The organism is Pseudomonas sp. GW823-FHT02F05 (genome assembly GCF_058797315.1).
Genome location: NZ_JBXAJM010000003.1, coordinates 64745 through 117849, shown reverse-complemented (window position 1 = coordinate 117849; position 53105 = coordinate 64745). Strand labels below are relative to the sequence as shown.

Here is a 53105-nt window from a genome sequence, read left to right as displayed (position 1 = left end):
GCTTTGTACCGGCGCTGTTCGTCGCTGAGCAACTGGTCTTCATGGCGTTCTGAACTTTCCAGATCGCTCATAGCTCGGTCGTACTTCTCAAGGTCCAGCCGGAACCAATACAGGCGCTTGCGGAATGAGAAATGGAATTCCTTGCGCTCGTTGCGCACGTAGATCAGGAACGCTTTCTCTTCCGCCGAATCAGCCAGTAGCAAATCGCCCTGGTGGCGCGCTTCGTCAAGGTCCTGCTCGATCTGCTCGGCGCGCTTGTCGTCGCCCTCAATTGGCTTCCACCGTAGGTGCAGGTCGTTCCAATCAACCTTTTTGCCATTGGGCTGTGGGATCACCGCAGCCTTGCAGATGAAGCCCAGGTCGTTGGCTTCCTTCGCCCAGCGGCGCATGTTCGCCTTGGCGACGGGCTCGTTATCCAGTGCCCACACCAGCAGCGGTAAGCGCTTGTCGGCGTCGTGGCGCAGTTTGACCAGGGCCTTGAGTGAGTCAGTCGGGCAGGGGGCGCTGGACATCATTGATACAGCCGACACGTCGTTATGCAGCAGTGCAATAGCGTCGAATATGCCCTCTGTTATCCAGAGTTCGTCGACCTCCAGCAGGTCCACGCTTGGTGGGCACCACCAGACGCCTTTGTAACCGGGTTGGCCTTCACCAGTCGGCCGGAAGCGAGCTTTCATCTTGCCGAACCGGTCTGGCCGATCTATCAGGCGCTCCCAGTAGCCACCTTTCTCAAGGGGGAAACGTACGGTGGCGCTGCCAATGTTCAGCCGGCCATCCCAGTAGTTGTCTTGGCTGAACCAACCAGCAATCAGCTCAAACTTGAAGCCCCGTGCAAACTCAAGGTAAGCGCGTGCCGTGGCAAGGGGGTTGTCGGGTGTCGACGGGGCGGTTTTGCTCCAGTCGTTGAACAGGTCGTCGTAGACGTCCTTTACGTGGACACGGTGGTCGCACTTTTCCGGCCGTCCGCATATCAGCGTCCAGGGCGAGTTGTAGAAGGTGTACAGGGTCTTCTGGCCGCAGGCCGGGCAAACACCCTTACGCATATAGTCGGTGCCGCGCATGTGCTTGAGCTGGTAATCCCGCTCAATGCGTTGGATGACGTCGGCGCGCAGCCTTTCTTTCATTTCCATCGTGGCTTACTTCGCTTCGTCGAGGCTGTGTTTAAGGGCGCCAATCAGGCTTTTTCGTGCGGCCAGCGCAGGGAAGGCCACCAGCAACGAGCCATGCCGCAAACCCTCGGGAATCCTGCGAAAGCGGTCGTCATACCAATGCTCGTTGAACAGCGCCGCGTACTGCGCGCGCAGGTCCTGGAGCAGTGCCTCGGCCTGGGCACGGGGCAGTTTTGCGGTGATGGCGATGTCGATTTCCATGGTCCACCTCGGATTGCGGGCAAAGCTCACCCAAACCCATTGGAAACGGGGTAGGGCGGGTTAGTCGGGGGTTACGGTGTTACGAGACGCAGCCGGCGGTTTTCCGGTGCATTGATGATGCGTTGGTAGATGAGGCTGACCGGTACAGCCCAGGTCATGCCGCTGGCGGGGTCGGTGATAACTGCCACCGCCCCGGAGCTGGCGTCGACGTCCAGTTGGTGGCGGTCGTTGTTGGATTTGAGTTCACCGTAAGCACGGCTGATCAGCTTTTCCGCCATGTGCAATGGCACTTCTAAACTGCCCACCAGGTGCTGCACCGCACGGCAGAACAGTAACTGGTCGTTGCCCAGGTGTTCGCCCTGGTGGCGTTGCAAGAAGGACAGGCCAGCGGCTTGCATGGTTGCCTGGTATTCCTGGTAGTCGGTGTGGGTAGCTGTATTCATCACGCACGCTCCATTTCCATTTGGTCCAGCAGATCGGGTTGATTGTTTTTTGCCGTGAGGTTCTGTCGAGCAAGGAGGCGCACTTTGGTGGGCGCCATGGGCAAAACGGTAAGGGGGCGCTCGATGCCTGATGGGCTGAGCTGGTATTCCCAAACCAAAGAGCCGGAGAACGTGGCGCCGCACAGCAGGTTGGTGCATTCCGAGTACATCGAGCGGAAGCAGGGCGTCTGACCCTCGGAGGTCCGAATACGCATCGAGCTGCTGCAGCAGGGACAGACCAGCTTGTAGGTGCTCAATGTTTTGGCCCCCGGCTGTGCAGCAGGATCGTTGCCAAGACTTCGGAATGGCGAGCCGCCATGTAATGACTGTGAGCGCGCAAAATCGCCTCAGCTTCGTCCCGCTCAATGACACCGTCGTCCAGTGCCTTCTCAATGATCTGGTCGACCACACCGCGCTTGGCTGCAGCACGTACTGAGCGGTTGTAGAGGTCTACGTTGTCCAGTGTTTCAGGCTTGGCGAGGGGGACGAACATGCCGCCGTACATCGCCGCGATGTATTCCGGCAGGTAGGTCGTGCCCATGTCCTGCTCTAACAGATGGATCTGTTCATCGCTCAGGGGCCGACTGCCGGCGTTTTCGTAGATGTGGTTATCGAACTTCTTGAGTTCGTATCCGAGGCGCGCTGCAGCGCATTCACGGCCACCTTCGTAGTCGTTGATCACTGCGCTCATTACTTGACGCTTGGTCGCTAGAACTGGGCGTTTCATCTTCTGGTTTCCCCTTGGAGCCAGAGGCCCTAATTTGCACGTACGCAGTCAGCGCTGTTTTGGGATGAGGGTGAAGTAATCACGCCGTCTTTGATTCCCAGCAATACAGCAGCACGGTGGGATTCCCCGCGCCGTCCTTGATTTTGGCCGCTGAGTACCGCGTAGACGGTGCTGGGGTTCAACAGGTGCTGTTCCGCAAAGTCCTTTACCGTCTGGCCGCGCCTTTCAAGGGCGTCACGCGCTAGATGGCGAGCTTGCTCGTAGGTGTTGGCGTTGGGCATAGTGCAGTTCCGTGCAATTTCATGTGGTGACACGCAAAGAATGATGCACATATCTGCACTTGTAAATAGCGGAGATGAAGAAATTTGCATTATTCAGTGGAAATAGGCGCTCGGCTGCAAGCAGAGCGCAAGCGCCTAGGCCTCAATCAAGATCAGTTTGGTGATGCGGTGGGGGTTTCAAAACGAACGCAGGCCGCTTATGAAGCGGGCACCACTGATCCGACGTCGGTCTACCTCAATCGGGCAGCTTCGAAGCTCGGAGTCGATGTCCTGTTCGTCGTGACAGGTGTACCAATACCTCGGCCGATTTCCGACTTGAGTACGGGAGAGGAAAAACTGGTCTGCCGGTATAGGTCATTGCCCGAAGGTGACCAGGAGGTGGTTGACCGAATTATTGGCGCGATGTCGGACGTCGCCCCACAGGGCAAAAATTAGGCTTTCCGTCAAAGTTTGGGTTTTTCATCGGCCTCGGTAACGTCGATCCAACTATGCATCTAATGGAGTAAAAAGCATGTTGGATAAAGCCGGAGCTGAGGTCGGTCAGTGTGATCGTGATAGTAGCGAATCCCAACGTTTGACCGACGATGAAAGGAGGCTTCTTACGCTATACAGGGCGATGTCCGAGCCTGATCGGCGATACGTTCGACGGGTTGTAGAGGTGCTGACGGCAGCCTCTATCTGACCGCTTTGCTATAAAAATCGCCAGCCGAATGTGCTGGCGTTTCATTGGATGAAATTTGGAGGTTGTGGCTATGGATTTTCTAGTATTCGTTGGGTTTGTCGCCGCTTGGGTAGGGGTTTGGCTTTGGCTTTCACGACGACTGGCTCGAACTGGAAAAGGCTGGTTTTTACGTCATTTGATTGGTAGTTGTGCGGGGGCGGTTGCGGGTTTGCTAGTCGTTTCTTCTGCACTTTCAGTTGGCATTATATCTTCAGAGAAAAAAGAAACAGGAACAGAAAAAGTAGTGCAGAAAGTTGATCCTATACCTGAGGTCTCACCACAGGTGAGCAAACCCGCTGTTCCTGTACTGGCGAAGAAAACTCTAGGGGTTACACCTGATGAGTATGCAGATCGTTTGAATGAGGCTTTCAAAGCCGCTGATATCAATCATCGTGTTGATGCGAAGAAGATTGTGAAAGGCGAAGTCAATGACGTACTGAATATTTCCATTGGCAAACACACAGCTTTGGTCGCTGGTATATCAAAGGTGAATGGGCAAGTGCTTGATGTCGTGGTAATGGGATCTGGTGACGGCACTCCGTCTTCTGGTTTGGATATCATGATGGTTGCTAGTGCGGCATTAGTGGCAGCTGCGCCGAATGTTGAGTTTAGTGAGGTGTTTCGCGGCCTTCCTGCGATGATTAAAGGGCAAGATCGGACATATGGGGACGTCAAACTTAGCGCCAAACAAATGGACGGAATGGGGACTTGGTTTTTCGCTTCACCAATATAATGGCTAGGATGCTGGTCGCAACTAAAACCCGGTGAATTATCGGGTTTTTCCGCACAAAGTAATTATGCTTTTGCTGTCTGCATCTTAAGCCACTCTCGATCCACTGCACGCTTGGCCGTTTTGTCACTGGCATACAGCCAACGCAACCGCCTAGGCCTCGTCTGATCCCCCGCAGTAACCGTTTTTTCTTTCCCGGTTTTCTGATCGCGGTAGTACGCGATTATCCCCGTGTAATCGCCATTGTTTTCTTCCGCCAGGTCTTCAACGTTGTCCTCCGGCAACTTGCTCTCCAGCTCCAGGCTGACGGTGTAGCCGCCATCCGGGCTCAGGCTGTGCTGCACGTTGCCACCGTACCAAATGATCTCGTCGATTTCCGCCTTAACGCCCTGGAGCGTGTACGTCAGTTCGGGGATCAGATCCGGCCGGCCCATCGCGAGTGTGTAGCTGAGCGTGGCACTGCCGCGTTGTAGACGTCGAAACTCGGCCCTTGCAGCCCTTAGCGCTGACTGCTGGTCGCTGTAGGTATGGCGCAGGTCTTTGAGGTTCTCGCCACCGCCGGCAATCGCTTCCTGTTTCTTGGCGCTATGCACATCGTAGAAATACGCGCGCACCCCGTCGTAGCTGTCGCGATCCGCCTGCAGGTACCGGTGCTGGTCACCGTCAGCGCGAGTAAGCGTAATGTGGGGCAGGGGAAGCCCGCTGGCGGTCTTGCCGCCGCCTGCAGGGATGCACAGCAAGCACCCGGCCTTGACGCTGGCTACCGCATCGAATTCTCCGCCCAGGCGCGTGATCAGGTTGGCGTCCGATTCGTTGGCCTGGTCAAGCTGCAGGATCGGCAACGCACCGAGCGCGCCGGCCACGGTCGAGGTGAGGTTGTTTCCCATGGCGATATCGCCGATGACTTTGCCCAGCGTAGTGTTGCTCCAGCTGCGCTCGCGCTTGGTCTTCAGCCCTTTGCGCAGGTCTGCTGATCGAGCGCGGATGCTGAGTACATCCGGCGCGCCGCTGTGCTCTGTCTCGTCGACGGTGTAGGTGCCCTTGTCCACCAGGCCGGTGTCGCTCCAGCCCAACCACAAGCGTAGTACTGCGCCCTTTGGCGGTATCGACAGCAGGCCGTCATGGTCGCTCAATGTGATCGTAAGCTGGTCGGCCTCAACGCCACGGTTGTCGGTTAGATCCAGGTTCATCAGCCGCGGGCTTACCTTCATGGCGATATCGTTGCCGTCCACCGTGAGACGGAAGGCCGGAACAGGATAGGCGGCATCCCGGACGAAGCGTTCCGCCGTATCCACGAGGTAACCGGTGACTTTGGACAGCGCGGCCTCTATCACAGCAGCCCCCGCAGAATATTGAGCCCGGTGCTGGTAGCGGCGCCGAGCAGGTCGATACGGTCATCATCGGTACGCTTGAGAGTGAGGGTGAACTCAATACGTCGTGGCGTGCCGTCTCTGAAGAACACAGTTTTGGTCTCGCTCAGGCTCTCGATCACCCACAACCCGTAAATCCGGCCGGTGCCCTCGACCATCGGCCAGGCCTTGCCGGTGTTCGCCATCAAGCGCAATGCATCCAGGCTGAGCACGCTGCCGGCCAGCTCGGGCAGGATGATGCCGGGGAGGGTAATAGTGTCGTCACCACGGCCGACAAATTGCAGCGCGGGTGGTGCACCGACGCGGCTGTTGCTGGCATGGCGCCAATTGGTTTGGCGCTGCAGCTCTTGGTAAGCGAGGGTTGATAGGCTGAACACGAACATGCCGAGGCTGAGCATCATGGTGATTAATCCCGGTCCGATAACTTGCTGCGCTGACGGGCGCGTTTCTCGTTTTCAATCTTGTTGAGCATGGCGCGCAGGCTTTTCTCCATGGCTTGCATGTCCATGCCAGGCGCAGCAGCGATGGTGATTTTGTAGGTGTCGTGACTATCGTAAACCGTTGATGTCCCCGCGCTGCTGATCGGTGGGCGATCATCGACAGCCAACGCCGGCATGGCTGTTGCGCTTAGCGCCAGAGTGCCGGCGGCGGTCAGTTGTTTGCTCATGCTCGACAAGGCGTTGAGCGGCCCTTTCTGTCCACCCTCCAGGCCTTTCGTCAGCCCTTCCATGGTGAAGCCGCCCAGCTCAGCGAACACCCGCGACGGACTGTGGATGCCGAGCTTTTCCTTGAACCAACCGATGCTGGAGTCACCGATGGAGCTGATAGCACCCTTTACGGCGCCGAGGCCGGCGGTCAAGCCTCTCACCAGACCATTGACGATCATGCCGCCAAATTCCGTGAATTTTCCAGGCAGCTCCGCGCCGAAGTAATTCATCACGCCAGCGAACGCCTGGTAGAACAGCCCGAGCGGGTTGAAGCCTGTGATCAATAGCAGGATGCCCTTCAAGCCCAGGTCAAAGCTCGCTTTGATTGTGGACCACACATTGACTACACCAGTCGCGATTGACCCGATGGCGCTTTTGATAGCGCCAAGGCCGGCGGTCAGGCCGTTCACCAGGCCGTTGATGATCATGCCGGCGAACTCTGTGAATTTCCCAGGCAGCTGCACTCCGAAGTAACTCATCACCCCGGCGAAGGCCTGGTAGAACATCCCCAGTGGATTGAAGTCGATGATCAGTCGCAGGATGCCCGCGAGGCCCTGGCTAAAGCTGGTTTTGATGCTGGTCCACACGTTGACCGCGCCGGTTGCGATAGAGCCGATGCTCTGCAGCAGCGTCATGATCATGTTGCCGATGGCCGCGCCGAAGCGCTGGCCCATCGACTGGGCGGCACCGCCGACGTCTTCGACCGGCTTCAATAGGTCGCTGAACCAACTGATCACACCACTGATACCGGAAGAGATCATGTTGAACAGCGGGCGGACGATGCTGCCCAGCAGACGCAGTGCGAAACCGATAACCGGAATGGAGTAGGCCGCTTTCGCCAAGCTGACCAGCAAACCGCCGAACTTTCCGAACCTGGCAAGGACCGGCTGCAGGGCCTCAGTGAGCCCTTGCCAGAAGCCGAGGAAGAACCCTTTGATCGGCTTCCAGTACTTGTAAATCAGCAACGCGGCTGCGACCAGGCCCGCGACAGCGGCGATTAGCCACCCGACCGGAGTTGCCAGGATGGCCGCACCGACCGCGCTGATTGCGCTGCCGAGCATTGGAAACACGCTGACTGCCGCGAGCCGCGCGGAGCTGACCAGTGCAGGGATGACCCTCATCATGCCGCTACTAGCCCGGCTGGCCGTAACCGTTTTCCAGATCCGCCCCATCCGGCCGACCTCTACCCCGGCGCCTGCGGCCGCGATACGGGTTCCAATCAACTGAGCTTTGATACCTCCCAGGCGAATGCCAAACACTGCCATGCCGTAACGCACTACCGCGAAGGGGCCGAGCATGCTTGCCATGGTCAAGGCCAACGTACCGAACACCACGGCGGCAACAGCTACAGCCGCCACAACTTTCACCAGGCCCCCAGCCAGCTTCGGATTTTCCCGTGCCCAGGTACCGACCCCATTGGCAAGTTCGCCCAGGGTGTTGATGAGACTCTTCAGCTCGGGAGCAACGGCAGCTCCGAACTCGGCAAGGGCGTTCGTGAAACTACCCTCGGCTGCCTCCATGACGTTGGTGAGGGTCCCGAGCTGCTCGTTGACGCGGGTACGCAGATCGGCTTGGACTCTCAGCTTCTCTTGAATTTCCTGATAACCAGCCAACCCCTTGTTCATCATAGTGTTCAAGGTGGTCATGGTTTCAGCGTCGTCGCCAAAGAGCTTGCTGATGACGGCCGTACGGTCGGTATCGTTCAGAACCTTCAGCTTTTCGACTTGAGCGTACAGGTTCTCCAGGCCGGCAAAGTTACCTTTGTCATCCGTAAATTTTAGAGAGACGCCCTTGTTCGCTCCTGCTGCGATGCTGTTGGCTTTATCGACCTTGTCTTTATTCAAACCCGCCTGGAAAATTTTACGGAAAGCGTTACCTGCTGAGCTGCCGTCCATGCTGGCCTGGTCCATCATGATGAGCAGCGGTGCGAGTTCTTTAGCTGCATCAATCCCCGACTTCTTGATGACATCCATGACAGGAGAAATTTTGCTGAAGCCCTGAATCATGTTGCTCGGTTCCATACCGGCATAGAAACCGCGCTGGATGGTGTCCATCAGGCCCATCATGTCTTTCTCAGTGGTTCTGGTGGCATCCTGCATTTTGGCGGCGAATTCAGCCGCTTCAGTGGCTTCCATCTTCATCTGCACACCGAGATATGCGGCGGCTTCACCGGTTCCACCCAGGATGCTCTGTGCACTGATGCCCTGGCGCCGGAGCATCGTCATCATGTTTTGAAAGTCTGCCGTGGTACCTGGCAGGCGGTCGCCCAGCGTCGTCGCCAGGTCTGTGATCTTCTGGAAGTCCAGCGAGACCTTGCCGGTGTCGTCCATCATCGACACTTTGAGCTGCGTGGCAGAGTCCTCATTCGGGGCGAAGGCTTTGATTGCCGACGCCACGGGCCGGCTGGCGGCGTACCCCACCCCAAGCCCAGCGGCACCAGACACGGCAACACTGCCGGCCAAGCTCTGGGTTTTATCGTAGGCTGCACGCGCCTTTACCAGACTGTCCTGTTTGCGCTTCAGCGCGTCCAGGCGGTCCATCTGCAGTTTCATGGCCTGGGTGGCGCCGTCCATGTCTCGCTTGAGCTTCAGCTCGGAAGCGCCCAGGGCATTGGTGTTGGTGCCGGCGGTTTTGAGCTGCGCGCCCAGGCTGGCAAGTTTCCCTTGCTGCTGGCCGTACTGCTCGCCCAAGCGTCTCGACTCGGCGGTGTGCTGTTTCAGCAGTGAGAGCTGGTCCTTGAACGGCGTTTCCAGCCGGCGGATCTCGTCGCGCAGACCGGCATGGCCCGCACGACTGGTGCGTAACTGTGCGTTGTTCAGGGTGAAGCGGTCAGCCAGGGTCTTTTCCTTGGCCGCGAGCTGATCCAGCTGGGTCTTGCGCTCCCGCTGGGCGGCTGTGAGGCGGGTGTATTCGTCATGCTGCGCTCGGGTCAGTGCATTGCCCTTTTGCATCACGGCATTGAGCGCGGCTATCTGGCTGGCGGACTGGCGGTGTTCGTCGCTCATCAACCCCAGGGCATTGCGTGTCCCGGTGAGTTCGCGCTTGAGGTCGGTCTGACTGGTTTTGAGCGCGTCAACCTTCTGCCGGGACTTGTCGAACAGCGCCTGGGTTGGCGCGAGCTGCTGCCGGACTTTGGCCGTCTCGCGGGCGAGTTCGCCTACCTTGGTGTTGTTGGCTGCGAGCGCCTCAGATGTCGCGCGGGTTGCGGCCTGCAGTTCACGCCAGGCGCTGACGTCGCGCTGCTGGGTGTTGAGTTCTTTCAGGCGGTCACGGGCAGCCTTGAGGGCTTGGGCGGTTTCCTTACTGCCGCCCGTGATCTTGTTCAGCGGACCGGTGGCCTTGTCGATAGCGCTGAGCAGCACCTGAAGTCTCAGATCATTCGCCATCGGTAGAACTCCGTACCCTGGCGCGCTCGCGCCAGTCCATCAGGTCTTGCAGGCCCAACCGATCCATATCAGCCGGTGCCCAGTGAAAAACCACGGCCAGATCGGCCATGGCGTCCTCTACGCGACGAGGGATGCATCCGTCATCGCCGACTTCTGCAACAAAAAACCAGAGATCTTGCTGCTCAGAGCCAGCAGATCGGCCGGGTCCATGCCGGCGACTTCCACGGCGGTGATGCTCGGCGAGCTGATGCGCGGCAGAACCTTGATCAGACTGCCAACGTCCATTTGCAGCAGCTCCACCAAGCTCACACCGCGCAACTCGCCGGAGTTCGGCTTGCGCAGGGTGATGCTGTCGATGCTGGTGGTGCCGCGACGGATTGGCGTGTCGAGGGTGACGGTGTTGTTGTCGGCCAGCTGCTGCACGTCGGGCTGTTCGGTGGTTTCGTTCTTCATGGGAGTTGCTCTTAGTGATTAAAGGGTGAGGCTCGATTGAGCGGGCGGGTCAGATGCCCATGCCGGTGCGGTGCTTCTCCAGCATGTCCACGCCGTTGACCTTCTCGACAAAGTTGAGCAGGTCGATTTCGATGATTTCTTCGCCATCCACGGTCAGCTTGTAGTAGCTGCAGGTGGTGGTCATGGAGTGCTCGGTGTCCTCACCGGGCTGGGCGTCGCCCATCTCGATGGTTTCGTGGCGGCCACGCACGACTACTTCCACGTTGCTGACTTCGTTGGTGTCGTCTTGTTGGTAAGGGCCAGAGAAGCGCAGTGCTACGCTGTTAGCACTGACGGCGCCGAACTGGCGCAGAGAGATCAGATCGAGGCCACCGGTTTTCCATTCGAACTGGATGCCGTCGTCGGACATGCCCAGGTCAGCCTTGACCGGGCCGTTCATGCCGCCGCCGCGATAGGCTTCCATCTTGCGGCCGAGGGAGGGCAGGGTGAGGGACTTCACCAAGCCGAGGTAGCTGTTGCCGTCATTGAACAGGTTGAGGTTTTTGAGCTTGCGAGGCATTGCCATGGCGGTGTTCTCCGGGATACGTGTTCAGGGTGAACTCCCCTCTCGGGGAGGCCCGGTTTAGCTGTTGATGCCCTTGGCGAAGTCGATCAGGTAACGGTCGGTGATTCGCTGGCGGAAGGTGAGGTCTTCAAGCGGTGGCACGGGGGTGTAGTCGTAATCAACCCAGAGCTTGCCGGCCTTGAGAGTGTCTTTGGTGTTGATGTCGTCCGGGTACCAGCAGCTGCCGCCGATCAGGTAGCCCTGCGATTTCATCTCGCGCATCTTGGCGCTCACGCCTTCGACCAGGTCGCGTACCAGGGAGGCGTGCATAGGGCGGTCAACTGCCCACATGTGCGCTTCGGCCACGGTGTCCGCAAGGATCTGCGCGGTGCGGGTGTAGTTTTCAAAGGCGAACAACGGGTCATCGCTGCAGGTTCGGCTGCCCCAGAAGCGAAAGCCGTTGGAGTTGATCAGCGTGGTGACTTCGTTGCTGTTGAGGTAGTTGGCGTCGGTGGCTGGGTTCTGTAGATCCCAGAATACGTCGGCGCTGATACCGGTCACGCCACTGACGGCCACGTTGGACAGGGTTTTATGCCAGCCTGTCTCCTGATCGATCTTGGCGCGCAGGCCAAGCGCACGGGCCACAGCCGAAGCGGTGGTGGTCTTGTTGGCGACGGTGTCCCAGTTCTGGAATTCCGGCCAGATCACCATCATTTCGCGGGCGCCGAAGTTCTCGCGGTAAGCGACCACCTCTTCCTTAGTTTTACAGCCCCAGGCGCTGACGTAGGCAAAGGCACGAAGGTCTTTGGCAATGGCGCCAAGGGCGGTGGCCACCGGCAAACTGTCCAGGCCTGGCACGCCGAGAATGCGCGGCGTCATGCCCACGCGGGACTTGGCGGCGAGCAGAGCTTTCATGCCGGTGTACTGACCGGTCGGTGTGGTGCCGCCGATCAGGGCGCTGGTGGTGGCCGCTTCGTCGGCGCCTTCCTTGACCCGCACCACGATGACGTAGGGCTTGGTCTGGTCGGCGATGCCTTGCAGGCTCGCGGCAAGGGTGCCCTTTACGCCCGCTTTGCCGACGGCGGTCTGCACGTTGGTGAGCAGGACGGGCGTGTCCAGCGGGAAAACGAGTGGGTCCGCATCTTCAGCCGTGCAAACCATGCCGATAACTGCGGTGGGAATAGTGCGAATGGGGCGGGTGCCGTCGTTGAGTTCGATGACCCGCACGCCGTGGAGATAATCGGCCATGGGTTGTGCCTGCGCTGTGATGGAATGACAGTGCAGAGGTTGCCGCGCGCGCGCCGGCTGGGCGAGCGCGGCACCTTGTAGGCGCCGCGTATACAGTGGGAGTCTTACTGAACCTGGTCTTTGATCCAGGCTGGCGGCACTGGGCGCTTGCCGGCATCGGGGAAGCTGTCCGATTGCGGCCATTCGCGTAGCTGGTGCATATACACGAGCAATTCGCTGTATTGGTCGGCAGTGAGGGAGGTGTCGCTACCCATCTCGATCTGGTCGCGGTGACGATCTCGTAGCCAGGCCACACGCTCGAGTTCTGAATCTCGCCAGCGACGTTCATCATTGGCGATTTCTTCCGCAGTGGACTGGGGTAATGTTTCGCCACCTTCGTCCACCCATTCCAGATATGAAACCCAATCTCGATTGCCCGCGTCCTGGGGAATGAAGACACCGTCATTCAAGCGTTGGACCCCTACGGGTGTAAATTTGTACGTCGTTTTTTCCATCTTTATCACCTCAAATTTCCGCGTCTGCTATCCACTCGATTTGCAATGTGTAACCCGGTAAGGATTCGGCGGGTGGCACGCAAGACAGGGTAAAACCGGCGTTCCACAAGCTCTGCATATTGGTGGAAGTGCATGGACCTCCAAACGACTGCGCCCAAACTTGTGAACTTACCTCCCCGGGGGAATAAAGAGTCAAGGTAGGCGTAACGCGCTTAACCTCAATAAAATCCACGCGCAAAGCCGACTGTGTTTGTTTAGGCGGACCCGATTGTGAAAATGTAGCAATGCAACTTGGCGGGCCGTTGTTCGCCTTCAGTGGATAATCAAGAAGAAAAGACTTTTCGAAATACCGCAGACACGTCCTCAGCTCTTCATGCACCGAGCGCTTTTCATATGCAGTCGCAACAGTCCCTGCCTCAATTTGGACACTGGCAACGTCTGTCACGTGGGTACCCCCAGCCCAACTGGAAAAAATCAGCTCCAAAAAGTCGTTACCGCTGCCTTTCTTTTTTGCCGCAACGGCGCCCAGGTCCATCGTTACGACATACTTTTTAAACGTGGTGGTCAGCTCGACTACAGCCCCTACATCAATCTCGGTTTCCGGTGAACCGGTACCGAAGTTTTGTCGCAGTATCACCCCACAGGTATGAGGCACTGTGCTGCGCATATAGAAAGAAACCGTTACCTTCCGACCTGCCAATGTCTCAACGTTTTCGATGCGTTGACTAAGGTTCCAGCCCTGGCCTTCACCTTGCCGTGAAAGTCGAAGTCCAAACTTAGCCTCGTTGATATCAGTACCCTGTTCCAACGGGTATTGGCTCCAAGTGCAAACTGCATTCGCCGGACTGTAAACCGACCAGCGATCCGGCCCGAATAGCGCTTGCGGGCCTCCAGATATGCGGCCAACCGTTCCAGATTTCCCACGCTGCCAAATGTCAAAGTTGCTGTTGATTAGGCGGTTTTTCCGATACACGTGAGCCGGAAACACCTGATTTTGACTTTCAATCTGCGCTCGCACGGCCTCAGTGTTGGAAACACGTTTAGAACGGTCATCCACTGCTGGCGTGGGCGCGTTCTGCCCGCCTGCCCACTGAAAGGTCAGTGCCGTCGTGCCCAAGATGATTGGCCCATCAGTGGTGAGGTGCCAGAGTGTGTCGCCGTTGGCGGTGCCACGCTCAACATGAACCAGCAAGCCTGGTGTCACCTCACTGCCGATATCGGCATCGGTAGTGCGGGTCCAGATTTCGGCGGTGGTCAGATAGAGCCCGTTGTCTTTGCTCTGGACCTGGTCTTTAACCAACACCCGCGAGCCCACCGGCACTGCCACGCCGTCGATGGTTTGCGCCCCAGCCAGGACGATAGGGCCGGTGGTCGCTACCAGTACTGACTGTTTCATATCCTGCTGATTGATCGCGTCGGTGATGGAGTCCGTCACGAACTTGCGAGTGGCAAGCACCACCGCTGGATCGATCAGCAGCACCACATTTGCAGCGCTGGACACGATGAAGTTCATCCGCACCACTTGGGTCCGGCCGGAGCCCTGGGACATCAGTGGCTTGTAGCTGGGCGCGCAGTTCGCCACGGCGACCAGGTCGCCGTCAGCGTCGTACAGTCCGATTTCCCGAATCCACCATCCACCTTCGTCCGCCGGGATGATCTGCTCGGCGATGAGGATATTGGCGTTGGCGGGGTCAATCGACAGCTTGTTCAACTGCCGACGGCGGCGCTCGTTGATCAGCTTTTTCTGGTTCCGATCTGGAATTGGGTTGGTGTCGTTTGCATCACCCACACCCATTTCGGTGAGTTTCCAGGGTATGCCCAGCGCGTCCGCGTTGGCCTGTTTGGCTTCACCGACAGCGGTGAGAATCGCAAAGAACTGAGAGTTGGAATCGATCATGGGTAGATGTCCAGTGTGTCGATGGAGTGTTCCCGGCCAGCGGCGCCGATGTAGCAGTTCAGGTTGATAGGCCCAGGTACTGGCGGATAAATATCGAGTGTGTCGATGGTGTGTTCGCGCCCAGGTGCGCGGATAACGCCCGTGGTGACGATGTCGCGAAGGACTGGCGGATAGACGTCAATCTCGTCGCCGTCGTAAGTGCTGGCGAAAATGTTGATGCCCCCGGTGGTTTCGAGGCTGATGGCCAGGCCGGTCAAGTGGCGGGTGAGTGGCTTGGCGTCGTCGATCAGCCAGGTCAATTCCTGGTACATCTCTTCGGTAATACCGGTTTCAAGCACTCCGACCTTCAACGCGAAGGTCGCGGGTACGCCTTCGGGGGTTGTCTGCCACCACTCAAGCACCTCGATCAGGTAGCCGAGCGGTTCCACCACGCGACGCAGCGCGCCGATGGTGCCTTTGCGAGAGTGGATGTAATGCGATGATCGGATGGCTGCGCGTTTCGCGGCTTCCGTCCACCTGCTGTCCCAGCGATCAACCGAAAAAGCCCAAGCCAGATAGGGCAACAGGTCGACGGGGCAGGTGTTCGGGTTGCAGAGCTGTCGCAAAGGAATGGGGACGCGCTGGATCTGCGCGAGTGCCTGAGCCGCCTGACGCTCCAGCGGGGTAGCGTTTCCCGGTAACAGCTGCTGCGCACCCATCACTCAACGCCTCGGCTTAATTTGATGCCGGTGCAATAGGGCGCTTGAGCTTTGGTCGCGACAATGTCCACCCAGCTTTCCAGTTCGACCTTGCGCACGCCTTCGACGTGGAGCGCGGCATGCAGGGCCGATTCTGAAACCTCCATCCCCAGGCGGCGCCGTTGATGAACGTAGGCCAGCAGGCGCTGTTCGGCCGCAGCCAAGATTGGTTCCGACTCCGGGCCGCTCGACAGCAGATAGAGCTTGGCCTCGACTTGGTAATTCAGGATCTGCGCGCCTTGAACGGTGAGGCGGTCGGCCACCGGCCGGCGGTCATCATCGCTCAGGTAAGTGTTGACGATGGCGAGCAGCTCGGGGGGAGCCGTACCATCGCCCAGCAGTGATTGCACCGTGACCACAGCGACGGCAGGCGAGGGGCTTTCGGCGGTTGCGTCGGCCACACGACCATCTGCGGCCCGGGCGTGGAAGATGTAGCTGTTGCGCGGGCCGGCGGTGCTCAAACCTTCCCAGGCCATTTGCGCACGCTCGCGCAGGCTGTCGTCGCTCTCCATCAACTTAGGCACTGGCGGAACTGCGTTCGCGTTGCCTTGCTGGATCACCAGGCGTTTGACGTTGAAGTTTGCAGCCAACTGTTCCAGGTCAGTCCCACGCGCCGTGGCGAGCAGGTTGGCAAGCGACGCTTCGTTGACCCGCTGGCGCCACACGGTCTCGCGGTAAGTGTTTTCCTGCAGCAGCTTGGTCAGTGGCTCTGACTCTATCTCCAGGCGGGCCGCGATTTGGGGCTGCTCGTCGACCGGCCATAGGCTGATCATGTACGCCTTGCGCTCGGCAAGGATCTGTTCGAAGTCGATCTGCTCGACGATCTGTGGCGGCGGCAGTTGGCTGAGGTCGATAGCGGCGAAGCTGTTCATACACTGCCCCCCAGCTGCAACGGCACACTGAGGCTCAGCGGCTCATTGGTGTCCACCACAGTGCCCTCCAGATCGATCGAGGCTTGGCCCTGCATGTTCGCTCCCGCGAACTGCACGCGGCTCAAGCTGATGCGGGTTTCCCAGCGCATAAGGGCCATGACCGTGGCGGCGTAAACGCGCAGACGGTTGACGTCGTTGAAGGGGTGATCCACCAGCTCGGGCACCAAGCTGCCGTATTCGCGGCGCATTACACGCGTGCCAATGCGGGTGGTCAGAATGTCGGTGATCGCCTGACTGATGTGCTCGCGCTCGCTGATGGCGCCGCCGGTATGTCGGTTCATGATGGGATGGGCGCCCCGGATTGGTCGCCGCCGGCCTTGACGCCGGTGTGCGAGTGTTTGACCAAGCTGACGCCGGCTGCGATCACGTCAATAGAGACCTGAACCTGGCCGGTGACGGTCTGATTGCCGGTTTGGATGTAGTCGCCTTTGTGCGTGATGTCACCGACCAGGTTGATGCCGCCCTTGCTGATCAGATTGGTGGTGCCACCGTCGACCAGTGTGGCGTTGAGGTGGTGGGCGACGCTGTCGTACTCGATCACCGTGCCGTCGGCGTAGGTGCGGCGGTGCAGGCCGGCGCGGTTGCCGTTGGCCGGGATGTGGTCGCTGAACACGCCTGTCACGACGATGCCGTTGGCGAGCTGGCCCGATGGGCTGAGCAGGATCACCTGTTCGCCGGCAGTGGGCGGGTCCCAATCGCGGTCGGCTCCGGCGCGCAATGCGAGCCAGGGCAGCCAGGCCGTGGTCAGCTTTCCGGTTGTTACTTGCACGCGCGGGGGCTCCATCTGCACGGCGGCGATGACGCCGAAGCGGATGAGGTTTTCGAGCAGGCGGGCGAGGGCGGCTAAGTCGTTCATGGCGCCGATGGTGGCGCCACGCGCGTGCAGGTGCAGCTTCGACTGCTTGTAGGAAGAGTATCTACAAACCGAAGGCCGGTTTTATCTGAAAAGCATGAAGATGACGATTATTAAAGTGGTCACGGTTAAAGCTAATGAAAGTGCTATGGAATGATTCAGCTTTTTCTCAGTTCTGTTTACACAGACAATGAGGCTGTCTATTCGCTTCGTATTGTCGATAACTTCGTTGCTTGGAAACTTGTGTTCGTAGTCACTTGAACTTTTGTCTGCATGATTTGCAATGATACTTCCCCCTGCGCCAGCGCAAGCAAATAGCAATACCTGCATATACAAATCTAATTGCATCGATAGGCTTTCAAAATTTGGATTGTCACGCCCGATGCAAAAGTAATAATACCTCGAGAAAACAGCTTGAAAGATAACCCCATATCCGATTAAGACCATTCCTTTCAAAAATCGTATTTGCCGGATCTCAAGAAGTATTATTAATAGGGTGAAACCACTTATTGCGCCTGTATATATACCCATTTCAGGCGAGGTTGCATCGATAATCCACGAGGTGATGGCTAACATGAAAAAAGCTGCTGCTACAATCGCTACTAGACCTAGCTTTGCAATTAGTTTTATGTTTTTCATTCAGGCGTGCGTCTTTTAGTGGGGGCAGAAGATTAACATTGACTTGGTTAATTAGAAATGTGCGATAAAAGCCCATCTCGTATGATTGCAAGGTCGTCTTCCGTAAAACCAAGTAGCTCGCGCTGTTCATAACGCACCTCAGGTGCGCTCGATTGCGCACGATCCTTCAGTCCGAATTGGTGAACCCTGGCGATGCGGGAGATCCGCCCAGTGAAACCCACGGTCACGGCGTTGCTGTCGCCTCGGGCTTTCAGGTAGGTCGCGGTACGCAGCTTTTTGAACATCTCAACCTTGCGCCGGATACGGCCTTGCTTACCGCGCAAGTCCCTTTTTTTCCGGGGTGCGAACATGCTGCCGTCCGGGTTTTGCTGCGTCTGCACACGCTTCTGTTGGCTGCGCCGCAGTTCCTGGCCGATGGAGCGGGCAAGTTGATTACGGGCGGCTGGCTGGAGTTGCTCCAGCAGGCCGGACGCCCAGGTCTCCAAGGCTTCCAGCTTACTTGTCATCAGGAACTACCCATTCGCTGGCGTTGCCCTGGGAGCCTGGAACCCAATTCGGATCGAGGTAACCGGCCACTCGCTGCGGCTCGCCGGCATGCTTCACGGTTGTATTGCCTTGAGCATCAATACCTACCACCACTCGCTCTGTCAGGCGCAATGTTAGGCCGAGGTCTACCTTGTCTTTATCGAGAATGTCGGCTTCGAACTGAATGCCGGTCTGCATTTTTTCGTAGTTCTCGAGCAGCTCCGGTTGGTTGATGCTGATCCATCCCAGCACGGGCAGCATTACGCTGTCAGGGTGCCCCGCGAAGGCGGTCATGATGATCTGCAGATCGTAGCTGTACTCAAAAGAAAGGGTCGCCGCAGCGGTGCAGCGGACCTTGCCGTTGTCGATGAAGATGAGCACCCGGTCGGGGTTGTGCTGTAACTCGGCGACGGTGGCCAACAGGTGAGCGCGCAGACTCTCGGGCTTGTTCATCGGTGGGCCTGCTGATGTTTATAGACCATGTCGACCTGGGCGGCGCAATCGGCCCAAGCGGCTTCGGCGCGGTCTTCGTCGGTGAGTAGGTCGCCGTTATTGGCTGGGTTTGTCGCTGGCAGCTGGCACGGCACCACGGCCGGACAACCAGTCACGGTAAGCTGCGGCGCCGGTGAGGGCGGGGCGGTTACGCAGCCGGCGAGCAACATCAGGCAAAGGCTGAGCAGCCCAGTCGCGTAGTTCGTCGTTTTCACGTTTCAGTACCTCTATTGTTCGCGCGCGCTGTGCCAGGGCCTGCCGCAGTTGATCCTGCTGGGCGCGCAAAGCTGACTGGTTTTCGCGTTCTTGCTTCAGGCTGGCGGTGAGAGTGTTGGCGGTCGCCAGATTGCGGTTGGCGTCTTCGCGGGCCATCTTGGCCGCACTCTTTGCCAGGTTAGTTTGCGTTTCGGCGGTGTTAATGCGCTGTTGCTGGCCCCAGATCAGCAGCGCCAGGGCACCGAGCAGGGCAATGCCGTACAGGGCCTGGCGCAGGGTGCTCACGCGCGGTACCAGCCGAGTTTGTTCATGGTGGCGTCGTCAAGAAGCTTGAGCGGCCCGCGCACAATTACGGCTCTGGCGTTGTTCATCAACCGGATGCACTCGCCCAGCCGTTCCATGTCTGCTTGGTCGGTCGAATCTGGCACCACTAGAAGGTCCCCGTCCCGTACTCGCAGTTTTTTCACCGCTTCGAAGTCGATCATGCCGCCACCCCCTGTCCGCATTCACAGCCAGCGTGCCGTTCATAGGCGCGCTGGAGCTTGGTGTCATAAAGATTTCGCAGGTAGTCCGGACCGTTGTAGAGCCGGGCAAACTCGGCCCATTTGCGGGCTTTCAGGGCCTTGTGTAGCGCTGGGTCGGTTTCGATGAAGCGGGTGAAGGCGTCGAACTGCTGGGATTCGCCGGCACTCATTGCCGCCACGAAGTCCTGCACGCTGGCGTAGCCGAGGCGCTGCCAGTGAAAGCCCATGATCTGGAAGGCGCCCCAAGAAGCCGACTCAAGTGCAGCCGTGTCATCGATCATGCGAGCCGTGGCGAGGCGCTGATGCTCAGCGGTACCACCGATATAGCCACCCGCCTTCGGATTGACCAGGGCAGGGTTTGTTGCTGCCAGTTCATCGGCGTGACGCTTGGCCTCAGCCGGGTCATCGTCTGCGTGGCGAACCTTGGCGAGCTGGCGGTACATGATGTGCCGTTCGAAAAGGATCACCGGCTTGCCGTTGTCGAGGAAGCCTTTGCCCTTCGACTCAACTTCGTTGACCGCGTAGATGCTCGCTAGCGGCACGTCTAGGCGTTCGGCAGCGGCCACGAGATCGTTATTGCGAAGCAGCTGGGCACAGTCGCCGCCCGCCAAGCTGGCCTGGGTCTTGGTTCCGGCAAGGCCATCGGCTACCAGTCCAACTTTCACCTGGTACGCACGAACGGCCGTCTCTGTAGCGTCACCGTAGTGGCCGTCAGGTTCCAGTTTGGCGCCGTGCCTGTTGAGATTCTTTTGCAGGATAAGCACCGCCTGCGAGCGGTCGCCGTGGCGAAGGGTGGTGGTCATGCGCTGGGCCTCAACAGGGCGGCGACGTTGCCGCGTGAACGGAAAATCAGGGTGCAGAGCAATACGATGGAGACGGCTTGCCAGAGGCTGGTGGGCTGGCGATACAGCAGTATTTCCAGACCGCAGATGCACAGCGCGGAGCCGAACAGGCTGGCGAGTAGTGAGATGGTGCGCCGGTACCGGGATGCACCTCGGGTGTAGCAGGCCAAACGGAAGGCGCTCAGCAAGTAGGCGATTGCCGTGATCAGTTGCACGGCCAGTTCGATGTTTGGCATGTCAGCTGCCCCCTCGGATGCGACGCCAGATGTCCCAGATGTCCGCTTTTTCCACCCACACCATCAGCTTGATGCTGATCGGGATGACCACCAGGGCGCAGAGGAATGCACCGCCGCCGCTGGTGATGAACGGGATAGCCTGCAAGGCCATCGGCGCGAACAGATATCCCACGCCGGCCGACAGAAACAGCGAGCCCAACCGCTGCCAGACCTTGAGGTCGTGCTTGGTGCTGGTCACCAGCCACGCGCCGAGGATTGCCCCGAAGAGCGCCTCGCCGTCGATAATCGGCGTCACAGTTGCCAGGCCCAGGCCCATAAGCAGGCCGGTCACGGCGCTGGAAGTCGGATCAGCCATGGTGTGGGTTTCCTTGGTTGCAGGGGATCAGTCCCATAGGTTCACCATCTGCCGCTGGGGCGCGCTGGTTTGGGCTTCGGGCATGTTGACGGGGAGGCCATGCGGCAAGACGGGGCCGTTGTCAGCCAAGCCGGGGTTCGCCTGCAGTACCGCTTCGGTAACGCCCGCGGTTCGGCCGTAATACCGCCAGCACAGAGCGTCGACCGTCTCGTTTTGATTGGCGCGGATGGTGACGGGCATCAGATCAGCTCCACGGTGGTGCGGTTTTTTCCGAGAAAATCACGAACGGCCCAACGCAGGTCGCGGCGGTAGTCGTCGATGGTTGGGGCGGTTTCCTCGGCTTTATTGTTCCCGGTGTTGGTAGCGCTGTAGTCGCGGTACCGCTCGCACACTTCGGCCCCGGTAGCGGCTTCGATGGCACGACGGTAGAGATGAGCCTTTACCGATACGTCTTTGATGCGATCACCAGGGACGTCTGCCAGCGTGGCGTAACCAGCGGCTTGCTGAGCCGCTCGCCAGTCACTTAACTCGCGATTGAGGTCGATGGCGGCAGCGATCACGGCGGTTTCCAAGCGGGCCGGGGTGACGCTGGCGTCGATGCGCAGGGTGGCGCGCAGGTTGTCCAGGTCAATCGACGGCCAGAACGGGTCGGTGTTGATATGCCCACCGATAACTGGGCCGCTGGCTACAAATGCGCTCATGACTGCACTCGAAAATAGATCGCCGGTGGTCGGGGCTTCACGTTCAGGAGGAGTGGCCTGGCCGATCCGCCCCGAGCCGGCGGGGTGCGTGGGGACGCTCGGTTAGCTGCTGGGGGCAGCATGTTTTTTCAGGAGGCGTTCGGCGCCGTCCAAATCTTTTTTGCCGCCGCAGCCGTCGTGTAGCTCGATGGCGCGTTTGAGCAGGTCTATACCGGCCTGAATCTGTCCAGGCTGACCAGGCTCTTCGGCGCTGATGCCGTGCAAGGTGGCGCGGCCAGTTGCCAGGAACAGCTTGGCGCGGGCTTGGTCGGGCATGTCCTCGGCTTCGGTCAGTTCAACTGTGCGGTGCAGGATCGCTAAGTCGAAACTGCCGTTGGCCTTCTGCGCTTTCAGCGCGGCGGTGGCGATTTCCTCCGCCACCAGGCAACCGGTAGTGCGTTCGAAGCGGTCCGGCATGATCAGCTTGTGCTTGAGGACGTAGTCGGCGATGTCCAGCGCGCCGCTGTAGTCCTCAACATCGACGCGCCAAACCATCACAGTGGTCATAACGTCGTCCTGAGCACCATTGCCAGCTTGGAGCACGCCCTCGACATAAGGGATGTACTCAGGCAGCAGCTGCAGCTTGAGCGCAGCCTTGCCTTCGTTGGACTGGATGGCCTTCAAGCGCAAGCGGTCTTGCAGCAACTGATTCAACTGATGCTCGTAGGCTGTGGCACCGGCCATGGATTGCTGCGGTGCTGTTTTTGCCGCCTCCATGGCCGCGCGTGCGCGGCGCTGGTGGGCTTGGGCGATGCTGAGTGCCATGGGGTTAACCCTCGCTGCCGGCTTCTTCGACTGGGGTGATGTTTTCCAGCAGGCAGCCCAGACCATATTCTTCAACCACGTAAGCTTCGTTCGACGATTCGAAGTTGCTGACGCGGTTCCACTCCGGCTCTTCCTTGAGGTAGCGGCGGCGCCCACCGATCTGCCAGTACACCGACAGGTTGGCGAACGTGGTGATGAGGATGGTGCCTTCAGGGATATACGGCACTTCGTACAGCGGTAGGCCACCGACGCGGCGCTGCGAGATGATCAGGTCGCTCGCCAGGGTATTGGTAGCGTCTTGGTCCTTGTTGACCAGGGCCAGGAACTTGTCGTGCACCAACTCTCGGCCTGTCAGTACCACCAAACCAGGGTTACGGCGGTACCAAGGGTCGAGCAACTGAATGGCGTCATAGACCAGGGCGTCAATGTTTTTGAAGTCGCCGGTTTTACCGATGGTGATCTTGCCGGCGACGGCGCCTTCTTTCAGCACGCGGTCAGGCGCGTGAGTGCGGTATTGCTGGAGCCAACCGATATTGACGTCTTCCAGCAACGGGTGCGCGGTGCGGTCTGTTTGTTCGGCCGCCGAAGTACCGTAGAAACCGATTTGGATACGGTCGAGCGCCTGACGTTGGGCAATTGCGCTGGCTAGGCGAGTCTGGAAGTCCGGGAACTTCGCCCAGGCGTCGAGCTGCTTGTAACTGACGTAGGTGTCAAAGTCGGTCTGCTCAGCTCGGTACTTGTCGCTGGACAGGGTGCCAATGCTGCTTGGCTCACGCTTCTTGACCTTGGTGTTGGTGCGGCTGGCAACGGTGCCGCCGACGCCTAAGCCGACCTTTTCGCCTTCCTGCTCGTCGACGCCGATGACGTTGACTTTGGTCAGGAACTCGCTCGATTCCTGAATCTTGGTTTCCAGGCGCTGCTGGATTGTCGGGTCCACGCTGAACGTGGCGGTGGCCGATTCTACGCCGTTGATCTGTGCCACCTGGGCGAGGTAGCCAGTGAAGAGTTTTCGAGTGTCGTTACGCATGGGTGTCTCCGATATTGGGCTGGGCGGTTGAGGCCGCAGGTCAGAATTCAGCCAGGGCTTGTTTGCCGCCGCCGGTTACCGGTGGGCGCTGAGTTTGGGAGTGGTCTTGCGTGTTGCCGAGGGTAGTTTTCAGCTCGACCAGGTCTTTGCTGAGCTGCTCGACCTTGGTGTTCAGTTCGCTGGAGAATTTCTTCTCGGCGGCGAGTTGATCCGGCAGGTCTTTGACGTGGTCGGCAATCGCTTCGACGGCCTGGCCGATCTGGGCAAACTCGGCATCGTCCTTCGCCTGTTTGCCGCCCAACAGCGCCTGCACCTTGCTGAAAAGCTGGGCGCCGAGGCCGGGCTTGTCTTCGACTTCTTCAAACTGCAGCTCGGTTTCCACTGCCTCGGTGAACATCGACGTCGCCGAGTAATGGCGGTCTTTGAATGGGCTGGATTCTGGCTTCTGCGCGGAGAAAGACAGTACGTCGGTGCCCAGGCTGGCCGGGGAATCGGTCACCGCCAGGCCAACGATGTAGGCCTCGCCAGTGTCCGAGAAGCTGTCGTCGATTTCGATTGAGGTGTAAATCTTCTGCTTGGCCTTATTCATGGCGATCAGATCGGGCGTGGGCTCGACCTGGGCAAACAGGGCCAGCTTCTTCTGGCCGTTGATTTCCACTTCCTCTGTCTTGACCGCGAGCACGTCGCCGTAGGCTTTGAAGGGACTGTCGGGCAGCAGGCTGCGGAAGTGCTCCAGCCAGATGCGGGCGCCGTAGGTGGACGGATTGAAGTTCTTTGCTGCTTGTTCCAGCCAACTACGTTTGATGGTGCGCTTGTCCGAGGTAGCGCCCTCGACGGCGACGCGGAACCAATTGCTGCGAAATTTCTTCATGCCGGGAATCCTCAATGCGTTGGGCGCTAAGTGCGTTGCAATGAGGGGCATGGTCGTGACGCGCGCGAGTTGCGGCAACGGGACGAGATTGTAGAGGGCGGGGCTACAAGGGGCGGCGCTACTGAGTCGCAGGCCAGAGCGGCAGCATCGCGGCCATGACTACGACCGAACTGCTCCCCATCGATCCCAGACGCCAATCCAAGTTCCTCTATTGGATGGGTTGGCGTATCTGCGAGATTGCCGAGGCTACGGGCGAAAAGGAAAAAACGCTACATAGCTGGAAGGCCCGCGACGAGTGGGACCGGGCCGACAACGTCGAGCGGATCGGCGGTGCGCTGGAAGCACGTTTGGTACAACTGATCCTCAAGGAAGGCAAGAGCGGCGGCGATTTCAAGGAAATTGATCTGCTGCACCGCCAGCTTGAGCGCCAGGCACGCATTCAGCGTTTCCAGGGCGGCGGTACTGAAACCGAACTCAATCCCAACCTCGCCAAGCGTAACGAAGGACCGAAGAAAAAGACGCCGAAAAACGACATCAGTGAAGACCAGATCGAGCTGCTGCGTGAAGCGTTCATCGACGGGTGTTTCGACTACCAGAAAGACTGGCACCGGGCGGGCAACCAGCGCACACGCGTCATCCTCAAAAGCCGGCAGATCGGCGCCACTTACTACTTTGCCCGCGAGGCGTTCATTGATGCGCTGGAGACCGGGCGTAACCAGATTTTCCTGTCGGCTTCGAAAAACCAGGCGTACCTGTTTCGTGGGTACATCCAAGCATTTGCCCGCGAAGTCATCGGCGTTGAACTGACCGGTGACCCTATCGTTTTGCCGAATGGCGCCGAACTGTTTTTTCTCGGTACCAACGCACGCACGGCCCAGGGCTACCACGGTAATTTCTACTTCGATGAGTTCTTCTGGACGTTCAAGTTTGAGGAACTGAACAAGGTCGCCTCCGGCATGTCCATGCACAAGAAGTGGCGCAAAACCTACTTCTCGACGCCGTCGACCATGGCCCACGAAGCCTATACGTTCTGGACTGGCGAACGCTTCAACAAAGGCAAACCAGCGGCGCAACACACCAAGGTCGATGTTTCCCACGGCGCGCTCCAGCAAGGTCGGTTCTGCGAGGACCGGTTGTGGCGGCAGATCGTCACCATCCTCGACGCCGAGCAGGGCGGTTGCGACCTGTTCGACATTGAGGAGCTGCGCCGCGAGTACAGTCCCGAGGCGTTTGCCAACCTGCTGATGTGCGAGTTCGTTGACGACGGCGCGAGCATCTTTCCGCTGACGGTGCTGCAGCCGTGCATGGTCGACAGTTGGGTCGAGTGGGCCGAGGACTACAAGCCGTTTGCGATGCGCCCATTCGGTGATCGCCAAGTGTGGGTGGGCTATGACCCTGCTGAAACTGGCGACTGCTCCGGCCTGGTGGTGGTTGCGCCGCCGCTGGTACCGGGCGGCAAGTTCCGGGTGCTGGAACGTCACCAGTTCCGTGGGATGGACTTCGCGGCGCAGGCCAGCGTAATCAAAGCCGTCTGCGACCGCTACTGGGTGACTTACATCGGGATCGACGTCACTGGCCTGGGTAGCGGCGTGGCGCAGCTGGTGCGCCAATTTTTCCCCAATGTCACCACGTTCAGCTATTCGCCCGAGGTCAAGACGCGCCTGGTGCTCAAGGCTTACGACGTGATCCACCGGGGCCGGCTGGAGTTCGACGCCGGCTGGACTGACATGGCGCAGTCGCTGATGGCGATCCGCAAGACCATCACCGCAGGCGGTCGCCAATTCACGTACACCGCCGGCCGCAACGACAACACCGGCCACGCCGACCTGGCGTGGGCGCTCTTTCACGCATTGCACAACGAACCGCTGGAGGGGCAGACCTCTGCCAACACCGGGCGGATGGAGATTTTTTGATGTCGAACCGCCGCAGAAACAATAAGCACCTGGCCCAGGCTCCCGACGTAGTAACGCAGGAGTTTATCCCGCGTAGTGACAGCAAGATGGAGGCATTCAGCTTCGGCGATCCGTCACCGGTGCTGAGCGGGCGGGAGGTGTTCGATTATCTGGAGTGCTGGTTTAACGGCCGTTGGTACGAGCCGCCGCTATCTCTGGATGGCCTGGCACGGTCGGTGGGTTCCAGCGTGCATCTGCACTCGGGGTTGATGTTCAAGCGCAATTTGCTGAGTAAGACCTTTATCCCGCACCGGCTGCTGTCGCGCGCCGCGTTCGAACAGTTCGCGCTGGATTTCCTTTGCCTGGGCAACGGTTATCTGGAAGGACGACGTTCGATGCTCGGCCCGGTGCGCGAGCTGGTACCGCCGTTGGCAAAGTACATGCGCCAGGGCAAGGATGGCCGGCAGTTCATGGTTCAGGGCTGGAAGGAAGAGCACGAATTTGAACCGGGCACTGTTTTCCATCTGCGGGAGGCGGATCTGCACCAAGAGGTGTACGGCCTGCCCGAATGGATCAGCGCGCTGCAGTCGGCACTGCTGAATGAGTCGGCCACGCTTTTTCGTCGCAAGTACTACGAAAACGGCAGTCATGCCGGTTTCATCCTCTACATGACCGACGCTGCGCAGAACGAATCGGACGTCGACTCGCTACGCAAAGCGCTGAAGGACTCCAAGGGGCCTGGCAACTTCCGCAACCTGTTCGTTTACTCGCCGAACGGAAAAAAAGACGGTCTGCAGATCATCCCTGTCAGCGAAGTGACGGCCAAGGACGAATTCAACTCGATCAAAAATCAGACTCGCGACGACGTGCTTGCCAGCTTGCGTATTCCGCCGCAGCTGATGGGCATCGTGCCGCAAAACGCGGGTGGGTTTGGATCGATCAGGGAGGCGGCGCAGATTTATGCGGCCAATGAACTGGAGCCCATTCAGGCGCGCATGGCGCAAGTGAATGAATGGCTCGGGGAGGAGGTCGTGCGCTTCAAGCCATACGAAATTCCCGTAGGGGCATAAAACCCCCTGCGCAGTAAACGAGGCGACGAGCCGGTGCGCTAACACCCGCTCGACGCTGAATCACTCGAACGTGCCGAGTGCTCCAACCAAGGCCTCGCCCCACTGCGCAGGGGGTGCGAAGCCTAAGCGAATCCAATTTCCAAAACAAGGATCACTTATGAGCACACCAATTATCCCGTGGATGGGTGGCAAGCGCCGCCTGGCAGATCGTCTAATTCCACTGTTTCCACCCCATGAATGCTACGTCGAGGTCTTTGCTGGCGGCGCCGCGCTCTATTTCATGCGTCCCCAGGCTGCACCCGTTGAAGTACTCAACGACATCAACGGCGACCTGGTGACGCTGTACCGGGTTGTGCAGAACCACCTGGAAGAGTTCGTGCGCCAGTTCAAGTGGGCGCTCAGCTCACGTCAGGTATTCGAATGGCAAAAGATGACCAGGCCAGAGACGCTCACTGACATCCAGCGGGCGGCGCGGTTTTTCTACCTGCAGCACCATGCTTTTGCGGGGAAGGTCAGCGGGCAAACGTTCGGGACCGCGACCACAGGGCCGGCTATTAACCTGCTGCGGATCGAGGAGAACCTGTCTGCAGCTTGGCAACGGCTGTCTGGCACCTACGTCGAGAATCTGGGGTGGCTTGAATGCGCTGAACGCTACGACCGGCCGCATACCTTCCATTACATGGACCCGCCTTACTGGCAGACCGCAGGCTATGGCGTGGATTTCCCCTTCGAAAACTACGAGCAGATGGCCGAGTTCATGCGACGTTGCAAAGGCAAGGTGATGGTGAGCATCAACGATCACCCTGATATCCGGCGGGTATTTGAGGGGTTTCACTTTGAAACGGTGGATATTCGATACAGCACGGCCAATCAACGCCAGGCGAAGGCGGAAGTTAGCGGCGAATTGGTGATCATGAACTGGGAGCCAAACGCTTTCGGCGGATTATTCTAACGCACCGGCTGGATCAAACTGGGGCCTTTGTTTTTCACGTTGCCCACTGCCAAGTCGACCTTGAACCACTCAAAAGCTTCGGCCGGTTCGCCTTGGAGCAACACCATCTGCTCGGCGCGCTCCTTGGGCGTTACCGGGTCCAACCATTCACGGGCTAGGTCCGGAGTCAACACCACGGGCCTTCGGTCGTGAATATCCACCATGCCGCCGGCACTGTCGGCGGTGATAATTACGAAGCCGTCATGCTCGCCTGGCCCTTCATCGGGGTCAGGTAGCTGGCCGATTGCTGCACATAGTACTGGCGCGCCATCCCGCCTACGGATCAGGTAGGGCTGCTTCTTGGGTCCACCTTCATCCACCCACTCAAACCAGTTGTCGATAGGCGTGATTGCCCGGTGCGGCCAGATCGACCGGAAGAATGGACCGTGGGCTACCTTTTCGACGCGGGCATTGATCGGCGCAGCACGGTCCTTCGCCCAGTGTGGACGCCAGCCCCATCGCACCGGATCGGCATGCAGGAGATCGCCCTGCAGGTGCAGCAGCGCAACCGCAGTTGAGGGCGCCACGTTGTACCGCTCGATTGGCTGGTCACCCACGGTGTTCGCTAGAGCGTTGGGCATGCTCAGTGCAGCAACGAACTCGTGGATTCCCCGGTACTGTGAAAGTCTTCCGCACATGGTTTGGCCCTCTATCCGATTGAGCTTAGACAATCGTGGTGGTCAGGGGCCTCATTTCAATGGCGATCCGCCGCAAGGTGTCAGCCTCTCGCTTACGGGAGTTAGCTAATAGAGTCAGGTCCGCGATCTCTTTGCGCATTGCTGCTGCTTCAGCCCCGCGCTCACTGAGATAGATGGCGAACTCACTGTTCTTTGCCTGGGTTTCCAGCAGCATTTGACTGATGCCGAAGATATCCGCCCGCGCTTTGCGTAGCTGAAGGTTCAGTTCCTGGATCTCGTTCTCCAGAAGACGGCAGTGCTGTCGGTACATTTCCAGGGGCGTAGGGAGACCGAGCCACCCACAGGTGTCTTCATCGAGGTTCATGGTAGGTTAATCCTAAAGCTGTATGTGCATACAGTAATCGAGGTGTTGACCTGATGCGATCTGAGGCGACGAGCTGTAGGGGAGCAGGTCCGAAGCGATCCAGGGGATTGGCGTGCTACAAAGGCCAGTGACGTGCATCATCACCTGGCGCGCGCCGTCGTCCCCCCACCTCGCCTGCGGGCTAAATAGGTCTCTTTTTCTGCGCCCCTGCGGACCACCCCCGGCGGCTCAGGCTGGGCGCTTGCTTGGCGTTGTGGGGAGGTTGAAAGCCTGCGGAACCCTGCACCGAGGGGGTGTTTCTTCAAAAGGTCTGGAGGCGTTGCTGTGTAGGTAGAGGGGGGGGGATTTCAAAAAGAGTAATTTCGGTAACCACGTATGGGTAATGGGCTGGAGGCCACGTGTTCCGTGGGGTTGGGTGTTACAAAAAGGAGTAACAGAGAAGTAACTGAAAAGGTAATTATTCTCCAAGCTATTGTTTTTAAAAGATTTTTATAAATACGAAAATTACGTTTATAAAGAGTAATCAGATTACTTAAATGTTACTTAAAGATTACCTTTCGGTTGAGGTGAAAACCCCTTTTATTTCAGTGGCTTGAGCGTCAAATACGGTCAAGATTACTAATGTTACTCTTTTTTTTTGCCCAGGAAATTTTGACACTTTTGCTTCTGAGTGAAGGGGCACGTCTGCGAATAGCAGTTGTTCACGATGATTTGTTCGCGGTCTGGGGCTGAGCATGCGTGTCGATGGTGTTGTGATGGGAGCGTCAGGCAATCGTTACAGCAAGACGCGTGGATATCGGCCAAACGTGGGCATATGCAACTAGGGCTTCCCGGGTTTAATTACCCGGTTGGCTTGGGCTGTGGTTTTTACATTGCGATAGCAAGCTCTTCGACATTGTCGCTTCCAAATAGGTAGTTTATCGATTCGAGGGCGGCACACGGCATGGTTTGCGTAGCGAGCACCGCGAGCCTAGTCATGGGGCGGGATATGGAGACATAGAAGAGGTTGCGGGAACGATAAAAGCCCTTCGTATTCTTGGCATTCAGTGCTTTTGTCTTAACAAGCTCTAGTAGCTGAGGCCAGTTGTAGTGATTCCAGCCGCCTCCCAGCACTACCAAAACGTTCTCAAACTCTGCCCCCTTGACGCTATGCTGTGTGGCAAAGGAGGTCTGTTTTTCAATGAATTTGGCCACCTCGATAACCTCTCCGTAAGGTATTTCCCGCAGTTTGCTATACCGCTGAAGTGCGGAGGCATCGTCAGGTATGGGGTCTCCGTTAAGGGCTCTGAGCTCTTCGTCGCGTCGGAGCAGGCGATCTGGTGGCGTAGGGCGTTTCGTTGTTTTTAGGTGATCGATGACCTGCCCAATCGTGCCATCTGCACGCAGCATCTGGAGAGTATCCATGTCGCGACGCCAACAGGTTTTGTCTTCTTGCTTGGTGATCGTAGGACCGGAGCCGAAAACCCTAAACATATCGCCGAAGCGAGATGCGCCATAGGCCGCACACATCGGTTCTACTACTTCTACAAAGAACTTGATCGCTGGGTCTTCCTTCTTTACAAATTGTTCGGTGCGACCGCTGAATACCTCGGCGATGTTGGGATAACCCTGTTCAGCGGCCAGGACGTTATGGGTAAGCATTAGCACCTTCGTCTTGCTCAGGTCCCAGCCCTCGGCTTGCAGCCGCTGCATCAAGTCTTCTCGAGTGCGTCGCGCCAGGTCGGGTGGAAGATCCTCTTTGGAGTGCCTGTCACTGGTCCGTTGGCCTTTATAGGCGTTGGCATGAAAGAACCGTGCCTCTCCCTTCGCATCGGGGTCATAGACAGCTTGCTTCAGTTCAGGGCGCAGTTTGTTCAGTACTTCGACAATTGCAGGCACCGATCGAAAGTTGGAGCCTTTGGGGATTTCTTCTATCGGGTACTGTGCGAGCTCGTATTCACTACGATAAATAGTCTGCCAGTGGTCCCCAAATAGACCAACGAGCGGGCCTGTGGCGGGCCTCAAGAAGTGCTCGGTAATTGCCTCCATGAATTGGGAGTGAGTATCTTGATACTCGTCGATGAAGATCACTGGAAACTGTTGGCTCAAGAGGCGTCGAAACTTTTCCTTCTTCAGGAGTTTGGCCATCATCTCCGGAATGTCGTCGTGGCTTAGCGTGATTTTGTCGTTATCAACGCTGAAGTATCCCAGGTTGTAATCCACAGGCTTTGATCCGATTCCTCCGCCTTGTTCCACCTTTTCTTTCCGATCATCCATTTCACCCACGAGGTCGCGCAGCGCTTTTTGAAACTGGTGCAGGAACGACCAGGAAAATCCGTGGATGGTATTGACCAAAATGGCGGGGTGATCCTCAATCTCCTGGGCAATTTCGTTACGGGCAACCTCGGTGTAGGTGATGCAAGCTACCTTTTGCCCTGCTTGAACCAAGGCTGAGCCTCGCTCTGTTATCAATCGCTTGAGCGCGGCGACCAAGGAGTACGTTTTGCCTGCGCCTGCGCCGGCTTCAAGGCGAAAGCTACAACCAGCATCAAGGGAATCATTGATCTTTCTTTGGGCTTCAAGTGCCGCAACGAGTGCAGGATTCTCAGTAGGCTCCGTCATAACACCTCCTCCTTAACTGGTACTTCCGCGTTCTGCGCGGGAGGAGGCGGGGCGGAAAGCCATGTCAGGCCTTCCTGGATATAGCGGGGTACCGTCCATTCCTTTTCGCGAATGGCGAACCGCAAAGCCGTATCCGCTTTCGCGAGCCCCTTGGCGATCTCCCATGCCTCAGATGCCTCGTCCTGTTCCTTGGGCCATTCAAATCGATCGGGGTTTGCAAGGACTAATGCATCCTCATAGCTGCGGGCACAAATGTTAGTGCCGGGTTTCTCCGCAATCTGATAGGCGATGCGACGGAAACCGCTTTGCTTCTGTTCGGCAGTTTTGGCAATAAGCTCTGCCGGGGTGATCTGCCAGCCCTCCTTATCCGCGGCATCGTGGGGACGAAACCAATCTTTGATTGATGTATTCGAAGTGCGCTCGCCTTCAGCCACGGGGCACTTGTCCCAGGTCGTAATTTTTTTCCCATGTTTGTTCTGCTTTTCCACCGGTTTGGTGGAATCCAGGTCGGTGACGACCAAAGTCTTGAGCTCGAGAAAATCTAGGAGTGGATAAAAGATTTGCGCATAAGCTCCGCCGACCTCGACACAGGTCACATACTGCCTGGCCAGTTTGTACTTTTCCTCCAGCGACTTATCAACCAATTCGCACAGACGGGGCATCAGTAGCCTCTCCGTTGTTCCCTCAACCATGATGGCCTTGTCCGCAAAGTACAGGTCACACTTGGTTAACGTCATGTACTGGTGCAGGAAGTCTTGGTCGTCGGGAGAGATGCTGCTCAAGCCCTTCTTGAAGTCTTTAACCTTGGTCTGACGAGCATTTGCCGGGGTTGGTAACTCATTTAGGAAATATCGCACTGCTTCAAACGATGCGGTATTTGCCACATGCGGAGAGTGCGTTGTGATGACAAACTGAACGTTCCACGGAGCTTCTTCAGGGTAGCTCTTAGACAGTTTTCCAATGGCGGCATTGAGCTGGTTGATGAAAACTTCTTGCATCTGCGGATGCAAGTGAGCCTCAGGCTCTTCAATGAATATTAGGTGAGTTGCTGGGCGGGTTGTCTTGGCTCGGTAGACCTTGTGATAACTCTGTAGCTGCAACAGCATGTAGATCAGGTTGCGAGTTCCCAAACCATTATAGCCCTCTGGGAGATGTACCCCATCTGTGCCTGTGTAGACCACCCTCGTATGGTCCGAAAGAAGGGCCTCAACGTTCAACGAGGTCTCTGGTCGAAGCTCGGTATCGTTGAGACTCGGAAACCCCAATACTTCCATGGCTGGTAAGAGCTTTTTCAGCATCTCGTCGAAGTCGCCTTGAACATTGCGCTCAATGTCTTCGACAGATGCCTTCAGCTTCGCCGCGAGTGCCTGATCAGCCGCCGCGGCATTTGGTGCGGAGGCAGTTTTGAATAACGCGCTGAGTAATTTTCCAATTACATCCGCATCGCCATGCTTCGCGTGATCGAGAGTTCTTTGTGCCCGAACGAAATTACACTGCAGCAAAGCCGCTAGTGCGGCCGTACCCTCAAAATCACGGCGATTGGTATCGTCGGTGGGGTCGATGGCGAACACATGGATGCTGTATGCCTTGGGTACCGTGTCGCGTAATGAGCGGAAGAAGTGTGTTCTAGGTTCTACACCGTCTGGTGCGGGAGGGGCATCTAACAGTGTGTGGAAGGTTGCCAGTGTTGCACGATATTCGAGGCGCACAATGGCCGTGGTGGAGTCTAGGTCCAAGTCAATGACGAAAGGCGAAAGAGGTCCTAAATTTGGGACAGTGCTGTCGTAGCGAAAGGTAAGCGTAATAGCTAGCGTTGGGAGTGCCGCGAGTACGTCCTCCGGCTTGGCCTCCTTTTGTCTAAGCGTCTTTGCAGTGAAGAATCGCTCCCGCTGTGAGTTCGAGAAGTCTTCAAGGCGAAACCGCGCCCCGGTATCTCCAGTGAAGCGATCAAAAATATCGGTAAACGATGTCTTGCCACTGTTGTTGCGTCCCACGATCACTGTGGAATTTTCTTCCAGCATGATCTCAACATCCTGAAGCAGTCGAAATCCCTCGACCCTAACCTTCTCGACTCGCATTCTTGCTCCCCCGATCGGTTGTCCTAAGTGGTTTCTTATTCGCCGGAAACCTATATTTTTGTCCTAACATCGGTGATGTCAGGTGAGATCCGCCCCTCTCAAACGAGCTAGGCCTTGCTTAATATGGCCCGCGTTTTCACCAATCGTGTGAAGTGCCCCCCGAATATTGTCACCTAGCGCTAAAGCGTTTTGCTGCTCAGCCCATAGAGTCAGCTCCATCACTGCCGCTTCCAGAGCCAGTTGATTTTCATAAAACCGTTCCAGAACGTCTGTCAGTGAGTACTCGCTTGCCATGGTGGACTCCTCAGCTGGAAAGAAAGCAAGCATAGCAGTGGTAATGCTCGAGATTGATATAGCCAGCGAGAAAGGGGCGGGACATCAGTTTACGGGGAGAGTGGTGGTACGAAAGTGGTACGGGTGCTCAATGATCGTTCTGAAGACCATGCAACGCCTGGTCTACAGGTTTAGTCATTCCAATCCATCATGGGGGCGACTGAAAAGCGGCGGGAGAGTGGGGCGGTTTGTAGGGACATGGGGGATCTGAGTCAGCGAGGCGAATGGGGCACAGTTTATCAGGGATGCTTGTCAGGTACTTGGCGGGTTCTCAAGCCCAGCCAGCCAATCATCGGTGGTAACCCGAGTGCATGCTCGGTAGGCTTTCGACGCGCAGCTTGTGTTGATTATTTATTGTGGATACGATAATCACATGCATATTACCTATGACCCAGCCAAAGACGCTCGTAACGTTGAAGAACGCGGACTCCCGTTTGCGTTAGTGCGGGACTTTGAATGGTCTACGGCCTTGATCGTGGAAGATGATCGATTCGACTACGGTGAGTGTCGTTATCGAGCGATGGGATACATAGGGGAACGGCTGCATGTCGTAGTGTTCACCCCACGGGGGGACGCGGTCCACGTCATCAGCTTTCGTAAAGCCAACAAACGGGAGGTCAAAAATTATGACCAAGAAACCCAGCCCTGAGAAGGTCGATACAGCGAACCCTGAGTGGTCGGCTGAAGACTTTGCTAAGGCCAAGCCAGCCAGCGAGGTGCTTGTGGGATTGTTTGGCAAAGCTCAGGCGAAGGAAATGCTCAAACCCAAGCGCGGGCGGCCAAAGTCGGTAGCCACTAAAGAGCACGTTAATGTTCGTTTTGATGCTGACGTGCTGGAGCGATTCAGGGCTTCTGGGCCAGGCTGGCAAACGCGAATGAATGCCGCCTTGGCTGATTGGCTTAAGACGCATACACCGGATGAACTGAAGGCCTAAGGCAAAAAAGCCGCGGATGACGCGGCTTTTTGCTGTCTTGTGATTAGCTTTTTCTCAGCGATGGTATAAATAAATCTGTCCGTTTGTGCTGTCTTTTGGTGTTGTTTCAACAGGAATATTTCGTGAGTTGGAGCCACGCGGTACTAAGCTGGCCGGCGCAATCAATCCACGATAATCAAGGAGAGGCTGATGAGTAGTTCAGGAGTTCCTGTTATCGACAAGGAACAGTTAATCAGGCTTAGAGATAGGCTATATAGAGCAATTGATAACAACCGCTCAGACAGATGGTGTTTGGCGCTTTGGAGTAGGTTTGTCAGAGCTAGAGATGCTCACCAGTGTGTCGTCTGTAATTCTGACGATCGGGTCCAAGCGCATCATGTTTTTAGACGGACTTTGTTTTCGCAGGCGCGATATGAACTCGGCAACGGAATTACGCTGTGTTTCGAATGCCACAAGGTTGCACACGAAGGATTTAACGGCCGGCCGGATATGACGCTGCCGATAGGTGCTCAAGGGGGGGACGACCAAGACGAGATCGCCTTCTACTATCGAAAGCTGCTTGAGTCCTCAGACGCTTTAGATTTAGAGCACGATGAGTTTTTTACGTTGAGCGATGAAATGCTTAGATTTTTCGTCCGAGTACAGGGCTACGAATACCTCCATAAGGCAGTCGTTGCGAATCAAATTACTGGGTTGGTGATGGCGTATGAAATTTGGGTTCGTGGTCCAGAGCAGGTGACTTTAGCTATTTTAAAGGCAAACCTTCCTGGATATTTTTGACCTCAAGTCTGTTCCACTCTCGATCCACTGCCCGTTTCGCCGTCTTCTCCATAGCATATAACTACCGTAATCGTCGAGGCTTGCTCTGACCTCTGCTTTCACTGCCTTTACCGGTCCCTCTGTCGCGGTAGTACGCGGTGACCCCAATGAATTCCCCCTTGTTATCTTCCGTCAGGTCTTCAATGGTATCCTCCGGCAGCTTGGACCCCAGCTCCAGGTTGACGATGGTTTTGGCCAAGTTGGCGACAGAGTTGGACAGGTCTTCCGAAAGGTTTAGGGATATCCGAGTCATGACAGCCATCGGTGATGGACTGTCTGTATATTTTTACGGAACAGAATTTAATAGGCGTTTTTTTGGAGGGGTGTGGTGATTTATATTGAGTTTTTGAGTGGTTTTTTAAATAGGTTTTTAGGGCTGGTTTTCTTGGTATTTGTTGTATTTCAGTTTTTATTGTTTAAGTTTTATTTGCCCGGTTATATCAAAAAGAAAGGTGAAAATCTCGCTACGAAAGAAGATGTTGCAGGTATTACTCATCAAGTTGAACGCGTGAGGACGCAATATCTTGTTGATTTGGAAGGTTATAAGAACTTAATTTGGAAGGGGCAGCAGCGTGAGGTGTGGCTGAAGGAAGAGTTTGATCTTAGGCTTGATACCTACAAGACTGCAATTTCTCTTATTTATAAGTACGTGGAGCAAATTGAGAATTATCATATCGCGCACTTGTCGTCGGGTGTTAATGAGGCCATTTTTCTTTATATTGAAGCTAAGGAAGAGGCTTTTTTTGAAGGGGTAAAAGAGAGCTATCGAGTTGAGTATGAGTCAACTAGAGAGAAATCGTTGGAGTGGTATTTTAAGTGTAAAGAGGTTGAAGTTGAGCTTCGTGTGGTTTTGGGGGTTGTAGATGTTTATTTTGATAGTGAATTGTCTGGTCACTTAGATGGTTTGATAGCAAAAGGTGTTGATGCTGCAAGGACCTTTTGCCGCGTTGAAGAGCTGTATCGCTCTGTGGAGAGTGAATATGAAAAACTACAGAATTATGTTGCCGTTAGCAATGCAGTGATTAAGAAGTATCACGTAGAGTTTAAAAAACTTATTCCTACTGTTGAAGCTGAGTTGTGCTTGAAAAATTTGAAGGGTTTCGTGGTGCGGGAAAGACGTGAAATTCTTGAGGGTTCCTGAGCTTTTATTTCGACTATTTAGTTGTGAGTGAGTTTTCTACTAATGTCCCGCGTGAGCAGTTAGTTAATCTAAAGTCCTCGGAATTATAGCGCGAAATCATTTAAGTAAATAAACGAATTAACTGTGTAGGACAAGTGTCTAAGAGCTTGTGGGTGCATCTTACACCGTGGAGCGCTGGGTTGAATCAGCAGGTCGTGACTCATTCGTTTTTCTTCTCTAAGTCCACTGTGGGAGGTATTGTGGTCTGACTCAGATGTCCCCCTCTCAAAGTACTTTTGGATGAGTCTTCCCGCTCTGTATGGGACTCGACTGTCACTTTTCTTTGGTGAAGATGTATTTCGCCTGTCTTTATGTCTTTCAATACAGCCTTTGCTGCGATTTTCCCTTCGAACCTTGATGTTGTTTTGATGGCGCGTATATTATATTTGAAGGCGATTTTTCTAGCTTTAACTTGCCGTGTGTACAGTCTGGCCAGATTATATAGTGGTTCGTAAAGTTATATACCTTTATGCGGTTTTCAAACTCTTCAAATTTTCCTGAGTTTTCTGCGAGTTCATTTTGCAGTTTGGACCATTTAACGATAATGTTGCCGGATTCATCAACTATTGTGATTTTATCCGTCATTCCTGATATTTCGATGGAGTCACCTTCTCTCAGTGTTGTATTTGATTCAATCCAGTTGAGATCAAATTTTAATGCTGGGCGCACATTATCTAAATAGTACATTGTGCCTGCAGTATGTATGGTTTTAATGTCAAGTGCTAATTCTAGATCTTCGGCTGTAGGTTCTCTAAGCATTTTCAATGCTATGCCTTTATGGTCTGCGAATACCTTTGCACCTTTTTGATATCCGGTTTTTGTTATGAATATTCCTTGTATATTACCTATATCATCAAGAGCTGCTGCGAAATCTCTCACCTTGCCAACCGTTATTGTAGATGTATAGTTTTTACACTCAACGGCAACGCGATGAACCAGTCCTGCGACTTTGAATTCCCAATAAACATCTAGCTGATGCTTTTGTGTCGATTTTCCAGCGAGGTTTACATTGTGTTTTACTAAGATTGTATCGAATCCATCAGTTCTAAGGATTTCTTCGTATACCTCTCTCGTTAGTTTTTCGTATTCGGTATCCTGGTTCAACATGTTCGGCTCCTTGGATTTGATGCCAATCGGAGTGAAGTGTTCAGAGCTTTATTTTTGAAGATCTTTACGGCAGTACATATGGCAAAGCCAGACTATGATATTCCATAGGAACCTTCCGACACTTTTCTCGGCTTGCCTGTCAGACCTACCACCGCTAACCTTCTCAAGCTGCTGTATGTAAACCCAGTGGCCGGAGGTGGAAGTCCGAACTGCTAAGGCGTTTTAACTCCCGAAAATATTTGGAGCTTCGCCCATGCACAACAACACAAACAGTTCTTCAACTGATCAAACCGCATCGTCCGTGGATGCCAAGCTTCAAGCCGCAGCCCAGCGAGCAATCCATCATCACTTGCCCCCATCCGACGACGCTGCGCCTGTTGAACTCCCAAGCAACAACCTATTCCTCGTAAACCCGACCATCGACCCCGAAACCCTCCTGGCCAATGCCGCCGAAAACCTCGCATCCGCCAACGAAATGGCCGCCACCTTGGCGTTCGACCTCGACGACTCCCAACGCGCCATCGCCCTGGGCATTCAGCAGTTAATCGAGTTGAGTTCGCTACTCGTTGACCGAGCCCAGGAGCAGGTTGCGCCTGTAACGGCCCCAGTCAAAGCCTGACAACCAACCCTGCCGCCTTGCCCTAAGGCGGCAACCTGAACTCATGCTGTCACCCAGCAAAGTTTCATAATTCCCTGCGCTGTTGAGGTCTACGATCCCCTACTGAGAGAGGACCCCAGCGCCTCCAGCCCATAGGGAACTGAAACCATGATCTCGAACCTCGTCAAAGTCGTGATGATCACCGGCACGTTGTTGTTAAGCGCTTGCTCATCTTCATCGCGCGTGACCAACAGCGACCCGTGCTTTTCAGGCGGGTGCCAGGCATTTGGCGACCATAGCCCCAACAAAGCCGCGAAAATGAATTTTGGTGGCAGTGGGCTGGGGAGTAGTTATGGGGAGTATGGTTCGGGGCTGTTGCATGATGATTGATGGGGTGGGGGGCAAGCACTAATACCTGTCAGTTAAGCGTCATCGCCTTCTGTAGGAGCGAGCTTGCTCGCGAAAAACGTCAACGATAACGCGGGCTTCCTGAAGAAACGCGGCGTCTGTGAGTTTTTCGCGAGCAAGCTCGCTCCTACAAGAAGCCCTCCCACAGTTTGATCCAGTAGGGCGTTAATGGCCGCCTTTCATCCGCCGGGCAATCAGGTAGAGGCCCAGCCCCACCAGCGCTGTAGCAGCACCGATGTAGCCGGTACTGGTCCAACCCAACCCTGCCGTAATCGCCATCCCCCCAAACCACGGTCCCAGCGCATTCGCCAGGTTAAACGCCGCATGGTTGGACGCTGCCGCCAAGCTCGGCGCTTCGTGGGCGATGTCCATCAAGCGAATCTGCAACGGCGCCGCCAATGCGACCATGGTGCCCACCAGCCCCATGCTCAGCAGCACGCCCCACAGCGAAGACGCAGCGAAGGGGAAGAACAACAACACCGCCATCGACCATACCAATATCAAACCCACCGCCCGAAACTGCATGCGATCAAACAGCTTGCCACCGGCAATGTTGCCGATGATGCCGCCCACGCCAAAGGCGGCGAGGCCGAAGGGGATCCACTGCGGCGAGACTTTGGTCACTTCCAGCATGGTCGGCGCCAGGTAGCTGAATACGCAGAACATGCCGGCAAAGCCAATTGCGCCGATGGACAGGGCCATCCACACCTGGGGTTTGGTGAAGGCGCGCAGTTCCTTGCGCGGGTCGCTGCGTTGTTCGTCGTGGCGGTGGGGCACGAATTGCCAGACCAGGGCGATGGTGAGCAGGGCGATCACGCTGACCAGGGCGAACGCCGAGCGCCAACCCAGGTGTTGGCCGAGGAAGGTGGCAATGGGGTTGCCGAGCAGCATGGCCAGGGTCAGGCCCATCATTACGCGGGCCACGGCGCCGGCGCGTTTGTCGGTGGGCACCATGCTGGAGGCGACCACGGCGGCGATGCCGAAGTAGGCGCCGTGGGGCAGGCCGCTGATAAAGCGGAAGGCCACCAGCGAGCCGAAGGTCGGGGTGAAGGCGGTGGCGAAGTTGCCCAGGGCGTACAGGCCCATCAGCAACAGCAGCATGTGTTTGCGCAGCAACTTGGCGCCGAGGATGGCCAGCAGTGGGGCGCCGACCATCACGCCCAGGGCGTAGGCGCTGATGGCGTGGCCCACCTGGGGTTCGCTCAGGCCCAGGTTCTGGGCGATGTCGGGCATCAGGCCCATGATGGCGAATTCGCCGGTGCCGATCGCGAAGGCGCCCACGGCCATGGCCGCTTCCATTTTGGCGGCGCTGCGCGCGGGCAGTACCTGCCCGGATGATTGCTGGATAGTCATGGGTAACTCTGTGTGAAAGGTGTGCACGAAGGACAGTCGCCGATGCTACGCAAGCCGCGACGAAGGTGTCTAGAACCGCCATTTTCGGCAGAGTTCCACGCCTGTGACCGCAGGTCGCGGCTGCCAGGCTTGACAGGGGCGCATTAAAAGCCGGGATTTAGGCCTGTCAATTGGCCAAACGGCGCATAAACGCTGTTTAGCGTGATATTCTGCGCGCCGTCTTGGGCTAGTCTTTCCCTGGTGCGTACACCCGTATACGTCCCAGCGGTTGGCTGTCGCCCAGGTAGCTGAAGCCAATAATGATAAGAAGTCAGCGCAGAAGGGACATAACAGTGAGGTCGATCCATCGGCCTTGTGTGCCCACCCTGCAGCCTTTATGTGACTGTGCAGACCCCGCGGTACGTTGCCTGACGTAGCGTGAACGAGGGTTACTCATGATCGGAGGCGGTAGGGCGGATGGCGTTTTATCATAGGTGCTATTGATGTTTAAAAAAGTAAACACTGCCCTGCTGGGGCTGGCTTTGTCGATGGGGATCACGTCCGTTCACGCGGAAGAGGCAAAGAAAGTCGATGTGCTGCTGATCGGCGGCGGCATCATGAGTGCAACCCTGGGTGTCTGGCTCAATGAGCTGGAACCGGATTGGTCGATGGAGATGGTCGAGCGCCTCGATGGCGTGGCCGAAGAAAGCTCCAACGGCTGGAACAACGCCGGTACCGGTCACTCGGCCCTGGCTGAGCTGAACTACACCCCGGAAGACAAGAACGGCAACGTTGAGATCCCGAAAGCGGTCGAGATCAACGAAGCGTTCCAGATCTCCCGTCAGTTCTGGTCCTGGCAGGTTCAGCAGGGCGTGTTGAAGAACCCGCGTTCGTTCATCAACTCCACTCCGCACATGAGCTTTGTGTGGGGCGATGACAACATCAAGTTCCTGAAAAAACGCTACGAAGCCCTGAAGGCCAGCCCGCTGTTCGCCGGCATGCAGTACTCCGAAGACCCGGCGCAGATCGCCAAGTGGGTTCCGTTGATGATGGAAGGGCGTGACCCGAGCCAGAAAATCGCGGCCACCTGGAGCCCGATCGGTACCGACGTTAACTTCGGCGAGATCACCCGCCAGTTCGTCGCTCACCTGCAAACTACGCCGAAGTTTGACTTGAAGCTGTCGAGCGAAGTGCAGGACATCACTAAGAACGCCGACGGTTCGTGGCGTGTGAGCTACAAAAACCTCAAAGACGGCACCAAGACTGAAACCGACGCCAAGTTCGTGTTCATCGGCGCCGGCGGCGGTGCCCTGCACTTGCTGCAGAAGTCGGGCATTCCTGAAGGCAAGGAATACGCAGGCTTCCCAGTCGGTGGTTCGTTCCTGGTGACCGAGAACCCGACCATCGCCGAGCAGCACCTGGCCAAGGCCTACGGTAAGGCTTCGGTAGGTTCGCCACCGATGTCGGTTCCGCACCTGGACACCCGCGTGCTGGATGGCAAGCGTGTGATTCTGTTTGGCCCATTCGCCACCTTCTCGACCAAGTTCCTGAAAGAAGGCTCGTACCTGGACCTGCTGACCAGCACCACCACCCACAACATCTGGCCTATGACCAAAGTGGGTATTCGTGAATACCCACTGGTCGAGTACCTCGCCGGCCAACTGATGCTGTCTGATGATGACCGTTTCAAGGCGCTGCAAGAGTACTTCCCGAACGCCAAGCAGTCCGACTGGCGCCTGTGGCAAGCCGGCCAGCGCGTGCAGATCATCAAGCGTGATGAAGAGCAAGGCGGCGTGCTGAAGCTGGGTACCGAAGTGGTCAGCTCTGCCGACAACACCATCGCAGGCCTGTTGGGTGCATCGCCAGGCGCGTCCACCGCGGCTCCGATCATGCTGACCGTGCTGCAAAAAGTGTTCAAGGACAAGGTAGCAAGCCCGGCCTGGCAGGAAAAACTGCACCAGATCGTGCCAAGCTACGGCACCAAGCTGAACGACAGCCCTGAAGCGGTTGCCAAGGAATGGGCCTACACTGCCGGTGTGCTGCAACTGACACCACCGCCAGCGATCCCGCAATTGGCCGCTCCACAGGCTACCGAGGCTGCCAAGCCTGCGGCTGAGCCAAGCAAGCCGGTTTCTGACCTGGCGCTGTAAGCCTCACCCACGAAAAAGCCCGCTGAACCGGTGACGGTCAGCGGGCTTTTTTGTGGGGAAATGTTCAGGAGAGCGGCGGGTGTCGCTCCACCGGGGGCAGCTCAACCGCACGCTCGGCCGCCGCCAGCGCAGCCTTCAAGCCAGCCTGGTCCAGGCGCACGCAGTACGCCGGTTTGGCCCGCTCGAATCGCCAGCTTTCATCCAGCTCACCAGCGTCGACGGCATCGAACCCCAACTCATCGAGCAGTTGGGTCACGACGGCCTTCGCGGTGGCGTCATCCGCCGCGACGGGCAGCGCCCGCCGATCAGGTGCACCGTGAGGGCGGGCGTCTTGCGTCAGGTCGGGGGCGAAGATCGCGTTAAACACTTTCACCACGTGTGAATGTGTCAAATGGTCGGCCAGCAAGCGGCTGGTAGTCGTTTCAAAGCGGTCCAGCTCTGGGATATGCCCATCGCGGTCGGGGTAGTAATTGTTGGCATCCATCACCGTTTTACCCTCCAGCCATTGCGCGGGCACGCTGCGGTAGTGTTGAAAGGGAATCGCCACTAGCACCACATCGCCGAACCGTGCGGCATCGTCTGCGCTGCCAACTTGCACACCGAGTATGCCGCTTACCACGCTGCTCATGGTGTGCGGGCCGCGGGAATTGCTCAGCATCACCTCATGCCCGGCGGCCAAGGCCAGTTGTGCCACAGCACGCCCAATGAAACCTGCTCCAATTACGCCAATCTTCATGTGCTTGCTCCGATGGAAGTACGAAGTGGCTATGATGATTGGCAACCATTTGGCGATAAATCGCAGTTGTGGCGCGGCTGTTGTTACTAGGGGTAGGGAATGATGGATCGTTTATCAAGCATGAATGCCTTTGTGATGGCTGCTGAGCTCGGTTCCTACGTGCGTGCCGCTGAGCGCTTGAATATGTCACCGCAAATGGTTGCCAAGCATGTCACCGCCTTGGAACAACGCTTGGGCGCGCGCTTGCTTAACCGTACTACGCGAAGGCAAAGCCTTACGGAGTTGGGGAGCGCTTACTACGAACGTTGCAAGCACATCCTGACGGAGACTGAGGCGGCGGATTCCCTTGCGCAAATCATGAACGACACCCCGCGTGGCAAGCTGAAAATCACCGCTCCGGTGACGTTCGGCTCCTACAGCCTGATGCCGTTGATCACCGGATTCTTGCGTGACAACCCGGATGTGCAAATCGATCTGCACCTTACGGATCGTTTCGTCGACCTGGTAGAGGAGGGCTATGAGGCGGCTTTTCGTATCGGCCCCTTGGGGACCACTGGCCTGACCGCCCGGCCGCTGGCGCCGTATCGCCTGGTTGTCTGTGCGGCACCGTCCTATTTGCAGGCGCGGGGCACACCGATGACGCCGGCAGACCTTGAGCATCACGAATGCCTGGGCTATGCCTTCTGGTCACGCCCGGCAGATCGTGAATGGGTGTTTTACCAAGGTGCGGTCCCGCACAGGGTGCAGGTAAGCAGCCGTTTGCAGATCAACGAAAGCAGGGCGCTGATGTCGGCGGCGCTGGATGGTTTCGGTATCGTGCTCGGCCCTGAAGACTTCTTGCGCAGGGCACTGGCCGAGGGCCAGTTAGTGCGGGTGCTGCCGGACTTTGACGCGCCAAGTCGATCAATGCATTTGGTCTACACCGCGAATCGGCAGCGCACGGCTAAGTTGCGGCGGTTTGTCGACGCCGTATTACAACGTTTTGGCTCGGTTTAAACGCGCGAGCTCTCTCACCTGTTCATGCAGATGCAGCGCCAGCAGTGCCCGTTCGACTTGAGGCCGGTGGGTTCAGCAATCTGACAGACATTTCCTGTTAAAAATAATCAAAGCCCATGCAGGAGCCCGGCTGGAATAAAGGCGGATTACTTTCTGATGCAGGTGCAGGGCGTTCGCGCCCGAGGGTTTTGTATGTTGTTACGTTATGCAGCATTGGCCGCCATGGTGGTGGCGGCGTCCGGGTGTGTACAAGAGCGTGTAGTACATGAACGCAGGCCGGTGCAACGTGAGTATGTTGAGGTGGTGGCGCCGCAGCCGCCTCCGGTGCAGGTGATAGAAGTCGAACCGGCGGTACGCGAGGGTTATATCTGGTCACGCGGTTACTGGCGTTGGGAAGGCGGGCGCTATGTGGCGGTGCACGGCCATTGGGAGCCGGTGCGCCAGGGCTATCGTTATGTACACCCGCACTGGGTGCAGCGTAATGATGGCTACCACTGGCAGATCGGCGGCTGGATACGCTGACCTAACCTCCTTCTCTGTAGGAGTGAGCTTGCTCACGAAAAACGTCAACGGTTACGCGGGCATTCAGGTTGCACGCGGTGCCTGTGATTTTTTCGGGAGCAAGCTCGCTCCTACACAAACAAAGCGGGCTAGCCGAGCCGTTTCATTCCCGCTGCCTTGGCCGCGTTCAGATCAAAGGTGGCGGTGTACTCGCATCCCGCCGCATGGCCACAGCGTTCAACCAGGCAGTCGGCAAAGTCGGCTTTGCCTGCGCTGAACTTGCGCAATGCCTGCCAGATGATATCGGCGTGCTCGACGGTCAGTTCCCGCGTGTGCAACAAGGTTTCCAACACCATCACCACCTCGCTTTTGGCCGACTGGTAGCAGGACTGCAACACCCACACCAGCTCCGTAAGCGTCACCAGACTGACAAAGCCTGGCGAGGTGGCGGTGAGCGATTCGATGAGCTGGGACGCCTTGGCTGATTGAACCGGATCGTCCTGGGTCACGTAACGCACCAGCACGTTGGTATCCAGGCCGATCATCCAGCTGTTGCTCCCTGGGCCGCGATGGCGCGGTTCATGTCTTCGATAGACACGGCATGGGCAGGCTTGCGGATCAAACCCTTGAGGTCCTTGACGGTTTTGCTCGCGGCAATCATGGAAAACTTGCCGTCTTCCATTTCGACGAATTCCACCCGGTCGCCTGTTTCCAGGCCCAGGGCCGTCCTGACCTGGACTGGGATGGTGATTTGCCCTTTTGAAGTGAGTGTGGCGGTGGCCATAGTGAAGATCTCCATCGTGATATTCCTTACCTTAAGGTAAGGAATGACGGAGGACAATATCCGTTGGTCCATAGGTCGCTCGCTGAGGTGAATGAGTCGGAATAGTAAAACCCTAGTCCGAACTCTTGTTCCTCACACGCGTTGCTATGTCCCAAACGAATACAAACTATGACCGACCGCCGCTGGCTTATTGCACCACGCGATAGCACGGCACATACGCCGCTCCGCCCGGCAGTTTCATGCGGTGCTGGGCCACGAACGCCTTCAATAATTCATCCAACGGTTTCATGATCGCCGGGTCGCCGTGGATCTCATACGGGCCGTTCTCCTCGATCAGGCGAATACCCTTGTCTTTGACGTTACCCGCCACGATCCCCGAGAACGCCCGGCGCAGGTTGGCCGCCAGTTCATGGGCCGGCAGCGCGTGGTTGAGTTGCAGGCTGGCCATGTTTTCGTGGGTGGGGTCGAACGGGCGCTGGAAGCCTTCGTCGATCTTCAGCAGCCAGTTGAAGTGGAACGCGTCGTTACGCTCGCGGCGGAATTGCTTCACCGCCTTGAGGCCGGTGGTCATCTGGCGGGCCACTTCAGCCGGGTCGTCGATGATGATCTGGTAATGCTTCTGCGCCGCTTCGCCCAAGGTGGCGCCGACGAACGCGTGCAATTGTTCCAGGTAAGGCGCGGCATGTTTCGGCCCGGTGAGCACCACCGGGAACGGCAGGTCGCGGTTGTCCGGGTGCATGAGGATGCCGAGCAGGTACAGGAACTCCTCGGCCGTGCCGGCGCCGCCGGGGAAGATGATGATGCCGTGGCCCACACGCACGAAGGCTTCCAGGCGCTTTTCGATGTCCGGCAAAATCACCAGCTCGTTGACGATGGGGTTCGGCGCTTCGGCAGCGATGATGCCTGGTTCGGTCAAGCCCAGGTAACGGCCATTGGTGATGCGCTGCTTGGCGTGGGAAATGGTTGCGCCCTTCATCGGGCCTTTCATCACGCCGGGGCCGCAACCGGTGCACACGTCGAGGCTGCGCAGGCCCAGTTCGTGCCCGACTTTCTTGGTGTATTTGTATTCTTCGGTGTTGATCGAATGGCCGCCCCAGCACACCACGATCTTCGGCTCGACACCCGGGCGCAGCGTACGGGCGTTACGCAGCAGGTGGAACACGTAATCGGTGATGCCTTGGGAGTTGCTCAGGTCGATACGCTGGCTGTCCAGCTCGTTCTCGGTGTAGACGATGTCGCGCAGGGCGCTGAACAGCATTTCGCGGGTGCTGGCAATCATTTCGCCATCGACGAAGGCATCGGCGGGGGCGTTGAGCAGTTCCAGACGTACGCCGCGGTCCTGCTGGTGAATACGCACTTCAAAGTCTTTGTAGGCGTCGAGGATGGTCTTGGCGTTGTCGATATGCGCGCCGGTATTGAGAATCGCCAGGGCGCATTGGCGGAACAGGGTGTAGATGCTGCCGGTACCGGCTTCGCTCAGTTGCTGCACTTCACGTTGGGACAGGGTTTCGAGGCTGCCCTTGGGGCTGACGGAGGCGTTGATGACTTGACGTTGGGGCATTCTGATTCCTTGAAAGCATAGCCACCGCGCCCGCTAGGGGGCGATGGCTTGAGAATGGTGAGCGCCAATTAAGGTCGCACGAGACGGTTATTTACCTCAGGCGCAAGGCCCAGCGCAAATGCCGTCCAACACCATCATGCCGCAGAACTTACTGAATCAGCTTCCAGTTTTTGTAGAAAACCCGACGCAGGGTAAAGACCAGGCCGGCAAACCCTGCGATCACGGCGTTGAGCACCGAGGGCAGCAGGGTCGGGCGCACAATATCAATGAACAGGCAGTAGCGTTTGGCGTCGTTTTTGTTGAAGGAGGCGTGCATCAGCGTGTCATCGAAGATAAACAGCGGGTCGTCGTGCCAGTAGTGCTTGTGCTTGCCCACCTGGATGTACACGCCCTCATGGTGCGGTGCCGGCGCCATGTTGTAGAGCACACGGAACATCATGCGCAGGGGGCCGAAGTGGAACGAGGTCGAGCGGTTCTCGTTGAACACCGAGACGCCGATGGTTTTCACGAACGGCAGTTTCTTGCGCAGCTGCGGGATATCCAGGGTGGTTTCGATCGGGCGACCGTACCACTGGAAGAACAACATGCCGCGTTTCTTCTCGGCCATGCGCTCGTCCAGGTAGCTGATGATTTCATCCTTGCGGGCCATGGCGTCGTCGATCACCTGTTGCAGGTCTGCGCGCCAGGCCGGTGGCAGGTCGTTCATGGTGTAGACATGCCGGTTGTGGCTGCTGAGCAGGTCGAGCAGGGTGTTGAACGGTGCCAGCACCCAGGTATTACGACCGTTGCCGATAAAATACTTCTTGATGGTGTCGCGGTCGTACAGGCCGTTACGCAGGAAGTCATAAACGCCGCAGCACACCACCAACAGCAGAAACACCAGGCAACTGCGCGGGAAACAATAGATCAATAGCAGAACGCCGAGTACCCACGCCAGGGATACCAGCTTCTTGCCGACAGCATTTTTGCTCATGAAACGAGGCTCCAAAGCCGAAACATATTGAAACAATCTCGTCATCATAGGGGTTTATGGGGCCGGCAGGCGTTTTTAAATAGGGTGAAATTGTGAAGCTGCTGCACAATTTGTAACCGTTGCCGTGCAGGCTCCGACGTTTTGTGGATTGAATTTTGAGAACAGAAGATTTGCGACTATCGTGACGCTTCGGTTTTTCAGGCGTCATAGACCGGTACGATTGAAGTTGAATGGCCACTATTGGCCTTCGGCACCTTGGAAGAGGCAGAAATTTTTATGATCATCAAACCGCGGGTTCGTGGCTTTATCTGTGTGACCGCTCACCCTGTTGGCTGTGAAGCGAACGTCAAAGAGCAGATCGACTACGTAACCAAAAACGGCGTCATCGAGGGCGGCCCTAAAAAGGTACTGGTCCTCGGTGCCTCCACCGGCTACGGCCTGGCCGCGCGCATCAGTGCTGCGTTTGGCTGCGGCGCCGACACCCTGGGCGTGTTTTTTGAGAAAGAAGGCGAAGAAGGCAAGCTGAGCTCCGCCGGCTGGTACAACAGCGCGGCGTTCGAGAAGTTTGCCGTGGAAAAAGGCCTGTACGCCAAGAGCATCAACGGCGACGCGTTCTCCGACGAGATCAAGCGCCTGACCATCGAGACCATCAAGAAAGACCTGGGCAAGATCGACCTGGTGGTCTACAGCCTGGCCGCGCCACGCCGTACCGACCCGCAAGGCGTGGTGCACAACTCCACCCTCAAGCCAATCGGCAAGGCCGTGACCCTGCGCGGGATCAACACCGACAAGGGCGTGGTGGTCGACACCACGCTTGAGCCTGCGACCCAGGAAGAAATCGACGGTACCGTGAAGGTCATGGGCGGCGAAGACTGGCAGCTGTGGATCGACGCCCTGCGTGACGCCGATGTATTGGCCGAAGGCGCCAAGACCACCGCGTTCACCTACCTCGGTGAGAAGCTGACCCAGGACATCTACTGGAACGGCTCCATCGGCGAAGCCAAGAAAGACTTGGACAAGAAAGTTTTGACCCTGCGCGAAAACCTCGCTGCGCTCAAGGGCGACGCCCGTGTGTCGGTGCTCAAGGCCGTGGTCACCCAGGCCAGCTCGGCGATCCCGATCATGCCGCTGTATCTGTCGCTGCTGTTCAAGGTGATGAAAGAGCAGGGCACCCATGAAGGCTGCATCGAGCAGGTCTACGGCCTGTTCAAGGACAGCCTGTACGGCAGCGAGCCGAAACTCGACGCCGATGGCCGCCTGCGTGCCGACCTGGCCGAGCTGGAACCGAAGGTTCAGGACGCCGTGGCCGCACTGTGGAACCAGGTGACCGACGACAACGTCAACGAGATCAGCGATTTTGCCGGTTACAAGGCTGAATTCCTGCGCTTGTTTGGCTTTGAAGTCGACGGCGTGGATTACGACGCGGATGTGAACCCGACCGTCAAAATCAACGGCCTGATCCAGGCTTAAAACGCGGTCAATAAGGTGGAAACTGGCTTGCCCTGATGCCAGTCAGTTAACGCAAATCCCCTGTGGGAGCGGGCTTGCCCGCGAAGGCGGTGTGTCAGTCGCAGCATCTGAGGCTGTACGACCGCTTTCGCAGGCAAGCCAGCTCCCACATTTGATCTTCGTTGCTTTGAGCATTGCGTTCGCTCAATTTGGCCGTGCCTCCTCCCCTCTGTCTTTTCAGACACTTCTTACATCTCGGCGGGCGCCTCCCTCTTTCAGATCTGTCAGACTCCAGCAGCTATCAAGCCACGCTAACGGAGGATCTGATGACGATTCGTGCAGTAGTTTTTGATTTCGGCGGTGTCCTGTTCGACTGGAGCCCGCAGCACCTGTACCGCAAGCTGATTGCCGACGACGTCGAGCGCCAGTGGTTCCTCGACACCATCTGTACCCAGGACTGGAACACCGAGCAAGATGCCGGTCGCACCCTGGCTGAAGCCACCCGCACCCTGGTTGCCCAATACCCCGAACACGAGACCCTGATCCAGGCTTATTACGAGCGCTGGCCCGAAATGCTGCGGGCTGAATTACCCGAGGGCGTGGCGATTCTCGAAGCGTTGCATCAGGTTGAGATGCCGCTGTTCGGGCTCACCAACTGGTCATCTGAAACCTTCCCTTACGCCCGGGCCAACTATCCATTTCTGAAGCGTTTTCGCAATATTCTGGTGTCTGGCGAGGTGAAGTTGATCAAGCCTGACCCGGCGATCTACCACGCCAGCCTCAGTCAGGTGCGTGAACACTTGCCAGACATACAGGCCAGTGAAGTGGTGTTTATCGACGACGTCGCCGGCAATATCGAGGCCGCCATCGCGTTGGGCTGGCAGGGTATTCACCACGTATCGGCCGAGCGCACCGCCGCGCGTTTGCGTGAGTTGGGCGTGGCGTTCTAGCGCGCCCATTTCTCCATTACAAAGTCGACGAACGCCCGCAGCTTGGGCAGGCGATAGCGGTCCTGGCGATACATCAGGTGCATGGGGCGGCTGGGCAGTTTATAGGTGGTCAGCAAGGCCACCAGCTTGCCGCTCTCCAGGTCCGGTTGCACCAGGGCATCGGCCAACATGCTGATGCCCATGCCGTTGATGGCGGCCTGGCGCAAGCCTTGGGAGCTGTTGATGGTCAATGAGCCAGACACCGGCACCTCCACTTCACCTTCATCGCCGGTCATGCGCCAGAGTTTATCGGTGTCGCGCCAGTTGTCGTTCGCGGGGTAGGCGAATGCCAGGCAGTCATGCTGCTGCAGGTCATCCGGGGTGTGCGGTGTGCCGCGTCGCGCGAGGTAGGCAGGGGAGGCGCAAAGGGTGAGGGTATAGGCCTGCAGAGGCCGGGCGATCAGGCTGGAGCTTTCCAGTTCGCCGAGACGGATCGCCACGTCAAAACCGCTGTCGACCAGGTCCATGCGCTCATTGCTCATCACCACGTACAGGTCGATAAGTGGGTAGCGCTGGGAAAACTCACTCAAGGCCGGCACTAGGCGTTCAGTGCCGAACACCGGGGGGGCGGTGATGCGCAGGCTGCCTATGGGGGTTTCGCTGTGGACCTGCTCGGCCAATAACTCGGAGTCGGCCACCAGCCCCAGCACTTCCAGGCAGCGCTGATAATACTGCCCGCCAAATTCGGTGAGGTTCTGTTTGCGCGTGGTGCGTTTGAGCAAGCTGACGCCAAGCCGTTGTTCCAGCGCTCGCAGATGGTTGCCCACCATGGTGGTCGAAATCCCGCATTCCTGCGCGGCGGCGGTCATGCTGCCGGTCTCGACGACTTTCACGTACACCGACATTGCCTGGAACAGATCCATTATCAAGCCCTGGTTTAAAGTTATTGCAGCAATTCTGCGTTTATCCAGCGAGGGTGGTTAACCATACTTGATCCACCCCAACGATGCACTGGAGCCGCCACCATGACCGCCGCCTGCCTGATGAGCACTTATCAACCCCTGGCCCTGAGCTTCACCCGCGGCCTGGGCACGCGCCTGTGGGACCAACAGGGCCGCGAATACCTGGACGCCGTGGCCGGCGTGGCGGTGACCAATGTTGGCCATTCCCACCCCAGGTTAGTGGCCGCCATCAGCGAACAGGCCGGCTTGCTGCTGCACACCTCCAACCTCTACAGCATCGACTGGCAACAACAATTGGCCCGGCGCCTGGCCCAGCTGTCCGGGCTGGACCGCGCGTTCTTCAACAATTCCGGCGCCGAGGCCAACGAGACGGCGCTGAAGTTGGCGCGTTTGCATGGCTGGAAAAAAGGCATCGAACAGCCGTTGGTGGTCGTGATGGAGAACGCCTTCCACGGCCGCACGCTAGGCACCATGGCTGCCAGCGACGGGCCTTCGGTGCGCCTGGGGTTCCAGCGATTGCCCGGCGATTTCATCAAGATTGGGTTTGGCGACATGGCGGCTCTGGAGGCGGTCACCGCGCAGTTCGGTACACGCATCGCGGCGGTACTGCTTGAACCGATCCAGGGTGAAAGTGGCGTGTTGGTGGCGCCGGCGGGCTACCTGAAAGCCATGCGCGATCACTGCACGCGCCACGGCTGGCTGATGATGCTCGACGAAATCCAGACCGGCATCGGGCGCACCGGCACCTGGTTTGCCTTCCAGCACGAAGGCATCGTGCCGGACGTGATGACCCTGGCCAAAGGCCTGGGCAATGGCGTGCCCATCGGCGCCTGCCTGGCCCGCGCTGCCGTCGCTGAGCTGTTCACCCCAGGCAGCCATGGCAGCACCTTTGGCGGCAACCCGCTGGCGTGTCGCGTCGGGTGTACGGTGCTGGAGATTATCCAGGAGCAAGGCTTGCTCGAGAACGCTGCGCGCCAGGGAGAACACTTACTGGCCCGGTTGCGGATGGAGTTGGAGGAACATCCGCAGGTGCGGGCGATTCGTGGCAAGGGCTTGATGATCGGCATTGAACTGGCCAGCCCTTACCGCGACCTGGCCCAACGGGCAGCGCAGGAGCATGGGCTGTTGATCAACGTCACGCGGGGCAAGGTCATTCGCCTGTTGCCGCCACTGACGCTGGAGCGCAAGGAAGTGGAGATGATCGTGCGAGCCATCACCCGCCTACTGGACTGAAAGACGATGCTCGTTCCCACGCTATGCGTGGGAACGCCTCCTGTGACGCTCTGCGTCACGCGTTAAGAGCGGACGCGGAGCGTCCAGGGCAGCATTCCCACGCAGAGCGTGGGAACGATCAGCAGCGTGGGAGCGATCAGAAACACTTACTGGCCCGGTTGCGGATGGAGTTGGAGGAACACCCGCAGGTGCGGGCGATTCGTGGCAAGGGCTTGATGATCGGCATTGAACTGGCCAGCCCGTACCGCGACCTGGCCCAACGGGCAGCGCAGGAGCATGGGCTGTTGATCAACGTCACGCGGGGCAAGGTCATTCGCCTGT

The 53105-nt window shown here is 57.4% G+C and carries 62 protein-coding genes and 2 pseudogenes (1 of these 64 cut by a window edge); 18 read left to right on the top strand and 46 right to left on the bottom strand.

The window, feature by feature from the left end; all coding sequences use genetic code 11:
* The 6 genes from AC1RAC_RS05630 to AC1RAC_RS05605 form a co-directional block, all read right to left on the bottom strand.
* On the bottom strand, window positions 1–1124 hold the 5' end (the start) of the coding sequence (locus AC1RAC_RS05630) for a toprim domain-containing protein (RefSeq protein WP_492616450.1). Its footprint begins 1594 nt before the window's first position; only the first 1124 of its 2718 coding nucleotides appear in the window; its start codon is at window positions 1122–1124; the stop codon falls past the left edge of the window.
* Window positions 1125–1136: 12 nt separating this feature from the next.
* Entirely contained in the window at window positions 1137–1370 is a 234-nt protein-coding gene (locus AC1RAC_RS05625) for a hypothetical protein (protein WP_492616367.1), read from the bottom strand.
* Window positions 1371–1441: 71 nt separating this feature from the next.
* Window positions 1442–1813: a hypothetical protein gene (locus AC1RAC_RS05620; protein ID WP_019818221.1), complete on the bottom strand. Its 372-nt coding sequence runs from the start codon at window positions 1811–1813 to the stop codon at window positions 1442–1444.
* Complete coding sequence (locus tag AC1RAC_RS05615; protein ID WP_201491283.1) at window positions 1813–2109, bottom strand: ogr/Delta-like zinc finger family protein; 297 nt, start codon at window positions 2107–2109, stop codon at window positions 1813–1815. The genes AC1RAC_RS05620 and AC1RAC_RS05615 overlap by 1 nt, the downstream gene beginning before the upstream one ends.
* Complete coding sequence (locus AC1RAC_RS05610) at window positions 2106–2579, bottom strand: YmfL family putative regulatory protein (protein ID WP_492616366.1); 474 nt, start codon at window positions 2577–2579, stop codon at window positions 2106–2108. Before AC1RAC_RS05610 ends, AC1RAC_RS05615 begins: the two co-directional genes overlap by 4 nt.
* 29 nt (window positions 2580–2608) lie before the next feature.
* Window positions 2609–2860, bottom strand: a complete 252-nt coding sequence (locus AC1RAC_RS05605; RefSeq protein ID WP_197900457.1) for a helix-turn-helix domain-containing protein — start codon at window positions 2858–2860, stop codon at window positions 2609–2611.
* An 84-nt stretch (window positions 2861–2944) separates the two neighbouring features.
* On the opposite strand from AC1RAC_RS05605, the gene AC1RAC_RS05600 reads away from it, so the two are divergent.
* The gene (locus tag AC1RAC_RS05600) at window positions 2945–3295 is read left to right on the top strand and encodes a helix-turn-helix domain-containing protein (protein ID WP_492616365.1); all 351 of its coding nucleotides are present in this window, start codon (window positions 2945–2947) and stop codon (window positions 3293–3295) included.
* Between the two features lie 317 nt (window positions 3296–3612).
* Window positions 3613–4314 (top strand): hypothetical protein, encoded by a 702-nt coding sequence (locus tag AC1RAC_RS05595; protein WP_492616364.1) that lies wholly within the window; start codon window positions 3613–3615, stop codon window positions 4312–4314.
* 62 nt (window positions 4315–4376) lie between these two features.
* Here the strand turns inward: AC1RAC_RS05595 and AC1RAC_RS05590 are convergent, their stop codons facing one another.
* The 27 genes and pseudogenes from AC1RAC_RS05590 to AC1RAC_RS05460 all read right to left on the bottom strand — a co-directional run bounded on the left by AC1RAC_RS05590 (window position 4377) and on the right by AC1RAC_RS05460 (window position 24164).
* Entirely contained in the window at window positions 4377–5645 is a 1269-nt protein-coding gene (locus tag AC1RAC_RS05590; RefSeq protein ID WP_492616363.1) for a phage late control D family protein, read from the bottom strand.
* Window positions 5642–6082 carry a phage tail protein gene (locus AC1RAC_RS05585; RefSeq protein ID WP_020302917.1) on the bottom strand — a complete coding sequence of 147 codons (441 nt, stop codon included), beginning with the start codon at window positions 6080–6082 and terminating at the stop codon, window positions 5642–5644. The genes AC1RAC_RS05590 and AC1RAC_RS05585 overlap by 4 nt, the downstream gene beginning before the upstream one ends.
* Before the next feature lie 5 nt (window positions 6083–6087).
* The gene (locus AC1RAC_RS05580) at window positions 6088–9774 is read right to left on the bottom strand and encodes a phage tail tape measure protein (protein WP_492616362.1); all 3687 of its coding nucleotides are present in this window, start codon (window positions 9772–9774) and stop codon (window positions 6088–6090) included.
* The gene (locus tag AC1RAC_RS05575; RefSeq protein WP_014717550.1) at window positions 9764–9883 is read right to left on the bottom strand and encodes a GpE family phage tail protein; all 120 of its coding nucleotides are present in this window, start codon (window positions 9881–9883) and stop codon (window positions 9764–9766) included. The genes AC1RAC_RS05580 and AC1RAC_RS05575 overlap by 11 nt, the downstream gene beginning before the upstream one ends.
* A gap of 8 nt (window positions 9884–9891) precedes the next feature.
* Window positions 9892–10227: a phage tail assembly protein gene (locus AC1RAC_RS05570; RefSeq protein ID WP_019818211.1), complete on the bottom strand. Its 336-nt coding sequence runs from the start codon at window positions 10225–10227 to the stop codon at window positions 9892–9894.
* 49 nt (window positions 10228–10276) lie between these two features.
* Window positions 10277–10792, bottom strand: coding sequence for a phage major tail tube protein (locus AC1RAC_RS05565; protein WP_492616361.1), 516 nt, complete (start codon window positions 10790–10792; stop codon window positions 10277–10279).
* A 57-nt stretch (window positions 10793–10849) separates the two neighbouring features.
* Complete coding sequence (locus tag AC1RAC_RS05560; RefSeq protein ID WP_492616360.1) at window positions 10850–12019, bottom strand: phage tail sheath protein; 1170 nt, start codon at window positions 12017–12019, stop codon at window positions 10850–10852.
* Between the two features lie 104 nt (window positions 12020–12123).
* Entirely contained in the window at window positions 12124–12513 is a 390-nt protein-coding gene (locus AC1RAC_RS05555) for a phage tail assembly chaperone (protein ID WP_492616359.1), read from the bottom strand.
* A gap of 10 nt (window positions 12514–12523) precedes the next feature.
* A complete protein-coding gene (locus AC1RAC_RS05550) occupies window positions 12524–14410 on the bottom strand; it encodes a phage tail protein (RefSeq protein ID WP_492616358.1) in 1887 nt (628 codons plus the stop codon).
* Window positions 14407–15108 (bottom strand): phage tail protein I, encoded by a 702-nt coding sequence (locus tag AC1RAC_RS05545; RefSeq protein WP_492616357.1) that lies wholly within the window; start codon window positions 15106–15108, stop codon window positions 14407–14409. The genes AC1RAC_RS05550 and AC1RAC_RS05545 overlap by 4 nt, the downstream gene beginning before the upstream one ends.
* Entirely contained in the window at window positions 15108–16019 is a 912-nt protein-coding gene (locus AC1RAC_RS05540; RefSeq protein WP_492616356.1) for a baseplate assembly protein, read from the bottom strand. Before AC1RAC_RS05540 ends, AC1RAC_RS05545 begins: the two co-directional genes overlap by 1 nt.
* A complete protein-coding gene (locus tag AC1RAC_RS05535) occupies window positions 16016–16360 on the bottom strand; it encodes a GPW/gp25 family protein (protein WP_014717558.1) in 345 nt (114 codons plus the stop codon). The genes AC1RAC_RS05540 and AC1RAC_RS05535 overlap by 4 nt, the downstream gene beginning before the upstream one ends.
* A complete protein-coding gene (locus AC1RAC_RS05530; RefSeq protein WP_492616355.1) occupies window positions 16357–16935 on the bottom strand; it encodes a phage baseplate assembly protein V in 579 nt (192 codons plus the stop codon). The genes AC1RAC_RS05535 and AC1RAC_RS05530 overlap by 4 nt, the downstream gene beginning before the upstream one ends.
* An 81-nt stretch (window positions 16936–17016) precedes the next feature.
* Entirely contained in the window at window positions 17017–17571 is a 555-nt protein-coding gene (locus tag AC1RAC_RS05525; RefSeq protein WP_492616354.1) for a hypothetical protein, read from the bottom strand.
* Window positions 17572–17618: 47 nt separating this feature from the next.
* The gene (locus AC1RAC_RS05520) at window positions 17619–18077 is read right to left on the bottom strand and encodes a phage virion morphogenesis protein (protein ID WP_492616353.1); all 459 of its coding nucleotides are present in this window, start codon (window positions 18075–18077) and stop codon (window positions 17619–17621) included.
* Window positions 18067–18549: a phage tail protein gene (locus AC1RAC_RS05515; protein WP_492616352.1), complete on the bottom strand. Its 483-nt coding sequence runs from the start codon at window positions 18547–18549 to the stop codon at window positions 18067–18069. Before AC1RAC_RS05515 ends, AC1RAC_RS05520 begins: the two co-directional genes overlap by 11 nt.
* Window positions 18546–18731, bottom strand: a pseudogene (lysC, locus tag AC1RAC_RS05510) (Rz1-like lysis system protein LysC); the annotation flags it as partial. The gene AC1RAC_RS05515 and the pseudogene lysC, both read right to left, overlap by 4 nt.
* Window positions 18646–19089: an Rz-like lysis system protein LysB gene (gene lysB, locus AC1RAC_RS05505; protein ID WP_492616351.1), complete on the bottom strand. Its 444-nt coding sequence runs from the start codon at window positions 19087–19089 to the stop codon at window positions 18646–18648. The gene lysB and the pseudogene lysC, both read right to left, overlap by 86 nt.
* Window positions 19086–19289, bottom strand: coding sequence for a hypothetical protein (locus AC1RAC_RS05500; protein ID WP_492616350.1), 204 nt, complete (start codon window positions 19287–19289; stop codon window positions 19086–19088). The genes lysB and AC1RAC_RS05500 overlap by 4 nt, the downstream gene beginning before the upstream one ends.
* Window positions 19286–20131, bottom strand: a complete 846-nt coding sequence (locus AC1RAC_RS05495; RefSeq protein ID WP_492616349.1) for an N-acetylmuramidase domain-containing protein — start codon at window positions 20129–20131, stop codon at window positions 19286–19288. Before AC1RAC_RS05495 ends, AC1RAC_RS05500 begins: the two co-directional genes overlap by 4 nt.
* Entirely contained in the window at window positions 20128–20406 is a 279-nt protein-coding gene (locus AC1RAC_RS05490) for a phage holin family protein (protein ID WP_492616348.1), read from the bottom strand. The genes AC1RAC_RS05495 and AC1RAC_RS05490 overlap by 4 nt, the downstream gene beginning before the upstream one ends.
* Before the next feature lies 1 nt (window position 20407).
* Complete coding sequence (locus AC1RAC_RS05485) at window positions 20408–20761, bottom strand: putative holin (RefSeq protein ID WP_014717568.1); 354 nt, start codon at window positions 20759–20761, stop codon at window positions 20408–20410.
* A gap of 27 nt (window positions 20762–20788) precedes the next feature.
* The gene (locus tag AC1RAC_RS05480) at window positions 20789–21001 is read right to left on the bottom strand and encodes a tail protein X (protein WP_458371392.1); all 213 of its coding nucleotides are present in this window, start codon (window positions 20999–21001) and stop codon (window positions 20789–20791) included.
* Window positions 21001–21462, bottom strand: coding sequence for a head completion/stabilization protein (locus AC1RAC_RS05475; protein WP_492616347.1), 462 nt, complete (start codon window positions 21460–21462; stop codon window positions 21001–21003). The genes AC1RAC_RS05480 and AC1RAC_RS05475 overlap by 1 nt, the downstream gene beginning before the upstream one ends.
* Window positions 21463–21564: 102 nt before the next feature.
* Window positions 21565–22266 carry a phage terminase small subunit gene (locus tag AC1RAC_RS05470; protein ID WP_492616346.1) on the bottom strand — a complete coding sequence of 234 codons (702 nt, stop codon included), beginning with the start codon at window positions 22264–22266 and terminating at the stop codon, window positions 21565–21567.
* 4 nt (window positions 22267–22270) lie between these two features.
* Window positions 22271–23293 (bottom strand): phage major capsid protein, P2 family, encoded by a 1023-nt coding sequence (locus tag AC1RAC_RS05465; protein ID WP_014717571.1) that lies wholly within the window; start codon window positions 23291–23293, stop codon window positions 22271–22273.
* A 40-nt stretch (window positions 23294–23333) separates the two neighbouring features.
* Complete coding sequence (locus AC1RAC_RS05460) at window positions 23334–24164, bottom strand: GPO family capsid scaffolding protein (protein ID WP_305415323.1); 831 nt, start codon at window positions 24162–24164, stop codon at window positions 23334–23336.
* A 155-nt stretch (window positions 24165–24319) separates the two neighbouring features.
* On the opposite strand from AC1RAC_RS05460, the gene AC1RAC_RS05455 reads away from it, so the two are divergent.
* The 3 genes from AC1RAC_RS05455 (at window position 24320) to AC1RAC_RS05445 (ending at window position 28078) form a co-directional block, all read left to right on the top strand.
* Entirely contained in the window at window positions 24320–26077 is a 1758-nt protein-coding gene (locus AC1RAC_RS05455; protein ID WP_492616345.1) for a terminase ATPase subunit family protein, read from the top strand.
* Complete coding sequence (locus AC1RAC_RS05450; RefSeq protein WP_492616344.1) at window positions 26077–27126, top strand: phage portal protein; 1050 nt, start codon at window positions 26077–26079, stop codon at window positions 27124–27126. The genes AC1RAC_RS05455 and AC1RAC_RS05450 overlap by 1 nt, the downstream gene beginning before the upstream one ends.
* A 157-nt stretch (window positions 27127–27283) precedes the next feature.
* On the top strand, window positions 27284–28078 hold the full coding sequence (locus tag AC1RAC_RS05445) for a DNA adenine methylase (protein WP_492616343.1): 795 nt from the start codon (window positions 27284–27286) through the stop codon (window positions 28076–28078).
* Here the strand turns inward: AC1RAC_RS05445 and AC1RAC_RS05440 are convergent.
* From AC1RAC_RS05440 to AC1RAC_RS05420, 5 genes are all read right to left on the bottom strand, one after another.
* Window positions 28075–28755 (bottom strand): SOS response-associated peptidase family protein, encoded by a 681-nt coding sequence (locus AC1RAC_RS05440; protein WP_492616342.1) that lies wholly within the window; start codon window positions 28753–28755, stop codon window positions 28075–28077. The genes AC1RAC_RS05445 and AC1RAC_RS05440 overlap by 4 nt on opposite strands.
* A 25-nt stretch (window positions 28756–28780) precedes the next feature.
* Window positions 28781–29119 (bottom strand): hypothetical protein, encoded by a 339-nt coding sequence (locus AC1RAC_RS05435; protein ID WP_492616341.1) that lies wholly within the window; start codon window positions 29117–29119, stop codon window positions 28781–28783.
* A gap of 867 nt (window positions 29120–29986) precedes the next feature.
* Window positions 29987–31720, bottom strand: coding sequence for a UvrD-helicase domain-containing protein (locus AC1RAC_RS05430; protein WP_492616340.1), 1734 nt, complete (start codon window positions 31718–31720; stop codon window positions 29987–29989).
* On the bottom strand, window positions 31717–33798 hold the full coding sequence (locus AC1RAC_RS05425) for an ATP-dependent nuclease (RefSeq protein WP_492616339.1): 2082 nt from the start codon (window positions 33796–33798) through the stop codon (window positions 31717–31719). The genes AC1RAC_RS05430 and AC1RAC_RS05425 overlap by 4 nt, the downstream gene beginning before the upstream one ends.
* Before the next feature lie 78 nt (window positions 33799–33876).
* Window positions 33877–34092: a death domain-containing protein gene (locus AC1RAC_RS05420; RefSeq protein ID WP_492616338.1), complete on the bottom strand. Its 216-nt coding sequence runs from the start codon at window positions 34090–34092 to the stop codon at window positions 33877–33879.
* Between the two features lie 412 nt (window positions 34093–34504).
* Between AC1RAC_RS05420 and AC1RAC_RS05415 the strand changes: the two genes are divergently transcribed.
* From AC1RAC_RS05415 to AC1RAC_RS05400, 4 genes are all read left to right on the top strand, one after another.
* Window positions 34505–34780, top strand: coding sequence for a BrnT family toxin (locus tag AC1RAC_RS05415; protein ID WP_492616337.1), 276 nt, complete (start codon window positions 34505–34507; stop codon window positions 34778–34780).
* Window positions 34758–35066 carry a BrnA antitoxin family protein gene (locus tag AC1RAC_RS05410; protein ID WP_054919831.1) on the top strand — a complete coding sequence of 103 codons (309 nt, stop codon included), beginning with the start codon at window positions 34758–34760 and terminating at the stop codon, window positions 35064–35066. The genes AC1RAC_RS05415 and AC1RAC_RS05410 overlap by 23 nt, the downstream gene beginning before the upstream one ends.
* A gap of 189 nt (window positions 35067–35255) precedes the next feature.
* Window positions 35256–35846 carry an HNH endonuclease gene (locus AC1RAC_RS05405; protein ID WP_125919845.1) on the top strand — a complete coding sequence of 197 codons (591 nt, stop codon included), beginning with the start codon at window positions 35256–35258 and terminating at the stop codon, window positions 35844–35846.
* A gap of 367 nt (window positions 35847–36213) precedes the next feature.
* Window positions 36214–37026 carry a hypothetical protein gene (locus AC1RAC_RS05400; protein WP_054919823.1) on the top strand — a complete coding sequence of 271 codons (813 nt, stop codon included), beginning with the start codon at window positions 36214–36216 and terminating at the stop codon, window positions 37024–37026.
* 357 nt (window positions 37027–37383) lie between these two features.
* Here the strand turns inward: AC1RAC_RS05400 and AC1RAC_RS05395 are convergent, their stop codons facing one another.
* Window positions 37384–38172 carry a restriction endonuclease gene (locus AC1RAC_RS05395; protein WP_492616336.1) on the bottom strand — a complete coding sequence of 263 codons (789 nt, stop codon included), beginning with the start codon at window positions 38170–38172 and terminating at the stop codon, window positions 37384–37386.
* Between the two features lie 253 nt (window positions 38173–38425).
* On the opposite strand from AC1RAC_RS05395, the gene AC1RAC_RS05390 reads away from it, so the two are divergent.
* Both AC1RAC_RS05390 and AC1RAC_RS05385 read left to right on the top strand, forming a co-directional pair.
* Window positions 38426–38791 carry a DUF6124 family protein gene (locus tag AC1RAC_RS05390; RefSeq protein WP_054919819.1) on the top strand — a complete coding sequence of 122 codons (366 nt, stop codon included), beginning with the start codon at window positions 38426–38428 and terminating at the stop codon, window positions 38789–38791.
* A gap of 147 nt (window positions 38792–38938) precedes the next feature.
* Window positions 38939–39160, top strand: coding sequence for a hypothetical protein (locus tag AC1RAC_RS05385; RefSeq protein WP_072446759.1), 222 nt, complete (start codon window positions 38939–38941; stop codon window positions 39158–39160).
* A 183-nt stretch (window positions 39161–39343) separates the two neighbouring features.
* Here the strand turns inward: AC1RAC_RS05385 and AC1RAC_RS05380 are convergent, their stop codons facing one another.
* The gene (locus AC1RAC_RS05380; RefSeq protein WP_492616335.1) at window positions 39344–40531 is read right to left on the bottom strand and encodes an MFS transporter; all 1188 of its coding nucleotides are present in this window, start codon (window positions 40529–40531) and stop codon (window positions 39344–39346) included.
* Window positions 40532–41013: 482 nt separating this feature from the next.
* Between AC1RAC_RS05380 and mqo the strand changes: the two genes are divergently transcribed.
* Window positions 41014–42660: a malate dehydrogenase (quinone) gene (gene mqo / locus AC1RAC_RS05375; protein ID WP_034126666.1), complete on the top strand. Its 1647-nt coding sequence runs from the start codon at window positions 41014–41016 to the stop codon at window positions 42658–42660.
* Window positions 42661–42724: 64 nt separating this feature from the next.
* On the opposite strand, the gene AC1RAC_RS05370 is transcribed toward mqo, so the two are convergent.
* Window positions 42725–43429: an NADPH-dependent F420 reductase gene (locus tag AC1RAC_RS05370; protein WP_254914269.1), complete on the bottom strand. Its 705-nt coding sequence runs from the start codon at window positions 43427–43429 to the stop codon at window positions 42725–42727.
* Window positions 43430–43495: 66 nt separating this feature from the next.
* On the opposite strand from AC1RAC_RS05370, the gene AC1RAC_RS05365 reads away from it, so the two are divergent.
* Window positions 43496–44392 carry a LysR family transcriptional regulator gene (locus AC1RAC_RS05365; RefSeq protein ID WP_096144380.1) on the top strand — a complete coding sequence of 299 codons (897 nt, stop codon included), beginning with the start codon at window positions 43496–43498 and terminating at the stop codon, window positions 44390–44392.
* A 192-nt stretch (window positions 44393–44584) separates the two neighbouring features.
* Window positions 44585–44914, top strand: a complete 330-nt coding sequence (locus AC1RAC_RS05360; protein WP_034127032.1) for a YXWGXW repeat-containing protein — start codon at window positions 44585–44587, stop codon at window positions 44912–44914.
* 128 nt (window positions 44915–45042) lie between these two features.
* Here AC1RAC_RS05360 and AC1RAC_RS05355 read toward each other — a convergent pair whose 3' ends face one another.
* The 4 genes from AC1RAC_RS05355 to AC1RAC_RS05340 form a co-directional block, all read right to left on the bottom strand.
* The gene (locus AC1RAC_RS05355; protein ID WP_054898630.1) at window positions 45043–45438 is read right to left on the bottom strand and encodes a type II toxin-antitoxin system VapC family toxin; all 396 of its coding nucleotides are present in this window, start codon (window positions 45436–45438) and stop codon (window positions 45043–45045) included.
* Entirely contained in the window at window positions 45435–45692 is a 258-nt protein-coding gene (locus tag AC1RAC_RS05350) for an AbrB/MazE/SpoVT family DNA-binding domain-containing protein (RefSeq protein WP_032892812.1), read from the bottom strand. Before AC1RAC_RS05350 ends, AC1RAC_RS05355 begins: the two co-directional genes overlap by 4 nt.
* A gap of 172 nt (window positions 45693–45864) precedes the next feature.
* Window positions 45865–47238, bottom strand: coding sequence for a nucleotide 5'-monophosphate nucleosidase PpnN (gene ppnN / locus AC1RAC_RS05345; protein WP_032892811.1), 1374 nt, complete (start codon window positions 47236–47238; stop codon window positions 45865–45867).
* Window positions 47239–47386: 148 nt separating this feature from the next.
* Window positions 47387–48211 carry an aspartyl/asparaginyl beta-hydroxylase domain-containing protein gene (locus tag AC1RAC_RS05340; RefSeq protein ID WP_054898629.1) on the bottom strand — a complete coding sequence of 275 codons (825 nt, stop codon included), beginning with the start codon at window positions 48209–48211 and terminating at the stop codon, window positions 47387–47389.
* Window positions 48212–48487: 276 nt separating this feature from the next.
* On the opposite strand from AC1RAC_RS05340, the gene fabV reads away from it, so the two are divergent.
* Window positions 48488–49681, top strand: coding sequence for an enoyl-ACP reductase FabV (fabV, locus tag AC1RAC_RS05335; RefSeq protein ID WP_032902674.1), 1194 nt, complete (start codon window positions 48488–48490; stop codon window positions 49679–49681).
* A gap of 305 nt (window positions 49682–49986) precedes the next feature.
* The gene (locus tag AC1RAC_RS05330) at window positions 49987–50610 is read left to right on the top strand and encodes an HAD family hydrolase (protein WP_197900487.1); all 624 of its coding nucleotides are present in this window, start codon (window positions 49987–49989) and stop codon (window positions 50608–50610) included.
* On the opposite strand, the gene AC1RAC_RS05325 is transcribed toward AC1RAC_RS05330, so the two are convergent.
* The gene (locus AC1RAC_RS05325; protein ID WP_492616334.1) at window positions 50607–51512 is read right to left on the bottom strand and encodes a LysR family transcriptional regulator; all 906 of its coding nucleotides are present in this window, start codon (window positions 51510–51512) and stop codon (window positions 50607–50609) included. The two genes, AC1RAC_RS05330 and AC1RAC_RS05325, sit on opposite strands and share 4 nt — an antisense overlap.
* Window positions 51513–51614: 102 nt before the next feature.
* On the opposite strand from AC1RAC_RS05325, the gene AC1RAC_RS05320 reads away from it, so the two are divergent.
* The gene (locus AC1RAC_RS05320) at window positions 51615–52784 is read left to right on the top strand and encodes an aspartate aminotransferase family protein (RefSeq protein ID WP_492616333.1); all 1170 of its coding nucleotides are present in this window, start codon (window positions 51615–51617) and stop codon (window positions 52782–52784) included.
* 140 nt (window positions 52785–52924) lie between these two features.
* Window positions 52925–53105: pseudogene (locus tag AC1RAC_RS05315) on the top strand (aminotransferase class III-fold pyridoxal phosphate-dependent enzyme); the annotation flags it as partial.

Excerpts from the sequence above, each read along its gene's own strand:
- AC1RAC_RS05625 (WP_492616367.1), bottom strand. The coding sequence starts at position 1,370 with ATGGAAATCGACATCGCCATCACCGCAAAACTGCCCCGTGCCCAGGCC.
- AC1RAC_RS05620 (WP_019818221.1), bottom strand. The coding sequence starts at position 1,813 with ATGAATACAGCTACCCACACCGACTACCAGGAATACCAGGCAACCATG.
- AC1RAC_RS05610 (WP_492616366.1), bottom strand. The coding sequence starts at position 2,579 with ATGAAACGCCCAGTTCTAGCGACCAAGCGTCAAGTAATGAGCGCAGTG.
- AC1RAC_RS05605 (WP_197900457.1), bottom strand. The coding sequence starts at position 2,860 with ATGCCCAACGCCAACACCTACGAGCAAGCTCGCCATCTAGCGCGTGAC.
- AC1RAC_RS05595 (WP_492616364.1), top strand. The coding sequence starts at position 3,613 with ATGGATTTTCTAGTATTCGTTGGGTTTGTCGCCGCTTGGGTAGGGGTT.
- AC1RAC_RS05585 (WP_020302917.1), bottom strand. The coding sequence starts at position 6,082 with ATGATGCTCAGCCTCGGCATGTTCGTGTTCAGCCTATCAACCCTCGCT.
- AC1RAC_RS05580 (WP_492616362.1), bottom strand. The coding sequence starts at position 9,774 with ATGGCGAATGATCTGAGACTTCAGGTGCTGCTCAGCGCTATCGACAAG.
- AC1RAC_RS05575 (WP_014717550.1), bottom strand. The coding sequence starts at position 9,883 with ATGGCCGATCTGGCCGTGGTTTTTCACTGGGCACCGGCTGATATGGAT.
- AC1RAC_RS05570 (WP_019818211.1), bottom strand. The coding sequence starts at position 10,227 with ATGAAGAACGAAACCACCGAACAGCCCGACGTGCAGCAGCTGGCCGAC.
- AC1RAC_RS05565 (WP_492616361.1), bottom strand. The coding sequence starts at position 10,792 with ATGGCAATGCCTCGCAAGCTCAAAAACCTCAACCTGTTCAATGACGGC.
- AC1RAC_RS05560 (WP_492616360.1), bottom strand. The coding sequence starts at position 12,019 with ATGGCCGATTATCTCCACGGCGTGCGGGTCATCGAACTCAACGACGGC.
- AC1RAC_RS05555 (WP_492616359.1), bottom strand. The coding sequence starts at position 12,513 with ATGGAAAAAACGACGTACAAATTTACACCCGTAGGGGTCCAACGCTTG.
- AC1RAC_RS05550 (WP_492616358.1), bottom strand. The coding sequence starts at position 14,410 with ATGATCGATTCCAACTCTCAGTTCTTTGCGATTCTCACCGCTGTCGGT.
- AC1RAC_RS05545 (WP_492616357.1), bottom strand. The coding sequence starts at position 15,108 with ATGGGTGCGCAGCAGCTGTTACCGGGAAACGCTACCCCGCTGGAGCGT.
- AC1RAC_RS05540 (WP_492616356.1), bottom strand. The coding sequence starts at position 16,019 with ATGAACAGCTTCGCCGCTATCGACCTCAGCCAACTGCCGCCGCCACAG.
- AC1RAC_RS05535 (WP_014717558.1), bottom strand. The coding sequence starts at position 16,360 with ATGAACCGACATACCGGCGGCGCCATCAGCGAGCGCGAGCACATCAGT.
- AC1RAC_RS05530 (WP_492616355.1), bottom strand. The coding sequence starts at position 16,935 with ATGAACGACTTAGCCGCCCTCGCCCGCCTGCTCGAAAACCTCATCCGC.
- AC1RAC_RS05525 (WP_492616354.1), bottom strand. The coding sequence starts at position 17,571 with ATGAAAAACATAAAACTAATTGCAAAGCTAGGTCTAGTAGCGATTGTA.
- AC1RAC_RS05520 (WP_492616353.1), bottom strand. The coding sequence starts at position 18,077 with ATGACAAGTAAGCTGGAAGCCTTGGAGACCTGGGCGTCCGGCCTGCTG.
- AC1RAC_RS05515 (WP_492616352.1), bottom strand. The coding sequence starts at position 18,549 with ATGAACAAGCCCGAGAGTCTGCGCGCTCACCTGTTGGCCACCGTCGCC.
- AC1RAC_RS05500 (WP_492616350.1), bottom strand. The coding sequence starts at position 19,289 with ATGATCGACTTCGAAGCGGTGAAAAAACTGCGAGTACGGGACGGGGAC.
- AC1RAC_RS05495 (WP_492616349.1), bottom strand. The coding sequence starts at position 20,131 with ATGACCACCACCCTTCGCCACGGCGACCGCTCGCAGGCGGTGCTTATC.
- AC1RAC_RS05490 (WP_492616348.1), bottom strand. The coding sequence starts at position 20,406 with ATGCCAAACATCGAACTGGCCGTGCAACTGATCACGGCAATCGCCTAC.
- AC1RAC_RS05485 (WP_014717568.1), bottom strand. The coding sequence starts at position 20,761 with ATGGCTGATCCGACTTCCAGCGCCGTGACCGGCCTGCTTATGGGCCTG.
- AC1RAC_RS05480 (WP_458371392.1), bottom strand. The coding sequence starts at position 21,001 with ATGCCCGTCACCATCCGCGCCAATCAAAACGAGACGGTCGACGCTCTG.
- AC1RAC_RS05475 (WP_492616347.1), bottom strand. The coding sequence starts at position 21,462 with ATGAGCGCATTTGTAGCCAGCGGCCCAGTTATCGGTGGGCATATCAAC.
- AC1RAC_RS05470 (WP_492616346.1), bottom strand. The coding sequence starts at position 22,266 with ATGGCACTCAGCATCGCCCAAGCCCACCAGCGCCGCGCACGCGCGGCC.
- AC1RAC_RS05465 (WP_014717571.1), bottom strand. The coding sequence starts at position 23,293 with ATGCGTAACGACACTCGAAAACTCTTCACTGGCTACCTCGCCCAGGTG.
- AC1RAC_RS05460 (WP_305415323.1), bottom strand. The coding sequence starts at position 24,164 with ATGAAGAAATTTCGCAGCAATTGGTTCCGCGTCGCCGTCGAGGGCGCT.
- AC1RAC_RS05455 (WP_492616345.1), top strand. The coding sequence starts at position 24,320 with ATGACTACGACCGAACTGCTCCCCATCGATCCCAGACGCCAATCCAAG.
- AC1RAC_RS05450 (WP_492616344.1), top strand. The coding sequence starts at position 26,077 with ATGTCGAACCGCCGCAGAAACAATAAGCACCTGGCCCAGGCTCCCGAC.
- AC1RAC_RS05445 (WP_492616343.1), top strand. The coding sequence starts at position 27,284 with ATGAGCACACCAATTATCCCGTGGATGGGTGGCAAGCGCCGCCTGGCA.
- AC1RAC_RS05440 (WP_492616342.1), bottom strand. The coding sequence starts at position 28,755 with ATGTGCGGAAGACTTTCACAGTACCGGGGAATCCACGAGTTCGTTGCT.
- AC1RAC_RS05435 (WP_492616341.1), bottom strand. The coding sequence starts at position 29,119 with ATGAACCTCGATGAAGACACCTGTGGGTGGCTCGGTCTCCCTACGCCC.
- AC1RAC_RS05430 (WP_492616340.1), bottom strand. The coding sequence starts at position 31,720 with ATGACGGAGCCTACTGAGAATCCTGCACTCGTTGCGGCACTTGAAGCC.
- AC1RAC_RS05425 (WP_492616339.1), bottom strand. The coding sequence starts at position 33,798 with ATGCGAGTCGAGAAGGTTAGGGTCGAGGGATTTCGACTGCTTCAGGAT.
- AC1RAC_RS05420 (WP_492616338.1), bottom strand. The coding sequence starts at position 34,092 with ATGGCAAGCGAGTACTCACTGACAGACGTTCTGGAACGGTTTTATGAA.
- AC1RAC_RS05415 (WP_492616337.1), top strand. The coding sequence starts at position 34,505 with ATGCATATTACCTATGACCCAGCCAAAGACGCTCGTAACGTTGAAGAA.
- AC1RAC_RS05410 (WP_054919831.1), top strand. The coding sequence starts at position 34,758 with ATGACCAAGAAACCCAGCCCTGAGAAGGTCGATACAGCGAACCCTGAG.
- AC1RAC_RS05405 (WP_125919845.1), top strand. The coding sequence starts at position 35,256 with ATGAGTAGTTCAGGAGTTCCTGTTATCGACAAGGAACAGTTAATCAGG.
- AC1RAC_RS05395 (WP_492616336.1), bottom strand. The coding sequence starts at position 38,172 with ATGTTGAACCAGGATACCGAATACGAAAAACTAACGAGAGAGGTATAC.
- AC1RAC_RS05390 (WP_054919819.1), top strand. The coding sequence starts at position 38,426 with ATGCACAACAACACAAACAGTTCTTCAACTGATCAAACCGCATCGTCC.
- AC1RAC_RS05385 (WP_072446759.1), top strand. The coding sequence starts at position 38,939 with ATGATCTCGAACCTCGTCAAAGTCGTGATGATCACCGGCACGTTGTTG.
- AC1RAC_RS05380 (WP_492616335.1), bottom strand. The coding sequence starts at position 40,531 with ATGACTATCCAGCAATCATCCGGGCAGGTACTGCCCGCGCGCAGCGCC.
- mqo (WP_034126666.1), top strand. The coding sequence starts at position 41,014 with ATGTTTAAAAAAGTAAACACTGCCCTGCTGGGGCTGGCTTTGTCGATG.
- AC1RAC_RS05365 (WP_096144380.1), top strand. The coding sequence starts at position 43,496 with ATGATGGATCGTTTATCAAGCATGAATGCCTTTGTGATGGCTGCTGAG.
- AC1RAC_RS05360 (WP_034127032.1), top strand. The coding sequence starts at position 44,585 with ATGTTGTTACGTTATGCAGCATTGGCCGCCATGGTGGTGGCGGCGTCC.
- AC1RAC_RS05355 (WP_054898630.1), bottom strand. The coding sequence starts at position 45,438 with ATGATCGGCCTGGATACCAACGTGCTGGTGCGTTACGTGACCCAGGAC.
- AC1RAC_RS05350 (WP_032892812.1), bottom strand. The coding sequence starts at position 45,692 with ATGGAGATCTTCACTATGGCCACCGCCACACTCACTTCAAAAGGGCAA.
- ppnN (WP_032892811.1), bottom strand. The coding sequence starts at position 47,238 with ATGCCCCAACGTCAAGTCATCAACGCCTCCGTCAGCCCCAAGGGCAGC.
- AC1RAC_RS05340 (WP_054898629.1), bottom strand. The coding sequence starts at position 48,211 with ATGAGCAAAAATGCTGTCGGCAAGAAGCTGGTATCCCTGGCGTGGGTA.
- fabV (WP_032902674.1), top strand. The coding sequence starts at position 48,488 with ATGATCATCAAACCGCGGGTTCGTGGCTTTATCTGTGTGACCGCTCAC.
- AC1RAC_RS05330 (WP_197900487.1), top strand. The coding sequence starts at position 49,987 with ATGACGATTCGTGCAGTAGTTTTTGATTTCGGCGGTGTCCTGTTCGAC.
- AC1RAC_RS05325 (WP_492616334.1), bottom strand. The coding sequence starts at position 51,512 with ATGGATCTGTTCCAGGCAATGTCGGTGTACGTGAAAGTCGTCGAGACC.
- AC1RAC_RS05320 (WP_492616333.1), top strand. The coding sequence starts at position 51,615 with ATGACCGCCGCCTGCCTGATGAGCACTTATCAACCCCTGGCCCTGAGC.